The sequence below is a fragment of the Pyrinomonas sp. genome (genome assembly GCF_040289685.1).
Taxonomy (GTDB): domain Bacteria; phylum Acidobacteriota; class Blastocatellia; order Pyrinomonadales; family Pyrinomonadaceae; genus Pyrinomonas.
This window is the reverse complement of sequence record NZ_PSLQ01000013.1, coordinates 1-42,023: the sequence shown is the minus strand read 5'-3', so window position 1 is coordinate 42,023 and position 42,023 is coordinate 1. Positions and strand designations below refer to the sequence as shown.

The 42,023-nt window shown below is 60.0% G+C and carries 35 protein-coding genes, 2 tRNA genes, 1 other RNA gene and 3 pseudogenes; 16 read left to right on the top strand and 25 right to left on the bottom strand.

The features are described 5' to 3' along the window. Positions 1-188, top strand: a pseudogene (locus C4334_RS04965) (metallophosphoesterase); the annotation flags it as partial. Here C4334_RS04965 and C4334_RS04960 read toward each other — a convergent pair. The 6 genes from C4334_RS04960 to tadA form a co-directional block, all read right to left on the bottom strand. Continuing rightward, positions 185-391 (bottom strand): DUF5683 domain-containing protein, encoded by a 207-nt coding sequence (locus C4334_RS04960; protein ID WP_352430979.1) that lies wholly within the window; start codon positions 389-391, stop codon positions 185-187. The pseudogene C4334_RS04965 and the gene C4334_RS04960 overlap by 4 nt on opposite strands. 300 nt (positions 392-691) lie before the next feature. Further along, the gene (gene dnaX, locus C4334_RS04955) at positions 692-2,494 is read right to left on the bottom strand and encodes a DNA polymerase III subunit gamma/tau (protein WP_352430978.1); all 1,803 of its coding nucleotides are present in this window, start codon (positions 2,492-2,494) and stop codon (positions 692-694) included. A gap of 40 nt (positions 2,495-2,534) precedes the next feature. Continuing rightward, an RNA gene (ffs, locus tag C4334_RS04950) (signal recognition particle sRNA small type) lies at positions 2,535-2,634 on the bottom strand. A gap of 281 nt (positions 2,635-2,915) precedes the next feature. After that, positions 2,916-3,005 (bottom strand) — tRNA-Ser (locus tag C4334_RS04945). A gap of 28 nt (positions 3,006-3,033) precedes the next feature. After that, positions 3,034-3,123, bottom strand: a tRNA-Ser gene (locus C4334_RS04940). After that, positions 3,109-3,612, bottom strand: a complete 504-nt coding sequence (tadA, locus tag C4334_RS04935) for a tRNA adenosine(34) deaminase TadA (protein ID WP_352430977.1) — start codon at positions 3,610-3,612, stop codon at positions 3,109-3,111. Before tadA ends, C4334_RS04940 begins: the two co-directional genes overlap by 15 nt. A 461-nt stretch (positions 3,613-4,073) precedes the next feature. On the opposite strand from tadA, the gene C4334_RS04930 reads away from it, so the two are divergent. The 3 genes from C4334_RS04930 to C4334_RS04920 all read left to right on the top strand — a co-directional run bounded on the left by C4334_RS04930 (position 4,074) and on the right by C4334_RS04920 (position 7,996). After that, on the top strand, positions 4,074-4,808 hold the full coding sequence (locus tag C4334_RS04930) for a zinc ribbon domain-containing protein (protein ID WP_352430976.1): 735 nt from the start codon (positions 4,074-4,076) through the stop codon (positions 4,806-4,808). A gap of 254 nt (positions 4,809-5,062) precedes the next feature. Beyond that, positions 5,063-6,472: a sigma-54-dependent transcriptional regulator gene (locus tag C4334_RS04925; protein ID WP_352430975.1), complete on the top strand. Its 1,410-nt coding sequence runs from the start codon at positions 5,063-5,065 to the stop codon at positions 6,470-6,472. Positions 6,473-6,475: 3 nt separating this feature from the next. After that, positions 6,476-7,996 carry an SLC13 family permease gene (locus C4334_RS04920; RefSeq protein WP_352430974.1) on the top strand — a complete coding sequence of 507 codons (1,521 nt, stop codon included), beginning with the start codon at positions 6,476-6,478 and terminating at the stop codon, positions 7,994-7,996. 5 nt (positions 7,997-8,001) lie between these two features. On the opposite strand, the gene C4334_RS04915 is transcribed toward C4334_RS04920, so the two are convergent. The 11 genes and pseudogenes from C4334_RS04915 to C4334_RS14785 all read right to left on the bottom strand — a co-directional run. Then, positions 8,002-8,148 (bottom strand): hypothetical protein, encoded by a 147-nt coding sequence (locus C4334_RS04915; protein ID WP_352430973.1) that lies wholly within the window; start codon positions 8,146-8,148, stop codon positions 8,002-8,004. Positions 8,149-8,155: 7 nt separating this feature from the next. Next, a complete protein-coding gene (locus C4334_RS04910; protein ID WP_352430972.1) occupies positions 8,156-9,433 on the bottom strand; it encodes a sensor histidine kinase in 1,278 nt (425 codons plus the stop codon). Between the two features lie 32 nt (positions 9,434-9,465). Beyond that, entirely contained in the window at positions 9,466-10,203 is a 738-nt protein-coding gene (locus C4334_RS04905; RefSeq protein WP_352430971.1) for a response regulator transcription factor, read from the bottom strand. Between the two features lie 172 nt (positions 10,204-10,375). Then, entirely contained in the window at positions 10,376-11,035 is a 660-nt protein-coding gene (gene phoU, locus C4334_RS04900; RefSeq protein WP_352430970.1) for a phosphate signaling complex protein PhoU, read from the bottom strand. Between the two features lie 20 nt (positions 11,036-11,055). Next, a complete protein-coding gene (gene pstB / locus C4334_RS04895) occupies positions 11,056-11,904 on the bottom strand; it encodes a phosphate ABC transporter ATP-binding protein PstB (protein WP_352430969.1) in 849 nt (282 codons plus the stop codon). Positions 11,905-11,913: 9 nt separating this feature from the next. Next, the gene (gene pstA / locus C4334_RS04890) at positions 11,914-12,744 is read right to left on the bottom strand and encodes a phosphate ABC transporter permease PstA (protein WP_352430968.1); all 831 of its coding nucleotides are present in this window, start codon (positions 12,742-12,744) and stop codon (positions 11,914-11,916) included. A 21-nt stretch (positions 12,745-12,765) separates the two neighbouring features. Further along, positions 12,766-13,767, bottom strand: coding sequence for a phosphate ABC transporter permease subunit PstC (gene pstC / locus C4334_RS04885; protein WP_352430967.1), 1,002 nt, complete (start codon positions 13,765-13,767; stop codon positions 12,766-12,768). A gap of 63 nt (positions 13,768-13,830) precedes the next feature. Then, positions 13,831-14,904, bottom strand: coding sequence for a phosphate ABC transporter substrate-binding protein PstS (pstS, locus tag C4334_RS04880; protein WP_352430966.1), 1,074 nt, complete (start codon positions 14,902-14,904; stop codon positions 13,831-13,833). Positions 14,905-15,047: 143 nt separating this feature from the next. Next, positions 15,048-15,419: a helix-turn-helix domain-containing protein gene (locus C4334_RS04875; RefSeq protein ID WP_352430965.1), complete on the bottom strand. Its 372-nt coding sequence runs from the start codon at positions 15,417-15,419 to the stop codon at positions 15,048-15,050. 103 nt (positions 15,420-15,522) lie between these two features. Continuing rightward, positions 15,523-18,675, bottom strand: coding sequence for a TonB-dependent receptor domain-containing protein (locus C4334_RS04870; protein ID WP_502943400.1), 3,153 nt, complete (start codon positions 18,673-18,675; stop codon positions 15,523-15,525). Between the two features lie 360 nt (positions 18,676-19,035). Continuing rightward, positions 19,036-19,323 (bottom strand): annotated as a pseudogene (locus C4334_RS14785) (carboxypeptidase-like regulatory domain-containing protein); the annotation flags it as partial. 426 nt (positions 19,324-19,749) lie between these two features. Between C4334_RS14785 and C4334_RS04865 the strand changes: the two are divergent. Continuing rightward, on the top strand, positions 19,750-20,622 hold the full coding sequence (locus tag C4334_RS04865; RefSeq protein WP_352430963.1) for a hydroxypyruvate isomerase family protein: 873 nt from the start codon (positions 19,750-19,752) through the stop codon (positions 20,620-20,622). A 198-nt stretch (positions 20,623-20,820) separates the two neighbouring features. Here the strand turns inward: C4334_RS04865 and C4334_RS04860 are convergent, their stop codons facing one another. Further along, positions 20,821-24,243 (bottom strand): TonB-dependent receptor, encoded by a 3,423-nt coding sequence (locus C4334_RS04860; protein ID WP_352430962.1) that lies wholly within the window; start codon positions 24,241-24,243, stop codon positions 20,821-20,823. Between the two features lie 479 nt (positions 24,244-24,722). Between C4334_RS04860 and C4334_RS04855 the strand changes: the two genes are divergently transcribed. After that, positions 24,723-25,619, top strand: a complete 897-nt coding sequence (locus C4334_RS04855; RefSeq protein ID WP_352430961.1) for a zinc ribbon domain-containing protein — start codon at positions 24,723-24,725, stop codon at positions 25,617-25,619. Between the two features lie 157 nt (positions 25,620-25,776). Here C4334_RS04855 and C4334_RS04850 read toward each other — a convergent pair whose 3' ends face one another. Together C4334_RS04850 and C4334_RS04845 are read right to left on the bottom strand one after the other, a co-directional pair. Continuing rightward, positions 25,777-27,570: a putative porin gene (locus tag C4334_RS04850; protein WP_352430960.1), complete on the bottom strand. Its 1,794-nt coding sequence runs from the start codon at positions 27,568-27,570 to the stop codon at positions 25,777-25,779. Between the two features lie 137 nt (positions 27,571-27,707). Next, positions 27,708-27,932, bottom strand: coding sequence for a hypothetical protein (locus C4334_RS04845; RefSeq protein ID WP_352430959.1), 225 nt, complete (start codon positions 27,930-27,932; stop codon positions 27,708-27,710). Between the two features lie 458 nt (positions 27,933-28,390). On the opposite strand from C4334_RS04845, the gene C4334_RS04840 reads away from it, so the two are divergent. The 5 genes from C4334_RS04840 (at position 28,391) to C4334_RS04820 (ending at position 33,028) form a co-directional block, all read left to right on the top strand. Then, positions 28,391-29,503 (top strand): rod shape-determining protein, encoded by a 1,113-nt coding sequence (locus tag C4334_RS04840; RefSeq protein WP_352430958.1) that lies wholly within the window; start codon positions 28,391-28,393, stop codon positions 29,501-29,503. Positions 29,504-29,609: 106 nt separating this feature from the next. Next, entirely contained in the window at positions 29,610-30,197 is a 588-nt protein-coding gene (locus tag C4334_RS04835) for a DUF2059 domain-containing protein (RefSeq protein ID WP_352430957.1), read from the top strand. Positions 30,198-30,343: 146 nt separating this feature from the next. Beyond that, on the top strand, positions 30,344-31,450 hold the full coding sequence (locus C4334_RS04830) for a site-2 protease family protein (RefSeq protein WP_352430956.1): 1,107 nt from the start codon (positions 30,344-30,346) through the stop codon (positions 31,448-31,450). A gap of 226 nt (positions 31,451-31,676) precedes the next feature. Continuing rightward, positions 31,677-32,774, top strand: a complete 1,098-nt coding sequence (locus C4334_RS04825; RefSeq protein WP_352430955.1) for a class I fructose-bisphosphate aldolase — start codon at positions 31,677-31,679, stop codon at positions 32,772-32,774. A gap of 41 nt (positions 32,775-32,815) precedes the next feature. Beyond that, complete coding sequence (locus C4334_RS04820; protein ID WP_352430954.1) at positions 32,816-33,028, top strand: hypothetical protein; 213 nt, start codon at positions 32,816-32,818, stop codon at positions 33,026-33,028. A 166-nt stretch (positions 33,029-33,194) separates the two neighbouring features. On the opposite strand, the gene C4334_RS04815 is transcribed toward C4334_RS04820, so the two are convergent. After that, the gene (locus C4334_RS04815; protein ID WP_352430953.1) at positions 33,195-33,764 is read right to left on the bottom strand and encodes a lipocalin family protein; all 570 of its coding nucleotides are present in this window, start codon (positions 33,762-33,764) and stop codon (positions 33,195-33,197) included. 36 nt (positions 33,765-33,800) lie between these two features. Beyond that, positions 33,801-34,499 carry an MBL fold metallo-hydrolase gene (locus C4334_RS04810; protein ID WP_352430952.1) on the bottom strand — a complete coding sequence of 233 codons (699 nt, stop codon included), beginning with the start codon at positions 34,497-34,499 and terminating at the stop codon, positions 33,801-33,803. Between the two features lie 258 nt (positions 34,500-34,757). Here C4334_RS04810 and amrS point away from each other — a divergent pair, with 258 nt between their 5' ends. The 3 genes and pseudogenes from amrS to C4334_RS04795 all read left to right on the top strand — a co-directional run. Continuing rightward, complete coding sequence (amrS, locus tag C4334_RS04805) at positions 34,758-35,831, top strand: AmmeMemoRadiSam system radical SAM enzyme (RefSeq protein WP_352430951.1); 1,074 nt, start codon at positions 34,758-34,760, stop codon at positions 35,829-35,831. A gap of 22 nt (positions 35,832-35,853) precedes the next feature. Continuing rightward, positions 35,854-36,849: a tRNA epoxyqueuosine(34) reductase QueG gene (gene queG, locus C4334_RS04800; RefSeq protein WP_352430950.1), complete on the top strand. Its 996-nt coding sequence runs from the start codon at positions 35,854-35,856 to the stop codon at positions 36,847-36,849. Positions 36,850-37,018: 169 nt separating this feature from the next. Beyond that, positions 37,019-37,099, top strand: a pseudogene (locus C4334_RS04795) (30S ribosomal protein THX); the annotation flags it as partial. Between the two features lie 229 nt (positions 37,100-37,328). Here the strand turns inward: C4334_RS04795 and C4334_RS04790 are convergent. From C4334_RS04790 to C4334_RS04780, 3 genes are all read right to left on the bottom strand, one after another. After that, a complete protein-coding gene (locus tag C4334_RS04790) occupies positions 37,329-38,972 on the bottom strand; it encodes a DUF4153 domain-containing protein (protein ID WP_352430949.1) in 1,644 nt (547 codons plus the stop codon). A gap of 88 nt (positions 38,973-39,060) precedes the next feature. Continuing rightward, positions 39,061-39,357, bottom strand: coding sequence for a winged helix-turn-helix domain-containing protein (locus C4334_RS04785; protein WP_352430948.1), 297 nt, complete (start codon positions 39,355-39,357; stop codon positions 39,061-39,063). Positions 39,358-39,445: 88 nt separating this feature from the next. Then, the gene (locus C4334_RS04780) at positions 39,446-40,051 is read right to left on the bottom strand and encodes a hypothetical protein (protein ID WP_352430947.1); all 606 of its coding nucleotides are present in this window, start codon (positions 40,049-40,051) and stop codon (positions 39,446-39,448) included. A gap of 455 nt (positions 40,052-40,506) precedes the next feature. Here C4334_RS04780 and moaA point away from each other — a divergent pair, with 455 nt between their 5' ends. Beyond that, on the top strand, positions 40,507-41,514 hold the full coding sequence (moaA, locus tag C4334_RS04775) for a GTP 3',8-cyclase MoaA (protein WP_352430946.1): 1,008 nt from the start codon (positions 40,507-40,509) through the stop codon (positions 41,512-41,514). 2 nt (positions 41,515-41,516) lie between these two features. Continuing rightward, the coding region (locus C4334_RS04770) for a Uma2 family endonuclease (protein WP_352430945.1) at positions 41,517-42,023 on the top strand (507 nt) is incomplete at its 3' end.

Genomic DNA, 42,023 nt, shown 5'->3' with positions numbered 1-42,023 from the left:
CCGATCTGCATAGTAGCCTGCCGCTGCTTGGCGCTCCAGCCCGTTTCATCCCGGAATTTAGGTTCATCAGCGGCTTGTACGAGCGCAACCGCAGCAAGATGTATGTCTCGCGCGGCACCGGCATGATTGGCCTGCCCATACGTTTCGGCGTGCGTCCTGAAATCTCCGTCATCGTGCTGCGCCGCTAGCGTACGGGATGTTCGCGCGCGTACTTGTACGCTGTATAAGCCGAGACGAGGTGGCAAATCCAACCGAGAAAGCCGCCCGTTCCGAGCCAAAAGCCGGGCGTGATGATCAACCAGAGGATGCCCGCTAAGATTCGACCGTTGTATATCTGGCCGACGCCTGGAATGAGCAAACTCAAAATGCCCGCTAGCGCTGGATCACGCATTTCAGACTACCTCCTGTTCTGACTATACGTTTGATGCGCGCTGCAGGTTCGGTAGTGCACGCGCTTCCGGCGCGCGGGGGCACGCACGCAAGTAGCGCTAGAAGGAGCTTCCGGCGCACAACGAAAGAGAACGAGTTGACTCTGGCCGCTTGCCGACGAAACCTCTGCATTCGGGGTTGCCCGCACCGCGCGCGCATGATCGAGGTAACTGAACGAAACGGTGGACTAACTGCGCTTAATTTGAAGCTGAGATTCGGCAGAGGACGTAAACAAGGCGATCGGACGAAAATGGTCAGCGCTTTAGTGCTCTTTTTCGTCAATGGGGCGCACGTCGATGATCTCGCCGCGAAACTTGCGCAGTACGTTCTTCACCGTCGGATGACTCTCGGCCCACTCGCGCAAGCGTTCGCGTTCGCGCTCCCGTTCATCTTTCGGCGAAACGCCACCCGCGACGGCGATGCGCACTCCCATTTCGCGCCCGGTCAGTTCATGGCAGACTTCACGCAACAGACGGACGTGATCAGCACGCATGATGACGTCGCGCAAGTGCTTGTTTTCAGCGGTGAATTCGAAACAGAGATCATTGCCTTGAAACTGAACGCGGCTTGCGCCTTCGATGGCGACCACAAGCAGCGGACGCGCGCGCGCTTCGAGCGCTCGCTTCAGTTCCGCGGTGAGGTCTTGCGCCGATGGTGAGGGATTATCTTTCGTTGTGGATTCGGTCTTGGGCGGCTCCTCGGCAGTTGTGTTGTCCGCCACAAGGCGCAAAGTTGCGGGGCGCGAAGCAACGCTCGAACCGGTCGCATCACGCGCGAGCGCGATCGAAGAGCGAGTCGCGCTGTGGCTTTCGACGGGTCGCTCGTGCGAGGTGCCTACGCCGCTCTTGGCGTCAGAAGTAGCGCTTGCGCCGCCCATCGAAGAGACGACGCCTTGACGAAGCTTGGCTTCGAGTTTTTCGAGACGCTCGATGACCTGCGCCAACTGCGCGACGCGCCCCATTTCGACGAGTTTGACCAGACCGATTTCGAGCTGATAACGCGGATGGGCGCTTTCTCGCAGGAGCCGTTCAGTCTCCGTCAGGCTATGAAAGAATCGGACGAGATCCGATTCCGAAAAGAGCGCCGCTTCTTTTTCCAGTTCGAGCCGCTCTTCGGGCAACCGTTCGATAATCGTGGCGTCTGCTCCGGCGACACGCACCACCAGAAGATCGCGCAGGTGACCCAGCAGTTCGCGACAGAAGGAGCGCAAGTCCGTCCCGCGCGAGACCAATTCTTCGACCACGGCGAACAGTTCGGCAACGTCACCTGCCGCGATGCCGCGCACCGTGCGCGTGAGCACATCCTTCCCCGTAATCCCAAGCGCAAAGCGAACCGCTTCGGGCGTGAGCTTCCCTTCGCTCCAGTAGCTCAACACTTGATCGAAGGCCGAGAGCGCGTCGCGCATCGAGCCTTGTCCAGCGCGCGCGATTTCGACAAGCGCTCCCGCGTCGGCTTCGATCCCTTCGGCTGCAGCGATCAGCCGCAACCGCTCGACCATTTTGGCGAGCGAAATGTGGCGAAACGTGAAATCTTGACAACGCGAGAGAATGGTCGCCGGAACCTTCTGTTTTTCGGTGGTCGCCATGATGAAGACCACACGGGGCGGCGGCTCTTCGAGCGTCTTCAGGAGCGCGTTGAAGGCCGCGCCCGACAACATGTGCACCTCATCGATGATGAAGACCTTGTAGCGATCGCGCGCCGGAGCGACGGCGACCGTGTTGATGATCGCCTCGCGCACGTTATCGACGCCGGTGTTGGACGCGGCGTCTATTTCCAGCACGTCGATGGAGCGACTTTCGGCCACCTCACGACACGAAGCGCACGCTTGGTCGAGGGTTGCGCAGGGCTTCGTCGTCGGACCGTCGCTTCGCTGACAGTTGAGCGCTTTGGCGAACAGGCGCGCGGTGGTCGTCTTTCCCGTCCCGCGTGGACCGGCGAAAAGATATGCGTGATGTATGCGCTCATGGGCGATGGCGTTTTGCAGCGTGCGCGTGATCGCCTCTTGACCGACGACATCGTCAAAGGTCTGCGGACGCCACTTGCGCGCGATCGACTGGTAGGACATATCTTCCGAAGATCTCGCTCGCGCCTTCTCGCTGGTGGACAGGCTCCGGACCGACCCGCAACACACGCGTCGCGCGGCTACCGTTGCTCCGTTCCCGGCCTGGCGGGGTTCACCGGCGCCGCGTTGTGCGGAGCCCGGAGCCTGATAAGTCGAAAGAGATCGCGCCGAACTTTCGAACTCTCTTTTTCGGCACGTGACTGGTAGATTCTTTCAGCAAGCGGAAGGTTTGTCAAACTCCGATTCATCAAAAGTCGGCTCGGCGCGGGGCGCGCTCTGCCGTTTGCGCCAAGAAGCCCGTTCAGAGCGCGCCACAGCTTGGATTTTCAATGTCGCGCGAGAACCTTTTGCGGGTTAATGGCGAAGAGGGCCGGCTTGAACCGCAACGAGTCGGCATCAAGCCAGCCCGACTTGAAAGCGTTGATGGCGGAGAGGGTGGGATTCGAACCCACGGTACGGTTCCCCGTACACAGCATTTCCAGTGCTGCCAGTTAAACCGCTCCTGCACCTCTCCGCGCCACAGATGCGCTCGAAAAGATCAATGGCGGAGAGGGTGGGATTCGAACCCACGGCGGCCTTACGACCGCTCCGGTTTTCGAGACCGGTGCACTAAACCACTATGCGACCTCTCCGCACTCAAGCGAACAACTCTCAGCTTGGCGCTTCCCTTTGAAAAAGGTTTGAATCAACCTTCGGCACTCTTCTTCAAGCACGCCCGCGCGCCATTCGATCCGATGATTGAGCCGTCGGTCATCGCAGATGCGGAAGACCGATTCCACGGCCCCCGCACGTAGGTCGTGTGCGCCGAAGACCAAGCGCCGGATGCGCGCCTGCACCATCGCTCCAGCGCACATCGCACACGGTTCGATGGTGACGTAAAGCGTCGCGCCGGTCAGCCGGTAGTTGCCTGCGCGTTGCGCCGCGCAACGCAGCGCGATGATTTCAGCGTGCGCCGTCGGGTCGCAGTCAGTGCGCGTGCGGTTACCTGCTGCCGCCAGCAACTCGCCCCGCTCATCGATGATGCAAGCGCCGATGGGGACCTCGCCCATCCCGGCTGCCTTGCGCGCCTCTTCGAGCGCGACGCGCATCCACCGCGCATCCTCTTCGCTTGTCAAACCCATAAGGATGCGCTTTGTGCCCGTTTCAATCGTTTCTTTTCATGCCCCGCTTTCATAACGAGGCAAACGATAATGATAGGCTGCCCTCAGGCCGCTGTCAAGAGAGGCTTTTCACGCCAGCATCTCGGTTTTGTGTCGCGCTGACGCCTCACGCCGCCGTCAAGAGAGGCTTGTTTAGCGATTGGACTTTTGTGAGCAACTCACGCGCTAAGGAGCGACGAATCGAAACTTTGCGTTGGCACCACGGTCAACTTCTCTGCATCGAGCGCCGCGTCGCTTCATGTCCGCGCGCTCCTTGCGCCAAGCATAGGGGGAGAGTTCGTTCGTCGAATTAACGTCGCCCCTGAGGGGTGACGTCGCGCATTGGTCTATGGCGAGACGCTTGCCCGCTTTCGGCCAAATATGAGATCATGTTGGTTTTAGGCGAAGCGCGCGATTTGCGCGGCGCGTGGAGGAAGACGAGAGTGATAAAGGAACTGGAGCAATTAATCGCCCTACAGCATCTTGACACGGAAATACGCCACTTGAAATCGGAACTCGATTCCATTCCGCAAAGGCGCGCTGAGATCGAAACGGAGTTCGAACAGCGCGCCTTCGAGTTTAGGGCCATTGAAAATCAGCGCGATGAAGCCCGAAAACTGCGCGATCAACTGGAACGAACCCTAGAGGAGACGCGCGCGCGCGCCGAAAGGGCCGAGCGGAATTTGATGTCGTCTAAAAACGAGAAGGATTACGCGGCGGCGATTCGCGAAATAGATGCGGCGCGCAAACAGATCTCACAACTCGAGACGCAAATTCTCGAGCAAATGGAGATCATCGAGCAGGCCGAAGCGCAGATCAAAGAGCGCGAGCCGGAGATCGAGCGCTTGCGCGCCGAGCTTGAAGAGAAACTCCGTCGCTTCGAGGAGCAAACCCATCAACAGGCGCTCGCCCTTGAAGTGCGCCAGCGCGAGCGCGAGCAATTGGCCGCATCTTTGCCGCGCCAGATATTCGCTCTTTACGACCGCATCAGCGCGCGCGTGCGCGATGGCGTCGCCGTCGTGGAAGCGCGCAACGGTTCATGCACGGCCTGCTTCATGGCGCTGCGCCCGCAAGTCATGGCCGAAATCAGACGCGGCACCGAGATCATCCTCTGCGACAACTGCAGCCGCATACTATACTACGTGCCTCAAAAGACCGAATCCAAAGTGGCCTCTTGACATCCGCCGCAAGGCCTAGGCCGCGAAAACCTTGACAGCGCCACGGCAACTGGCGGCTGCGGCCTTGCAGCGCCGGGCGGCGGGCCTCGCGTTCGATCACGAGCGAACCACAGCAGATGCCACTTACTCCGTAGAAGATGCCACCGAGTTCTACTTGCCAAGCACGATCGCCTGACCAAGCGCAAGGCGTTCGTCCGAAGCGATCGTGGTAAAATGTTTTGGCTTAATAGCTTTGGGCGGAGATCGAAAACGTCATGGCGAAAAAGGGGTCTGTGCTCGTCGTCGATGATGAAGAAGTGATGCGCGATGTGCTAGAGACGCTGCTCTCAGCAGAAGGTTACCGCGTCGAACTCGCAAAGACGGGCGAAGAGGGCGTGGAAGCTTATGCGCGTCGGCCTTATGATGTCGTGCTGCTAGACGTATCCATGCCGGGCATGGGCGGGCTACGCGCGCTCGAGGAGATACTCAAACTCGATGCCGAAGCAGTCGTCGTCATGATCACGGCTTATGCGACCTTCGATACGGCGATCGCAGCGTGGGAGCGCGGCGCCTTCGGTTGCATCAGAAAGCCTTTTCAAAACGAGCAGATCGCGCAGACCGTCGCCGCTGGTGTGCGGCGACGGCGCAAAGAGGAGGAGCGTCAAGCGTTGCGCCGCGCAATGAGCCGCGAGGTCGATCGCGGCGCCATCATCGGACGCTCCGAAGCCATGCAGGCGATCTTCCGTCTCGTGGACCAAGTCGCTGCGGCCCGCTCGACGGTGCTAATTACGGGCGAGTCGGGTACGGGCAAGGAGCTGATCGCCAAAGCGATTCACGAGCAAAGCCCGCGCGCCTCCAAACCGTTCGTCGTCGTCAATTCGCTCAACATCCCTTCGGAACTGCTCGAATCAGAGCTTTTCGGCCACACCAAAGGCGCTTTCACCGGAGCCATCGCCGCCAAAAAGGGGCTTTTCGAAGTCGCCGACGGTGGAACCATCTTTCTCGATGAGATCGGCGACCTGCCGTTTGAAATGCAGGCCAAGCTGTTGCGCGTGATTCAAGAGCGCGAGTTCACGCCGCTCGGCGATACTGCGCCGCGGCGCGTTGATGTGCGCATCATCGCCGCGACCAATATCGACTTGCGCGAAGCGGTGCGACAAGGGCAGTTTCGCGAAGATCTTTATTACCGGCTTGCCGTCGTCCCGATCGAGCTTCCGCCGCTGCGCGAACGGCGCGAAGACATCTTGCCGCTGGCACAGCACTTCATCCGCAAGTACAACACGGAGAACGGTCGCCGCGTCTCCGAGCAGATTTCGCCCGAAGTGCTGGCGCGTCTTGAAAACTATTCCTGGCCCGGCAACGTGCGCGAGCTTGAAAACGTCATCGAGCGCGCCGTCGTCATCGCGCCGGGCGATGAGCTGACGGTCGAATGTTTGCCGCCGGAGATCAGCGATCCGCAGCGCATCATTCATCGCACGCCAGCGCCGAACGCTGCCGCCGCCGCGCTCGATGTCGGACGCGGCATCAACTTCTACGACGAAGTGCGTCGGTTTGAAATGGACCTCATCCGCCGCGCGCTGGAACAGACCAACTGGCACCAATCGCGCGCCGCGCGCCTACTCGGGATGAACGCGACGACGCTCAATTCAAAAATCAAGGCGTACAACCTTCAGCAACGCCCATAACGGATGGCATCCATCGATCACGCGCTCGAACCGAAAACAGAGAGCGAGGCGCGCTTTGACCGCGTGCGTCGGCGACTCGGACTAGCCTTAGCTCCCATCGCCTTCACGCTCATTTACTTGGCTGAGTTCGCCGCGCTCAAACCGGAAGCGCATCGTCTGGCAGCGGTGATGGCCGCGGTGATCACGCTCTGGATCACGGAAGCGCTCCCGTTGCCAGCAACAGCGTTGATCGGGGCAGCAGCGTGCGTCGTTCTACAAGTAGCGCCAGCCAAAGACGTCTTCGCTCCCTTCGCCGACCCGTTGATCTTTCTTTTCATCGGATCGTTTATTTTGGCGCGCGCCATCTTTCTTCACGAACTGGACCGGCGGCTCGCTTTCAGCGCCCTCTCGATGTCGTGGGTCGACGCGCGCCCGTCACGCATCCTTTTCGTCTTCGGCGCCGTGACGGCCTTTATCTCAGCATGGATTTCAAACACGGCGACCACGGCGATGATGTTCGCCATCGGCATGGCGATTCTCGCCTTCTTCTTTCGCGCCGAGCAGATAGCGGGACGAAAGATCGACCGTCGTTACGCCACCGGTCTGATGTTGATGACATCGTTTGCCGCCTCCATCGGCGGACTGGCGACGCCCATCGGCACGCCGCCCAACGTCATCGGATTGGGTTTCATCCGGCAATTGGTCGGCGTCGAGCTTTCGTTCTTCAAATGGATGGCGATCGGCGTGCCCGTAGTCGTGCTCCTCTTCCTCTTTCTTTTCGCTTACTTGAACTTCTTCTGCCCTGCGGGCGTCGGCGAAATCAAAGGCAGCGGCGATGCCCTTCGGCGTGAACGCGAAAGCTTAGGCGTGTGGACGCGCGGTCAACGTTCGACGCTGATCGCCTTCAGCGTCACCATTCTGCTTTGGATCATGCCCGGCATCGTCGCGCTCGTCGTCGGCGAAAAGAGCGCCCTTTATCAACAGCTCAATCGCAGCCTGCCCGAAGGGGTGGCCGCCATCATCGGCGCGGCGCTCCTTTTCCTGCTTCCGGGCAACGGCGAGAAACGCGCCATCAGTTGGGACGAGGCGATGCGTATAGACTGGGGCGTCATCTTACTGTACGGCGGCGGGTTCGCGCTTGGGGTTCTGTCGTTTCAAACGGGGTTGGCTGAGGCGGTCGGCAAGGGGTTGACTTCGCTTCTTCCGTGGACGAGCGGTCTCGGTCTTCTCGTCGCCTCGACGCTGGTCGCAACGATCGTCTCGGAGACGACCTCCAACACGGCTTCGGCCAACATGGTCGTGCCCGTGGTGATCGCCATCGCGCGCGCAACCGGCGCCGATCCGCTGGAGCCAGCGCTCGGCGCAACCTTTGGTGCCAGTTTGGGCTTCATGTTGCCCGTCTCGACGCCATGCAACGCGATCGTCTACGGATCGGGCTACATTCCTTTGATGCGCATGGTGCGCTATGGGATTCTGCTCGACATCGCCGGCGTCGTCGTGATCGTCACCATGGTCCGGTTGCTCACGCCCTTGATTCGACCGTAGGTTATTTATACGCCTTTCCCCAACATCTCCGTTTCGGGGAAGATGGCGCGCGATCGAACGCAGGAGGCGCTTGCGTCCGCCTTCGCTTCAACCATCATCGCCGCGCCGAAGCGTGGGCCGAGCGCAAAAGAGATCTCGTCGCTTTCATTCATGTTCGCCTCAATCGCTATTGCCGTCCGACAGTTCGATTGTGAAGGCGGAACCCTGACCGGGGACCGACGTGGCCACAGCTTCGCCCCCATGCGCGCGCGCCAAGTGTTTGACGATCGCTAGTCCCAACCCGGTTCCGCCTTGCTCGCGCGAGCGCGCACGATCGACGCGATAGAAGCGCTCGAAGATCCTTTCGAGGTGCTCGGGCGCAATTCCCTCGCCCGTATCTTCGACCGTGATGCGGTGGCGTCCATCGCGCCGCTCGTATCGCACCGTCACGCGCCCACCCTCGCGATTGAACTTGATCGCGTTGTCGATGAGATTCGTCAGCATCTGCTCCAAGAGCTGCTCATCGGCTGACACGGACACGCCTTCGGCGATCTCGTTTCGCAATTCGATGCCGCGCTGTGTGGCCTGCTGCGCGAGCGCCGCGAACACGTCCTGCACCGCGGCGCGCAACTGGACCGGCACGATCTGAACGCGCACGTTGCCCGATTCGATCGCCGATAGTTCCAGTATGTCGTTGATCAGGTTACGCATCCGCTCGGCGTTCTTGCGGATCACGCCGAGAAAACGGCGGTTGTTTTGCGGATCGTCGATAGCCCCTTCTTCGAGCGTTTCAACGAAGGTGAGGATCGAGGTCAAGGGGGTTCGCAGCTCGTGCGAGACGTTGGAGAGGAATTCTTGGCGAACGCGCTCCAGTCGTTCGAGGCGCGTGATGTCGAAGAAGACGCCGAGCGCGCCACCGCGTCGCGCCGGCCCTTGCAGCGGAGCGACGCGCAGATCGAAGACGCGCCGCTCGCCGCCATAGGTCTCCACCTTCACTTCGGCGCGTTCGCTCCTCCCCAACGCCGCTTGAAAAGCGGCATGAATCGCCGGGTTGCGCGTCAATTCGCTCAGTCGCTTTCCGATCAGCTCGTTGCGCCCCGCGGCGAAAAGATCGAGCGCCGCGCGATTGGCCGCGATGACGCGCGTGTAGCCATCGACGACGATGACGCCCTCGCGCATGCTCTGCATGGTGGCGTCCAAAAGCGCGCTCGCCATCGCATCTGCGGCATCGCGTCCCCCCATCGCATCTGCGGCTTCACTTCTCCCTTCGGCTAGCGCGGGCGCAGTCCGTTGCTGGGCCGGCGATGGGCTTCGCGCAGCGAGAAGCCCAAGCATTAAACATGCGACCGCGACTAAAAGATGTAGCGGATACGCCCACAACGCGGCGACGGCAAGCGCAACGGCAACCGAGATGAACATCAGGGCGCGCTTGTGTGCCATGTCAATGAGTCCACACAAAGTCTCTTACGCGAAGAGAGTCCTCCAAGAAACTACGCCTTCTTTTGCGGCGCGCGCGGATTATCCTCGCTCGACTCTTTATCCGCGTCCGAACAACCGATGAAGCGGTAGCCGACGCCGACTACCGTCTCGATGCACTCGCCACACGGACCAAGCTTCTGCCGCAAACGGCGGATGTGAACGTCGAGCGTGCGCGTATCGCCGTAATATTCGTATCCCCAGACTTCATCGAGCAACCGTTGACGGGTCGCCACGCGCCCCGAACTGCGCGCCAATGTTGCCAGCAGGCTGAACTCTTTGCGCGTCAGCCTCACGGGTTGGCCATCGCAAGTGACGCGCATATCATCGTAATTGATCGATAGGCGTCCGTCCTCGTATCGCGTCGCGCTCATCTCGTCGGTGCGACGGAGCACAGCTCGCACGCGCGCCACCAATTCGCGCACCGAGAAAGGTTTGGTGATGTAATCGTCTGCGCCGAGGTCGAGTCCGGCGACGCGATCCGTCTCCGACGAACGCGCTGTCAGCATGATGATCGGCGTGCGCCGAGTCGTTGGCTCGCGTCGCAAACGACGGCACAACTCCAAGCCGCTCATTCCAGGAAGCATCAAGTCGAGGATGATGAGCGCGGGCGGACGCATTGGATCGAGCGCCGCCGCCAACCCTTGCTCTCCGCTCAACGCAACGCGCGCCTCCAAACCCTCGCGTTCGAGGTTGTAGCGCAAACCTTCGGCGATGTCCGCGTCGTCTTCAATAATGAGAATCGGTCGCATAATTCGCTTGCTGAGTGGTGAGCGACGGGAACGAAGACCGCGCTTTCTACGGCCTTCCCCGTCACTTTTCGTTGGCCGCGGTCTTCGGCATGCCCGCCAAAGCGCCGCGGCCTTGGTTCGGGACGCACAGCACGGTCAAACCTCGCCGTTTGTTTCCGGGGAGCAATGCGCCTTAGTTGCTATGTTTGATCACAGCGGCTTCGGCCATGTAAACGGTCAGTTCACAGATATCGGTGACGTAATCGGCGATCCGCTCCAGATGTTTAGCGACGAAGAGCAAGCGCGCGGCGCGCCCCGTAGTCGTCGGGTCGCGTGCCATCAATTCGATCAGATCGTGAAAGACACGGTTATAAAGCTCATCCACCTCGTCGTCGCGCCCGATCACGGCGCGCGCAGCGGCCGCATCGCCGGAAGTGAAGGCATCCAGCGCCGCGCGCAACATCTGCGAGACGAGGTCGGCCATGCGCGGCAGATCCACGTAGGGCTTCAATTGCGGCTCGTCATTGAGATCGATGGCGACGCGCGCGATGTTGCAAGCGTGATCAGCGATGCGTTCGAGAATCGGCGTGATCTTGGCCACCGAGATGACGAAGCGCAGATCGCGTGCCGCTGGCTGTTTGAGCGCGAGGATGTCGATGCACAGGCGATCTATCTCCAGTTCGAGCCGGTCTATTTCGTCGTCGTTTTTGAGCACTTCGCGTGCCGCGTCCGAATCGCGCTCGACGAGCGCATACATGGCCCGTTGCAACGCCGTCTCGGTCTCTCCGCCGAGCAGCAGGACGCGATCTCTTAGGGCATCGAGCGCGCGATCGAGCGAACGGTGAATCTCCATGAGCGACCTCCTTGTCAGCTTCAACCGAACCGGCCCGTGATGTAGTCTTCCGTCAACTTTTGGTCCGGGTTGGTGAACATCTTCTCGGTCGTGTTGACTTCGATCAACTTCCCCATCCAGAAGAAGGCCGTGAAGTCAGACACACGCGCCGCCTGTTGCATGTTATGCGTAACGATGACGATGGTGTAATTCTTCTTCAACTCAACGATCAACTCTTCGATCTTCTGCGTCGCGATCGGATCGAGCGCCGACGCCGGTTCGTCCATCAACAGCACTTCCGGCTTGACGGCTAGCGCGCGCGCGATGCACAACCGTTGTTGCTGTCCACCGGAAAGCCCCAGCGCCGAAGCTTTCAACCGGTCTTTAACCTCCTCCCACAACGCGGCATCGCGCAGCGCCTGTTCGACGCGCGCTTCGAGTTCGGCGCGACTGCTGAACAGCCTGTTGATGCGCAGCCCGTAGGCGACATTTTCGAAGATCGATTTCGGGAACGGATTCGATTTTTGAAAGACCATGCCGACCTTGCGCCGCAAAGCGACGACATCTGTGCCCGGCGCGTAGATGTCGCGCCCATCGATCAACACGCGCCCCTCGATGCGCGTGTTCGGGACGATGTCGTTCATGCGATTCAAGGTCCGCAGAAAGGTCGATTTGCCGCAACCGGAAGGGCCGATGAAGGCCATCACGACGCGCTCCGGGATGTCGAGCGAAATATCGTGAAGCGCCTGCGTCCGCCCGTAAAAGAAGTTCAAGCTTTCGACGCGGATCTTGGGTGCCGCCGTGACCACCGGCGTGAAAAGGTCTACCTCGCCGGCGCGTCGCGCCTCTCTTTCGGTTGCAACTTTGATCGTCGGTGTTGGCGTTGACATAACCCCTTCTTAGTATCTTCGACGTGTGAAGAAACGCACCGCGAAGTTGATCGCCAAGATCAAAGCCATCAGCACGAGCGTCGCGGCCCACGCCTGCGCATGCCATTCATCGTAGGGCGAAATGGCATAGTTGTAAATCTGCACGGTCAACGACGCGATGGGTTGATCCAAGTAGAGGCTGAAGAAGCGGCTGCCGAAAGCCGTAAAAAGCAACGGGGCTGTTTCGCCAGCGATGCGCGCGATCGCCAACATCGCGCCAGTGGCGATGCCTGAAGCCGCCGCCGGCATGACGATGCCGAGCGTGGCGCGCCACTGCGGTGCGCCCAGCGCAAGCGCCGCCTCGCGCAAGCTGCCGGGCACGAGGCGGATCATCTCTTCGGTTGTGCGCGCGACGATGGGCACCATGATCACGGCCAAGGCGACGCTGCCAGCGAAGGCCGAAAACTGTTGCATCGGCAGCACGATCACCGCATAGACGAAGACGCCGACGACGATCGACGGCACGCCCGTCAACGTGTCGGCGACGAAGCGCACGAGGTTGCCGAAGCGTCCGCCACCGTATTCAGCCAGATAGAGGCCGGTCGCGATCCCAAATGGGATGCCCATCGCCGACGCAAGCGCGATCAACAGCAGCGACCCGACGATGGCGTTGCCGATGCCGCCGCCTTCGCCCACGGGCTTCGGCGTGTCGATTAAAAAGCGCCAGTTGAGCGCGCCGACGCCGCGCCAGATGATGTAGCCGAGGATCACCAGCAGCACCAGGACGGCAAACAGCGCGCACAACGCCGTCAGCGTCGTCATCGTCGCGCTCAGGATCCTACGCCTCTGATCGGTCTTCATCCGATCCTCCTTCCCACTACCTCACGCACGCGCCGAGCGGGTGCGTCGCGCCACGCTCCAGACGAGCAACCGCGCCAGCGCGTTGATGACGAACGTGACGAGAAATAGGATCAAGCCCAGTTCGATCAACGCGCTCAGATATAGATCCCCAGTCGCTTCGGTGAATTCGTTGGCGATCACCGAAGCGATGGTGTAGGCTGGATCAAAGAGCGAAAGGCTGATCTGCGGTCGGTTGCCGATGACCATGGTGACGGCCATCGTCTCGCCGATGGCTCGCCCCAAACCGAGAATCACGGCCCCCAAGATGCCGGGCGCGCCGTTGGCCAAGACGACGCGCGTCGTCTCCCACTTGGTCGCGCCCAGCGCAAGCGCCGCTTCGCGCTGCGTCATCGGCACGGCGGCCAACACATCGCGCACCACTGCCGAGATGATCGGCGTGATCATGATCGCCAAGATGATGCCACCGGTGAGCATGCCGATTCCCGTGATCGTCCCTTGGAAAAGGGGCGTCCACCCAAACGCTCGTTGCAGCGGTGGGCCTAATTCTTCGCGCACAAACGGCGCCAGAACGAAGATGCCCCACAACCCATAGACCACCGACGGGATGGCCGCCAGCAGATCGACGAGAAAAGCGATCGGACGGGCGATCTTCTTCGGCGCTTGTTCGACCAAAAAGATCGCCACCCCAATCGACAACGGGACGCTTAACACGAGCGCGACGAGCGACGAGACCACCGTGCCGTAAATGAACGGCAGGGCGCCGAACTCGCCAGCGACCGGGTTCCACGCGCGGCTCCACAAAAAGCCGAGACCGAACTCGGCGAAAGATAGGCGCGCGCGATAAGCCATCGCCACGATCATCGCCGCCAGCAACGCGATCATGAGCAACGCACACAAGAACAACGCGCTGCGAAAGATCGCGTCGCCCACATCGCCCGTAGGCGACAGCGCCCGCCGCCATCTGACCGCGCCCGCACCATACGCGGCCACGGGCGCGTGAGTTTCGGTCTGTGCGTTCTTCATCTTTTCGCCGTTGCCTTGCCGCCTGGCGAAAGAGCGGCGAAGAGACAGGCTCTCCGCGTCAGCTCAAGGCCGCAAAGGCTTTCCTCCAAAAGTAATTGAACGCAGCTTCTCTTCGACGCGCCGGACCACCGTTTCGGGCAACGGCGCATACTGCAACTCGCGCGCGAATCGCTGCCCGTCATGCACGGCCCACCAAAGAAAATCCACCAACGCCTTGCCCTTGGCCGCGTCCTCCTGCTCTTTGTAAACGAGGATGTAAGTGTAACTTGCAATCGGGTACGCAGCCGCGCCCGCCGCATCGGTGATCGAGATGCGCAGGTCGGCCGGCATGTTCGCCGCGCTTTCAGCCGCTGCTTCCGTCACCGAATCGAGCGTCGGTTCGATGTAGTTGCCGCTTCGGTTCTTGATGCGGGCGACGGGCAACTTGTTCTGCACAGCGTAGGCGAGTTCGACGTACCCGATGGTGTTCGGCGTTTGCTTGATCTGTCCGGTAACCCCTTCGTTTCCTTTGGCACCGAGTCCCAACGGCCATTTGACCGACGTGCCCGTACCCACCTTCTCCTTCCACTCGGGACTGATCTTGACGAGGTAGTCGGTGAACACGGCGGTGGTCCCGCTGCCATCCGAGCGATGGACCACCGTGATGTCAGCCGCTGGCAGCGTCACCGTCGGATTGTCGGCCTTGATGCGCGCGTCATCCCAGCGGCGAATTTTGCCGAGAAAGATGTCGGCGATCACTTCAGGCGAAAACCGAAGCGGCTCCTTCAGCTCCGGCAGATTGTAGGTGAGCACCACGGCGCCGAGCACGGTGGGGATGTGGAGGATCTCACGCGGGAAATTGCTCAGCTCTTGGTCATCGACCGGGATGTCGGTCGCGCCGAAATCGATCGTGCGCGCTTCGATCTGCTTGATGCCGCCGCCTGAGCCAATCGATTGGTAATCGATGCGCACGTTCGGATTGGTCTTCGCGTACTCGCTCAGCCACTTTTGATAAAGCGGGTTGGGGAAGGTGGCGCCAGCGCCTTGCAACCGAACGACGCCGCCATCAACCGGCCCGCGCTGCCCGCTGCAAGCTTGAAAGATGAGCGATGTTGCCAACAACACCGCCGTAAGCACGCCCTTGAAAGCATGCGACATTCTTCATCTCCTCGATCTCAAAAGAGGCGTCGGTAGAACCCATCGAGCGTACACACACGATGTTACATTTTTCTGAACTCGAACTGAATCTTGAATGAACTACGAACCGCATGATGAAGTCAAGCCGAAGCGCGCTCGCGCCCCTAGCCCTCGCCTTCACCATCTGAGAGCAGCCGATAGCCGACGTTGATCATCGTCTCGATGCGCAACCCGAAGGGCGCAAGCCGCCGCCGCAAGCGGTAGATGTGGACGTGTAAACTTTCCGGGTTGAACGGCGCACGTCGGCCCCACGCATAGCGCCAGATCTCCTCTGCCGGCACGACGCGCTCGATGTTGCGCGCCAAGCGCGAGAGGATCAAGAACTCTTTGCGCGGAAGCTGTATGGGTCGCCCGCTGCACGCGGCGTAGTAGTTTTCGTGTTCAACTCTCAATCTCCCATCATCGTAGATATCCGGTTCCGGCTCAGCAGCGCGCAGTGCCGCCGGTGGACGCCTCAGGTTGCGGATGTGTCTCATGGCTGCTAAAGCGTTCCCATTGAAGATTGCTTTCAGCCTCTCGCGCGGCGGGGAGGAGATCCTCCCCACCGCGCAAGGGCAAAGACGCGAAACTGTGATGGCCTTAAAACTTCAATCTCAATCCGAACTGCATGACGCGCGGGCCGCCGACGGTGTTCAGGATCTTGCCGAAGTCCGAACCGTCTTGCAGGTCGTTGTTCGGATTGGCGAAGTTGGCCGTGTTCGTCACGTTGAAGACATCCCATCGCAGCTCGACGGCGACGCGCTCGGTGAACTGCGTGTTCTTGGAAAGGCCGAGGTCGAACCGGCGCTGAGCTGGGCCGCGTAGCACGTTGCGCCCCAAGCTTCCGAAGCCGAAGTTGGCCAGATAGCCCCCCGTCGGCGTCAACGGCGAGCAGAGCACCGTCGGATTGAAGTATTGCTCCACGCGATCGGGACCGGATTGGCGCAACTGCTCCAGCGTCCCACACAAGCTGGGCCGCCCAAATCCGAGGCGATAAAGTCCACCCGAACCGCGCGCCAGCCCCGTGTATTGCGCTGCGTTCGCCACTTCAGGCTCCGACGCGAAGAGCGAAAAGGGCGTGCCCGATTGGAACTGCAGGAAACCAGAGAGCCGCCAGCCGGTCAGCAAGCGCGAATTGGAGCCGAAGCTCGGCAGATCGTAAACGAAGCTCGCGCTGAAGCGATGCGTGCGGTCGAAATCCGAAAGCGCCCGATTGCTTGACAGGTCCCGTTGATTGCCTTGCACGACAAAGCCCACGTTAGGCACATCGGGCTTGCCGCTGCCGGCGGTGCTGCCTGGATCGGCGGAACTCGTGTCGATCGACTTCGAGAAGGTGTAGGCGACGTTGAACTGAAGGCCATCAGTGAAACGGCGCGTCAAACTGAACTGCGCTGCGTTGTAGATCGAGTTTCCGTTCGATTGCAGTAGCAACGCTTCCGGGATGTTGAAGCCCAAGATCGGTCCACGCGCTTCAAAGCCGATCACCGAACCGTTCGGGTCGCTCAGGTTGTAATCAACCGCCAAGCCGGCGACCTGATTCGGGAAGCCGAAGGCGATGCCGCGCCCTCGCTCGCGTTCGCTGGAAGCAGCGCGCAGCGGCCCACGCAGCGCGTTGGCGTTCCCTGTGCGCGCCACCTCGACTTGATACGCGGCGTTGTAAGCCTCGTTGAAGCGCCGAAAGATGTGATCGGGCGTCGCCGGATCATTCAGGTCGTAACCTTGATTGAAGGCCACGGCCTGAAGGAGTTTGGTCCCTTTGGTGCCGACGTAGCGCGCTTCGAGCAACAGGTTGGGCGTCAGCTCGAATTGCACGCCAAGGTTCCATTGTTGCACGTAGGGCGTGCGCAGATTGCGATCGACGGCACGAAATTCAAAGGTCTCGGCGATGTTGCCGCGCGAAGGTTGTCCGGTCACGATGTCGATCGGGTTGTTGGTCCCGTCGGCTTGACGGGTGACGGGCGTATTGTCGCGGATGACGTAGGTGATGACGTTGCCGCTGCGGACCAACTGGATGCGGTTCGGCAAGAAGCGGTTGAAGGCGAAGTTCGGATCGTTTGGGAACTGCTGCGAAAAGGCCCGGTCAAGCGGCACAGCGCGCGTTGGCGCGGTCACTTCGATCTCGCGCAAGAAGGGGTAGTTCGAAAAGACGGTGTTGATGAAGGCAGCGCTTGGGCGATCGTAGAAGATGCCGTAACCGCCGCGGACCACCAACCGACCGCTGTCGAGCGGCGAGTAGGCGAAACCGACACGGGGCGCGAAGTTGTTCAGATCTTGCCCCTTCAGCGTGTGCTTGTTGTTCACCTTGGTCGAAGCGGCAATGGCCTCGTCGATGACGACGTAGCCCGTTGGCTGCACGTTGCTTGGCACGATGAAGCCGCTGACGGGGTTCTCCGTGTTGTTGAGCAAAGCGAGATCGAAATTGCCGATGCGTCCCTGCCTCTCTTCGGGCCAGCCGAACCAATCCCAACGCACGCCGAGGTTCAAAGTCAAGCGGCGATTGACTTTCCAATCATCGGCGATGAACAAACTGAGATCGCGGAAGCGAAAGCTTTTGTCTGTGACGCCGAATTGCGTATCCGCTTCGGTGCCGAAACCGGCGAGGAATTGCGTGAAGTTTTCGAACTTCTCGAATTCGGTCGCCTGCTCCTCTGGCAGGTTGGTATCGTACTGGTGGCGCTTGAACTCGCCGCCGAGGCGCAAGGTGTGCTCGCCGCGCACATAAGTCAAGTTGTCGGCGAAGCTGAAGGTTTGCTGTTTACGTCGGTTGAATGAGTCGTTGGGTCCACCGAAGGAGAGGTTCGACAGGTTGTTGCGCCAGATGTAGTGGCCCAGTCGTTGCGTTCCGGGGCTGTTGTCGAAGAAGGTTGCTGGGTTGGGCACGCCTACCGATTCGTTGGTGATCGCGAGAAACGGGTCGTCCAACTGGCGCGTGTTGTTCAAGTAGAAGAAGCCGAAGCGGGCTTCATTGATCAAATTGGCGTTGAAGACATGCGTATCCGAGATGGCCAGCGTTCGGTTGCGATCGTTGCGCTTCAACGTCACGGGCGAGGCAAGGCTCGACGGATCTGGGAAGGGATCGAAACCGGGGAAATCAGCGAAGAAGAAAGTGCCGCTCAAACGGTTGGCCGCCGTCAACTGTCCATCGAGCCGGAGGGTGAACTGATCCTGCTCGAACTCCGCCGGAAAGACGTTGCGCTGCCGGACGAACGGGTTCCCACCAACCCACTGCCCGACCGTCTGATCGCGGAAGGTGGACGCTATTCCGGCGCGCGGCGTGGGAACGAAAAAGTCGCCGGTTGCCGGATTGCGAAGGTTCAGAATGCGCAGCGCCACGGGCGAGATCTGCTGGACTGTGAGCGGGAAGTTCGGATTGAGCTGTTTGAAGGCCGCGACCAAAGCTTCGGCGGTGCGCTCGCCCTGAATCAAGCGCAAGGCTTCAGGCAGCACCGTAATGCTGCTCGCCGTTGGGACGAAACCGGTCTTGGCTTTGGTCCGCTGGTAACCGCCGAAGAAGAAGAAACGATCCTTGACGATCGGGCCGCCTAAAGTGAACCCGCCTTCGTGTCGGCGCGCGCGCGGGCGCTCGATTCCGTCGCGGTTGAAGAAGAAATCATTGGCGTTGAATTTCTCGTGTTGGAGATAGTAATAGACCGTTCCATTGAGTTGATTGGTGCCGCTGCGCGTGACGAGCTGGAAATTGCCGCCGCCGCTTCGCCCCGTTGAAGCATCGTAAAGACTCGTTTGAAGCTTCACTTCGGCGAGCGTCTCAGGCGCAGGCGCGATGTTGTCGTTGAGCGACCCTTCGTTGGTCGTGATGTTGGTCGCGTCGATGCCGTTGAAAAAGAGGCTTGTCGAAGTGGTGCGCGTTCCGTTGACCGACGGCGAGATGTTGCCGTTGCTGTTGGTCAGCACGGGCGGCAGATCGGCGCTGACGCCCGCCTCGGCGCTCAGCAGGTGAGTAAAGCTTCGCGTCGAGGTCGGCACGCGGACCAACTCTTCAGCCGAAAGCTGACGGAACGTCGCTGCCGTATCAGGCGTCAGCAACGAGGCGTTCTCGGTGACGGTGATCGCTGCGCCGATTTCGCCCACTTCCAAGCGATCTTCCAGCGTGCGCGGCACGGCGGCTTCGACCGAAACGCGCTCGCGCACAAGCTTTTTGAAGCCGGCCATTTCGTACGTGATTTCGTAATCGCCGACGGGAAGCGCCGGCACGGTCCAACGTCCTTCGCCGTTGGTCGAAACGATGCGCTGCAATCCCGTCTGCGGATCCCGCACGGTGACGGTAACGCCCGCCAGCACGGCGCCGTTGGCATCGGTCACAATGCCGCTCAAGCTGCCAGTCGGGCCGCTTTGCGCACGGCCGGTGAACTCCGTACCGTCCACAAACGGCGCAAGACTCATGAAGAGAAAGGTCATTAAGCCATGCAGGCTTATCTGGTTTCGACGGGGTCGTGTGTGATTCATCGTGGTCACTCCTTTTCTCTCAAGCGTCGAGGCTGTCGCTCCCGTTTGAAAAGCGATTGCGCGCCAGCATTTCACGACCGGTTTAATTCAAGGTGAACGGTGTCTTAAAATTCGGTTAACGCCGTGCCGTTGCCGCGGCAACCGACGAACGCCCTGCAAGCGAACGGCGTCTTGAAGTCGGTTGATGCTCCTCATAGCGACAAAGGCTTGTTCGTAGCAGGAAGAGGACCGCGCTTCTGGCTGGTCGTGGTCCTCGGCAACGTATGGCAGAGATCATCGGGAAAAGCTTGGCGAAGGGCGGCAAATGAGTTAAAAAGATGGACGCCATGCATCGCCCCCTCGAAAAGGAGCAGAAAACCAACCATGATGAACCGACGCGACGCGATAAGGAGCGCTGGCGCCGCGCTCACAGCGGCATTCTTCTCGAGATCGACCTCTTCCGCCCCACAACAAGCAGCGCGCAAAGCCGTTCAACGCGGGCGCCTTCGGCAATCCGTTTCGCGTTGGCCGTACAACCGTATTCCGTTAACCGATTTTGCGCGTGCCGTAGCCGAGATGGGCTTGACGGCGATCGATCTGTTGCGCGAAGAAGAATGGCCCATCGTGCGGCGTTACGGTCTGACCTGCTCGATGGGTTATCCGGCGGTGGGCGCCGAGATCACGCGGGGTCTTAACGATCGCGCTAATCACGATCTGATCGTGAAAGGTTTTCAGCAGAGCATTCCCGTGGCGGCGAAATCGGGCGTGCCGAACCTGATCGCCTTTTTCGGCAACCGACGCGGCATGAGCGATGCTGAAGCGATTGAAAACTGCGTCGCTGGACTCAACCGCATCAAGAAGATGGCCGAGGATTACGGCGTCAACATCTGCATCGAACTGCTCAACAGCAAATCCGATCACAAAGATTATCAAGGAGATCGCACGTCGTTCGGCGTGCAAGTGGTCAAAGCCGTCGCTTCGCCGCGCGTCAAGCTTCTTTACGACATCTACCACATGCAGATCATGGAAGGCGACATCATCCGCACGATCCGAGAGAACCACTCGTACATCGCCCACTATCATACGGGCGGTGTCCCCGGGCGGCACGAACTGGACGATACGCAAGAGCTGAACTGGCCCGCCATCTGTCGCGCCATCGTCGAAACGGGGTTTAAAGGCTATCTCGCGCACGAATTCATCCCGACACGCGATCCGCTTCAGTCTTTGCGCGAAGCCGTGATCCTTTGTGACGTTTGACCTAGGCTCAGCCGCCGCAAGTTCCGAACTGAGGACGAGGTGGATTTGCCCGCTTTTCCATACTTCCGGCAGCTTCGAGCGCACCGCAGTAAAAGCAAGCGTGTGCTTCATCCCATGCACACGGGATAAAGCACACGCGCCCTGAAACGCCCCGCTCTTTACAGAAACGGCCTCGTCGGAAAGCGTTTCACACAGCTATCAGAAATTGAACCTCACAGCCAGTTGCACTTGGCGATTGGTGCCCAATCCGACTGTCCTTTCCACCGTGCGGTTCAAGATGCCGAAAACGCCCGCCGCCGCCTGTGTGAACGGCTGCCCCGGCTGAACGCGATTGCTTTCGGCAAGAGAACTGTTGGGCAGCGCGTTCGGCAGCGTCACGGGCGGATTGGCGAAGTTCGTAATGTTGAACAAATTGAAGAATTCGGCGCGAAGCTCAAGGTTGCTTCGCTCGGCGAGCGGGAAACGCTTGACGATAACCAGATCGAACTGCTTGAAGTTCGGCCCGCGCAACAGACCACGCTTTAGGTTGCCGAACTTTCCGGGCGCCGGGATGGCGAACGCCGCCGGATTCAAGAAGCGGCGATCATCGCCGAGGTACGGGTTGACGCCTGGAATGAGATCGGGGCGGCGCACGTTGCGCGATGAACCGCCGCCGGGCGTGTTGATCACGGCGCGCCGATCCGGCGCCGGATTGTTGAAGACGTTGCCGTTGGCATCGACGTAAACGATGTCCGGTCGCACGACGCGAACGTCGAGCGGCAATCCGCTCCGCGCGTTGAAGATGGCCGCGAGCTCCCAGTTTCCGATCAACGCTTGACCGAGCGCGCCCACGTCGCGCAAAAAGGCTTGCCCGCGACCGAACGGGAGCGAGTAAACGGCGCTCAAGTTGAAGCTATGGCGAATGTCGAAAGCGTTATAGCCGCGGTCGTAGTTGTAATCGAACGGGTTGCCGGCGGTGAGCGCTTCGTTCGACCCGCTCGAATTGCCATAGCTGCGGCCGAGCGTATATTGCGAGTTAAGCGTCAAACCAGAGGTCAACCTTCGGCTCAGCGCAAGTTGCAGCGCGTTGTAGCTATCGCTTCCGCCGCTCGTCTTGAAGTCGATCTCGGCATACGGACGCAGAACTCGGTTTCCCTGCACGATGTCGAATTGTCGCACGACGACGGCGCGCACAAGATTTCCTGTTGCGTCGACTTCATTGATGATGCCGACCCCGGTCGGATAGTTCGAGCCAGTCAGCACGGTCGCCGAACCTGGCAGAATGCGATTGGTGAAGTTGCGCAAGAAGAGGTTGCGCCCCTGGCTTCCGACGTAAGCCGCTGTCAGCACGAGTTTGTAAGCAAGTTCCTGTTGCAGCGAGACGCTGTACTGGTAAACGCGCTCGGGGATCTCGTATTCGGGAGCGTAGGCGCGCGGCTGGAACCGTCGGTCGAGCGGATTGTTGATGAAGTTCGCCGTCAGCACCGCCGGGTCTTGCGGAAAAGCGTTGGCGACGTTGCTCAAGGTGGAACTGACGCGGTCGCTCTCGATGGGTTGAATCTGATCCTCCGTTTGGCCGGGTCCGTAGTAGATGCCAAATCCGGCGCGCAAAACGGTGCGTCCGCCGCCGAAAAAGCCGCGTCCGTTCGGCTTCGGCATCCAAGCCACGGCGACGCGCGGGCCGAAATTGGTCCGGCTCGATTTGAAATAGGGTCTATCGGGCGCAAGCAGTGTCCCGTTGTTGATGTCGAAGACGACGGCCAAATTGCGCGCCTCTCTGAGCGGCGTGTAATACTCGTAACGCAAGCCGTAGTTGAGCGTCAGATTAGGCCGCACGCGCCACTCATCCTGCGCGTAGCCGATGTAATACTCTTGTTTGGCGAAGCGCTCGCCGGTCGCGCCGTTGTTGAAGACGCTCGGCGCGCTCAGGTCGCCGAGGAACTGGACCGACTGCGCCGTGTTCGCCAAAAACGCGCTCAGGTTCTGATAGGTATAGGTCGTCCCGCCGAGCCGATCCGTGTACATGCGCACGAGGCGGATTTCGCCGCCGAGTTTGATGGCGTGATTGCCCCGCGTGTGGTTCAAATTATCGATGAACGAGATCGAATAGGGCGTGTACGGTGCACCGCGCCCGTTGGTCGCGCTGTTCTGACGCAAGAGTCCACCCGGCACGGCGACGCCTGACGAAGAGCCTTGTCCGGCGATGCCGACGTTGGCGACGCTGCCCGTGATGTTGATCGTGAGGCGCGAAAGATCTATGCCGTTGACCGTCGGGGCGATGCCGTTGACGCGCGTCAACGCTTCGTTGAAGCCGATCTTGGTCTCGTTGATCGTCTGCGGCGTCAGCACTTGTTGAAAAGAGAGCACGGCGTTTTGCGGCACGGCGCGCACGAAGGCGCGACGCCCCGTGACGCCTTCCGGTTGGTCGTTGGTCCCTTGATCGCGGTAGTAGCGGAAGAAGAGCGAATATCGGTCGTTGAACTTGTAGTCGAAACGCGCGCCGACGGCGTTTTCGTCCACGCGCGCGACCGATTGCAGTTGCGCGATCTCGAAATCGGGGTTAGCCGAAGCGCCGGGCAAAATCACCGCTCCCGGCCCGCGAAACGCATCGAGCAACGGCACAATGGCCGGCACAGCCCGCGCGCGCACCGCGGCGGAAGGCACGGCTTCGATCGAGTTGATGCCGGAACGGAGTCTGTATCCTTCGTAGCTCAGGAAGAAGAAGAAGCGGTTCGGGATGATCGGCCCGCCGATGGAACCGCCGAATTGGTTCAACCGAAGCGGCGATTTTTTGTCGAGATCGAAGAAATTGCGCGCATCGAGCGCATCGTTACGCAAATACTCAAAGGCCGAACCGTGAAACTCATTTGAACCTGATTTGCTGATGACGGTGATCTGTCCGCCCGTGCCCGTGCCGTATTCCGCCGGGTAGCTGTTCGATTCGACGCGAAACTCTTGTACGTTCTCCAAGCTCGTCTGCAAACGGAAGGGCGACGGGATTTCGCCGTTCAGGTTGCCGGGCGAAGCATCGATGATCGCCGTGCCTTCGATGCCGTCCAGACGAATGATGTTCTGCTCGACGGCGCGTCCCGAAAAACGTATGTCGCCGTATGTGCCGGAGCCGCTGTTGACCGATCCCGGCGCCTGCAAGTAGAGCTGCGATAGCTGCCGTCCGTTGATCGGAAGCGACTGCACTTCGCGCTGATTGACGTTGGCGCCAATGCGCGCTGAACTCATGTCGATCGCCGCTTCGTCGGCGCTCACGACGTTGACCGAAGCGGCAATGCCAACGGGCTGCAAAGTGAGGTTCAAATTCAGCTCTTGACCGACAGCTAACAGGACGCCCGAAACTTGCGCCGGAGCGAAATTAGGCGCGCTGGCGACGATGCTGTAGCTGGATGGTTTGAGCGTCGTCACCGCATAGAATCCATCTTGGTTCGTCGTGGCAGAACGCTCTTCGCCTGTGCGTTCGTTGCGTACGGTGATGGTCGCGCCGGCGACTACCGCGCCGTTGATGTCGCGCACCAAACCGTTGATGCGCCCCTGATCCGTTTGCGCCGCGGCCCAAGCTCCGAAGCACAACCAGACCGATAGCGAGAAGGCGAGCCGCCAAGCCAAACTACGAATCATCAAGCGTGACATCGGTTCCTCCTACAGGATTGATGAAGACGGTCATCACCCACGGTCCGCCGAAAGAGGCAGACGCAGGCGGACCGAGATCCGCTGGCGGAGGGTCGTTTGAGGCAGCTCGAACGAACAGCACGTTACTGCGCCGACATTAAGACGGGTTGAATAGAACCTTAAATGTTCGTTACATGAAAAAAGATCGGGCACCTCCTGTTGGCCAATCGCCCCCGCTAAAGGGTGGCAAGAAGGCTCGTTTTGGCGCAAAATCTCCGGGGGACTGCCGCAACGTCCGTGCGGCGAAGTCTTCAGACTTGAAACAAGCAACGCCCGGTGAACGTATTTCAAAGATGCACGGAGAAAGAGACTGATATCGAATTTTCGTCAACGAACTCGAGGCGCGTTCGGCAAACCGATTCGTCGGCAAACGAAGGGGTTAGCCACGATGTACTGGTCTTATTGGGGAGTAAAGAGCCGAGTATTCGGCGTTCGTCACCATGACCGGAGACGAAGAGGACTTGCGCGCGCGTCTGGCGCAGGCTATTGAACGATTCGGTTACCAAGTGATCAGCGATCTGCCACTTATCGCTCGGCGGCGCGCGCACTTTTGGGGCAAGCTCGGCCTGTCCTACGAGCTCTTCGATTACAGTGCGAAACTGACCGTCACCTTGCGCCAACAACGCCCCCGCCTCTTCAAAGTCACTTTCGACTACGAAATCGACCACCCATTTCTTTCTTCCAAAGACGGCAAATTGCTGGAACTCGAAGCGGAAGCCATTGCCGCCAGCGCGGCGCAGCGAAACTTTGCGCTGGTGTGCTATGCGTGCGGCGCGTCGGCTGCCGAAGACTCGCGCTTTTGTCGGCGTTGCGGCGCGCCGATGAACACGCTCATGGAACCGAGCGAAACCGAACTGATGAAACTCGGCAGCGGGTTGAGGAGCGCCTACCAGCAGACGTGGGCGAGCCTCATCCTCGTTCTCTTCGCCGCCATCGTCATCGCGATAGCCAGCAAACCCAGTACTTTTTTGCCGCTCTTCTTCGTGCTGCTTGGTGCGGCGCAGCTTTCGTGGACGCTGAGGAAGATGCGCGCGACGTTCAAGAAGCTGGAGCGCAAACAACCGAAGACGCTCATCGTTGGACCGAGTCCGACGGCACAGCTTCCTCCTCCCTCGCACGCCATCAAATCGCACGCCGCGCCACCATCGATCGCTGAAGGGACGACGGAACTACTCGAAAACGACCAGCAAAGCTCCAAGCAGGAAGAGGGGCGAATCCTCGATTCACGAGGCCCCCGCTGGTGGAGATGGCGAAGCAGAACGCAGCCTTTCGGGCAAATCCGCGATCCTTGTGAATTCGCCCGGCGTCGGACCAACACCCTCGCTCCGCTTCGGTAGCCTATCCTGCGAGTCCGCTGGTCCGGCGGAGACCACCACTGCGGCGAACGTTCGCCGCAATGGGCCGTTGTCAGCTAGCCACACGCGGCGCGCGCTGCGCTGCGAGTCACCCGGCTGCGCGCCGCGGCTTTGAGAACTGTGGGCGACTTGAGCGCGGTCAAAACCTGAGGATCGTATCGATTTGCAAGCGCGCCGTCGGATGATTGAGCGACCCCGGAGGCGTGTTACCGAAGACGCCGAGCAGACCGTGCATCCGTTGCGTGACGATGCCGGTCACATTGATCACGACGCGCGCATCAGCGGCGTAACTGAAGACGAAGCGGTGCGCGCGCACGTCTGACTGGCGCTCGATGTCGGAGAAGTTAAATGGCGTCAAAACGGCATCCTTTTCGATGCGCATCAAGGTGTAACCGAAGAGCATGTCGCCGCGTTCGCGCGTTTTGCCGACTTGCAGCTCAGCCCAGTAGCCCGCGCCCTCATCGTTTGGCAGCACGAGAGGGTTGCCATTTGGTCCGGCGATGGTCACCGGACGAGTGCGCGTGTTGACGACGGAGTTGAAGATCAGCGTGACGGGGAAGCGGCGGTTGTGCGCCAATTCGAGCTTGCCGATGAAATCGATCAAGTTAAAGCCAGATGCGAGCCGCCCGTCGCGATTGATGGCGTTGTTGGTCGCAGACGACAGTCCGAGGTTTCCATTTCCCGCAACGAGCAGATCGCGTGGGATGACGACCTGTGCAGTGACCGTCTGCGCTGGCGTCGTTGCGGTTGCCGGGATTTTGACCGTGACGGGCAATTGCACTCCGTTGCCGAAAAATTGCGCGGGCGTGATGAACTGCGTGCCCGAAAAATAGATCTCGGCCACAGCAAGCGTTAACCGAGTTCTCTCGCCGAAAGCCAGACGCGCTCGCGCTTGTGCACCGAAGAGCGCCAGATCGCGCCCGGCACGGCGCGATTCTTCAAGGTTCAACCTGCCGTTTTGGTCCACCACCAACGTCGCATTGCGTTCGAGAAAGGGGAACTGCCACGCGACTGCGGCAAGCTCGCGCACCGTGCCGGTCTCGAAGCTCTTGGTGTAAGACTGACTGAAGCCTTCGAATTGCAGATCTTCATCGAAGGTCATCTCGGTCCGAAGCCACGGCGCTTCAAATTTGCCGCCCTGCAACTTCAAACCGGCAAGGCGCTTCGGCGTCCAAGCGACGAAGGCTTGATCGAGCGCAAACGGTTTGCGATTGAAGAAATCGGTCAACGTTTGATTGGACGAAATAGCATCCGCATAACTTCCGGTTGCAAGCCGCAACCCCCAAGCCAGATCGCGTCCAACGGTGCCGCGCATCGCCAACCGGGCGCGCACGCGCAAGCGGTGACGTGAAGAAAGATCGTTGCCGACTGTGCCAGGGATGGCGAGGCTCGGTTGCGCGTTCAATTGCCCGTAAAAGCCCTCGTAGCGAAGGCGCAGGTCGCCGCTGAAACTGATCGAGCCGAGCTGCCGACGCACGGTCTCAGCGGTCCGCTTGCTCTCGGCTTCAACCCGCGTAAGGCGCGCCTCAACACCTTGCCCGACCGGCGCGGCCTGCGCGCTGGTCGTCGAATCGCGCGGCTCGACGCTTGCCGGTTGAATCGCACCGCGAGGCGACTCTTTTGAATCTGTTGTCGAAGAGCGCCCGTTGGCAGCAGCGAGACCGACCGAATCGCGCGAACCATTTGCGACCGCTTGAGCTTCGATGCGCGCGCGCATCTCTTCGATGAGACGCATTTGCGCAGCCAGCGCCGCGCGTAGCCGCTCGATCTCCGCACGTTGCGCGCGCAGTTCGCGTCGCATCTCATCGAGCGCGCGTGCATCGGAAGAGGCTGCTGCGTCGGGGGTTAGGCGCTCTTGCGCGACGGCGATCGAGCTGAACGCAAGCTGAACGAGCAGGTACACAAAAAAAGGGCGGAGCTTCGGTTTGTTCATCGGCAAAGCATCCTCTTCCCAGTTGTGGTTGAGATCGAAAGGCAGTGCGATCCGCGCTTCGCGCGAGCTGCAACAAGCCCCAGTCGCGCTCTTTCACGTTTCGCGACGAGCCGAAACGCGCTAAAGCTGGCGGTCGCTCAATGTCCGCTAAAAGCCGCGCTGTTACCGAATCCATCCATCGCCTGCCGACGAGCGATTTCATTGCGCCTTCGGCGTCGAGATTCTGCCGTAATGGTTCTCAGCGCGTGATGAAAGGCCAGCAGGATCTGCGTCATATCTTGCACGGATCGAACCGACTGACTGTCGCTGCGCGCGATCATCGCCACGGCGACCTCGCTACTTAACTCGTTGGCAATCGACACGGGTCAAGCGGCTCCTGTGTGATACTCGGGAAAGCTTCAGAAGCTTACCGAGTATAGCCCGACCCGTACGGGGAATCCAACCGGTCGGCGTTAACAAAAAGTTACATGAAAGTTACGCAAAGAAAGCTCGGCGGCGCATATAACCGGTCTTGGGAGCGGCAAATCCGCCCAACGCCCAAGTGAAACGACTTTCGTCGTGCGCCCAATCCGCAACCCACCCCGCGCGCAAGGCAACTCGCCGGACCGACTGTGCCCACCGTCACGGCTGTTGGAATCGCGCGCCGTTCGGAGTAAACTTTTGTGGCGCGAACGGAAGTAACCGCCGAAGGCAAAGCTGGCTGCCATACTCGTCCGGCGCGGAACCGTTTCCGATTTCGTGCGCATGAATTCGCGCTTTGAAAGCTCCCGGTAAACTCGGTTCAGTGCCCGAAATGGGCCGCAAAACTTTTTGAGTCGCTATGTCATCCTACTCACTCATGCAGAAGACCCGCTCCTTCATGCGCTTTAATCGCCTGCGCGATCTCGTTTCCGATTCGATGGCAATCGACATGGGATCGGCTTCGACGATCATCGCCGTGCGCGGGCGCGGCATCGTCGTCGATGAACCGTCCGTGGTCGCCGTCAACAAGATCACCGGCGAAGTGGTGGCCATCGGACGCGAAGCCCAAGAGATGTGGGGGCGCGAAGCGCGCGATATCACGTTGATCGCGCCGCTAGTCGATGGCGTGGTCGCCGATTTCGAACGCACGCAGCAGATGCTCGAATACTTCGTGCGCAAGGCGCGCAGCGGTTTTTCGCATTTCAGCCGCCGCGCTATCATGAGCGTGCTATCGGGCGTCACCCAAGTCGAACAGCGCGCGTTGCTGGCCGCCGCCGAACACGCTCACATCGGGCGCGTTTATATGGTCGAAGAGGGACTCGCCGCAGCCATCGGCGCCGGCATTCGCGTTGACGATCCGCACGCGGCAGCCGTGGTGGACATCGGCGCGAGCACGACCAACGTCGCCGTCGTCGCGCGCGGCACGATCATTCAATCGCACGCCGAACGGATCGGGAGCTCCGACATCGACGCGGCCATCCTCGACCGTTTGCGCCGTTACCGCGGCCTGATCATCGGCGAACCGACCGCCGAGCGGTTGAAGATCGATCTCGGTTCGGCCATCGAGCCAAAAGATCCAGATAAGCGCATCAACGTGCGCGGGCGAGATGTTCAAACGGGGCGGCCCGGCGCAGTTGATGTCACAGCGGGCGAGATCTACATCGTTACGCAAGCCATCGTGCGCAAGATCGCCGAAGAGGTGCGCAATTCGCTCGCCGAGTTGCAACCCGAAGTCGCCGCCGACATTTACGACCGCGGCATTATCTTGACGGGCGGCGGCGCACTGCTTGAAGGCATGGCGCAGTTTTTGCAGAAAGAGACGCAACTGGCAACGCGCGTCGCCGACGAGCCGCGCTACGCCATCGTGCGCGGGCTGGCTCAGCTTTTCGACGAACCGCTTCTACTGCGGCGCGTCACCCGGCAAGAGCACTATCCGATCGTCGGCGCTCAACCGAGTCCTTTGGAGGGTTAACGTCAACTGGCGGTCACCATCTTCAACAGTCGCTTTGTGCGGGCGTGCGGTGAACGGCACGGACGCGCCCCCCTTCGATCAATCATTCCAGAGGGGAGGTGTAAGCATGCTCAGACATACCGGTCGAACGATGATCTTTCTGGCTTTCGCCTCAATCGCACCGTTGGCTCACGCGCAAGGGACCATTTCGCCCGAAAAGCTGGCGCTCATTCGGCAGCTCAATGACCTGCTTCAAGTGAGAAACAACGCCACCCAGATCTCCGAGTTACTCGACAACTTCTTTGTAGAACAACTAAAGCAAAGCTTCGAAGCAACCATCGCGGTCGATCCAAGCCTGACGCCGACACAAAAGAAGCGAATCATCGAGTCGTTTGCCGCGAGACTCGACGCAACGAACCGGAAGATACGCGAAAGGGTGGCGCAGAGGATCGATTTCGCCGCCATTGCCGAAGAGTTTCAAACCGAGATCTACGACCAACTCTTCACCACTGAAGAGCTGCAAGCGCTGGTTGCATTCTACCGCTCTCCCGTTGGGCAAAAGATCGTGACGCTTACGCCGCGCATGGCCGCCGAAGCCGTGCAAAAGGCTCAACTCAAGCTCTGGCCGCAAATGGATATGGTACTTCGTGAATTGCTGACCGAAGAGTTGAAACGGTACGGCATCAAAGGTCCGCCCGCGAGGACGCGTGACTGATCCGCCTTCCTTCCGACGGGAAGCAAAAGCGGGTTGAAGCATCGGCAGGCGACGCCGCTTTTTCTCTCGAACACGGCTCCTGCCCGCGTCCAACATCTTTGCGCGCTAACGCGCACGTAAGCGGCGCGGTTAAGGTCACTGCGAGCATGAGTCTCTTCGGTTTTTTCAACAGGAAGTTTCAGGTTGCGCGCGTGCGCGCCATTCCGGTGCGCATCGATGGGCGCTGGTTCATCATCTTCGCGTTGAGCGTTTACGTTCTCGCCATCAATTTCACGCGCGGGACGACGACGACGCGCCTTGTGCGCGTTGATGAACCTTTGGCTTGGGCGATCGGCGTCGCAACAACGGTGGCGCTCTTTCTTTCGATCTTCGGTCACGAGCTGGCGCACGCGCTCGTCGCCCGCGCCGAAGGGATAGAGATCGAAGAGATCGTGCTCCATCCTTTCGGTGGCTTGGCGCGTTTGCGGCGCGAACCTGAGGATCCAGGAGCGGAATTTCGCATCGCGCTCGCCGGACCGGCGTCGAGTTTCGTCTTCGCGCTCGTCGCCTTCGGCGCGATGACGCTGGCCGCGACGGCGAAGTTTTACGTGGCCGCGGCGGCCTTCTTCATCGTCGGGTGGTGGAATCTGCTGATCGCCGTCTTCAATCTATTGCCCGGTTATCCGCTCGATGGCGGGCGCATCCTGCGCGCCTTTCTCTGGCACCGCACAGGACGCTTGCGCGAAGCGACGCGCACAGCCTGTTTGGGCGGACAGATCATCGCCGCCTTGCTCGTCGTTTTCGGTCTCTACTTCTACTTCCGTCTCGGCGATCCGTTCATGGCGCTCTGGTCCGGTTTGGTCGGCCTCTTCCTGTGGGATGCGGCGCGCGCTGTGCTCCGTCCAGCGAGCGAACGCTGTGTCGCCGACATCATGCTCGCTCCGATGGCGCTCGATCCCGACCTTCTCATCAGCCACTTCATCAATAACATCTTGCCGCTGCATCAGCGGACCGTCTATCTGATCGCACGCGACGGACGGCTCTACGGGCTGCTATCTTTGGAAGATTTGAGCCGACTTACACCTGACAAGTGGTACCGAACGCGCGTCGCGGAAGCGATGCGCCCCGTCAACAAGGATCTCATCGTCGAAGCTTCCATGCCGCTCCGCTCCGCTATAGAGAAGATGAAGCGAAATGGATTGCGTGCGTTGGTCGTCGTTGATGAAAAGGGGACGTTGATTGGACTGATTGATGCCTTAGGACATAAGTTTTAGCGCTTCGGGTTCGACGTTCTTTCGCTGGGGCGCGTCGAAGCTGAGGTGTAACAATACGCCGAGTTTAAACGACCCACACGCGGACTTGTTTTCGGCACCGCAGTTCGTCTCCGGCCCTCGAAAAATTTAACCGGTGATCGCGCGCGCGTGATATAATCTTCGCTCTTTGTTGGGAGCGACCTTTCTTCCGTCAGGTCAAAAGATAAGAAGGAGGAATCGACCGAGTATGGTTACGCAGATCAAGCAAGGGGGCGACATCGTGACGCGCATCGAATCGTTGCTCGGCGACGAAGCGCACAAGCTGCTCGAGCACCAATCGCGCACCATCCCGAAAGAGAAGCTTCATCTTCCCGGACCGGACTTCGTCGATCGCGTCTGGGCGCTGTCGGATCGCCCGACCCCAGTGCTCCGCTCGCTGCAAGCGCTTTTCAATCACGGACGCCTTGCGGGCACAGGCTACCTCTCTATTCTTCCAGTGGATCAAGGCGTCGAACATTCGGCGGGCGCCTCGTTTGCTCCTAATCCGGACTACTTCGACCCGGAGAACATCGTCCGGCTCGCCATCGAAGGCGGGTGCAACGCGGTCGCTTCGACCTTCGGCGTGCTCGGCTCCGTCGCGCGCAAGTACGCGCACAAGATCCCGTTCATCGTCAAGATCAACCACAACGAACTGCTGACCTATCCGAACAAGTTCGACCAAATACTTTTCGGCACCGTCGAGCAAGCACGCGACATGGGCGCGGTCGCCGTCGGGGCAACCGTCTATTTTGGCTCCGAGGAATCCACGCGCCAGATCACCGAGATCGCTGAAGCCTTCGCTTACGCCCACGAACTCGGCATGGCGACCATCCTCTGGTGTTATCTGCGCAACCCGAAATTCAAAACGCCCGAAGGCGACATGCACACGGCCGCTGATTTGACCGGCCAAGCCAATCACCTCGGCGTGACCATGCAAGCCGACTTGATCAAACAGAAACTCCCTGAAAGAAACGGCGGCTACCTCGTGCTCGGTCACGAATCGCCCTACGGTAAGACGAACAAGAAGGTTTACGAAGAGTTGACGAGCGATCATCCAATCGACCTCGTCCGCTATCAAGTCGCCAACTGCTACATGGGGCGTTGCGGACTGATCAATTCCGGCGGCGAATCCAAAGGCAAGAGCGATTTGCAAGAGGCCGTGCGCACGGCGGTGATCAACAAGCGCGGCGGCGGCATGGGCCTCATCTCCGGGCGCAAAGCTTTTCAACGACCAATGGCCGAAGGCGTCGAATTGCTCCACGCGATTCAAGACGTGTACTTGGCCGCAGAGATCACCGTGGCATAACGGAAAGCACCGAAGAACAAGGATGTAAAATCTGAAACGAAGTGAACCAACGAGAGAAGATCAACCCCGACGAGCAGACCTCGCAGAAAATTCCGAACGCCATCTCGGATGAAACCGGACAGCTCGACGTCCGTTTCGTCCTGTGGCGAAAGTTTTGCGCTGAAGAGGGCATCCCCATCGAGACGCTTCCAAGCGATTTAGAAGAAGAAAAGAGGCGACGGTGGGAAGAACTGAAACAAGCCAATTTGGGGTAAGCGCGGAAGCGCTTCGCCACTCTTGCAAGGGGAAGCGGAACGACGCTCGTTCCGCTTCCTTATCTTCGAACAGATTGCTTGGCAAGAGCGCGCGCCGAGCCAGACAGCAGCGCGTGACCGAACGCCTGCGTATCGCTGGCCGAAGTCCCCGCTCGGTTAATTCGCGTTAGCGGCTCACGATTTCGGCGTTTTTCCGCTCAGTTGCTCCCGCCCTCTGCGGCGTTTTGACCAAGCGTTCGACATCGAAACCTTGTGCCGCGACGCGCTCCAGTATGCGCCGATAAGTCGCTTCGTCCAGTTGCGGCGTCCGACTCAATATCCACAGGTACTTGCGCGACGGCGCGCCCACAACGGCATAACGGTAGTCCGGATCGAGATCGATGATCCAGTAATCGCCCGAAAACGGCCAGAAGAAGGTGACCTTGAGCTTGGCGTTGGTCCGTTTATCGACCACGCGCGCCGTGCCTTTGGCCGTATCGAATTTGCCGTCCCTTTTTCGGCACCGGTTGGTGACGCGGATCTTGCCGTCGGGGCGAAGTTCGTAAGTCGCCGTGGTGTCGCCAACGCACTGCCGCTGGAAGCGGTTCGGATAGCGCGCGATCTCGTACCATGTGCCAACGTAACGATCGAGATCAACCCGCGAGACGACCTGCGGTCTGTCATCGCGCGCGATCGCCCGAGCGACGCCGGCAACAGCCAGCGTCGTCAAACTCGCGACCAAGATCGTTCTGAGCATCCCTTTGGAATTTTCCCGCATCGTCCAAACGCCTCCTCAACCGAAACCGAATTCTTCGATCGTATAAGCTCCGGTCAGAAACGGGTTCGTCCGCCGCTCCTGCCCGATGGTCGTATCGGGTCCGTGCCCGACGCAAACCAACACATCATCGCCAAGCGGCAGGATGCGGTTGTGGATCGAATCCATCAACTGCTCGAAAGAGCCACCAGGCAAATCCGTCCTCCCGATGGATCCGGCAAAAAGGCAATCGCCCCCGAAGAGCGTCCGCTCTTTGGGTTCGAACAGAACGACGTGACCGGGAGCATGGCCGGGCGTGTGAAGGACCTCGAATCGCAGATCTCCCAACGCATACACCTCGCCCTCTTGCCAATACCTGTCGACCGGAGGCGGCGCAGCATAGACCAAACCGAGCCGCGACCACTCGGCGCGCGGGATGCCGAGCCAAGCGGGCTGCTCCGGCAAAGCGCGGTACATCGCTTCATCCGCCGGATGAAGGATGATTTCGGCCTCCGGCTTCAACTTCTTCAACTCGCCGACGCCGCCGATGTGATCCGTGTGCGCGTGTGTCAGCGCGATAGCCTGAAGGGCGAATCCGTGCCGATCCAGAATAGTTGCGACGCGACGGGCACCAGTTACGTCCCCTGGATCAATGACCATGGCGCGGCGCGTTCGCTCGCAGATGACTAACCGCGAGTTCTGTTGAAAAGGCGAAACGACAAACGTTTGAACGATCATGCTCGCTTCTCGTCTTCGACGAGCCGTCCCTTGTCGGTGTGCAATCGAGGGCGTAGCTCGTTTTGCTCAAAGTGGCATCAGATGCCATCCGTCAGATCATCTAAATCGTTGGTGACGACTCGATGCGCGTTGGCGAAATGTACGCGCAGCGTCTCGTCCGTCAAAGATCCAAAATTTGGCGATGCCCCTTTCATCTTCATTTGGAAGTATAATCCCTTTGCAACACGGTTCGCCACCGAGCGAGGAAGGAAATCTGAGATGCCGATTACCCAACGTGCTGCGACGCTGGCCGAAGTTCTGGACGAATTGACTGCCGAGGGCGCGCCCGAATTGACCGAACGCTACCCGGACGGTTCGCTTCGCTGCTACGCCTGCGGCCACCGTTGTTTGATCAAACAAGGGCGGCGCGGCATCTGCAAAGTGCGCTTCAATCGCGGCGGCAAGCTGATGGTGCCGATGAATTACGTCGCGGCGCTCGCCTGCGACCCGACTGAAAAGAAGCCCTTTTTCCACGTCCTTCCTGGCTCGGACACGCTCACCTTCGGCATGCTCGGTTGCGACCTCCATTGCGCATACTGCCAGAATTGGCTCACCTCGCAGGCGCTGCGCGATGAGGCGGCGGGGACGTTGCCGCGCTTCGTCACCGCCGACCGGCTCGTTTCGCTGGCGCAAAGCTACGGCGCGCAGTTGATCGGTTCGAGCTACAACGAGCCACTGATCACGGCTGAATGGGCCGTCGAAGTCTTCAAGCGGGCGAAAGCGGCGGGACTGCGAACGGCATTCATCTCGAACGGCAATGCGACGCCGCAAGTGCTCGACTTCCTCCGCCCGTGGACCGATTGCTACAAGATAGATCTGAAGGCGATGAACGACCGCAGCTATCGTCAGTTGGGCGGCGTGCTCGATAACATCCTCGAAACGATCAAGATGGTTCACAAACGCGGCTTCTGGGAAGAGATCGTGACGCTCGTCGTGCCCGGCTTCAACGATTCCGAAGACGAACTGCGCCGCGCGGCGGAGTTCATCGCCAGCGTCTCGCCCGACATCCCGTGGCACGTCACCGCGTTTCATCAAGATTACAAAATGACGGACAATCCAAACACCACCGCCGAGCAGCTCATTCGCGCTTGCGAGATCGGACGCCGAGCCGGTCTGCGCTACGTTTATGCGGGCAACCTGCCTGGGCGCGTCGGGCGCTGGGAGAACACCTATTGCCCGCGTTGCGACGAATTGCTCGTCGAGCGCTACGGCTTCGTCGTGCGTCGCGTCCGCGTAACGCCCGACGGCCACTGTCCGACGTGCGGAGCAACGATACCTGGCATCTGGTCCTAAAGCTTAAAACGAAAGGCAGAGCGTGAACGAAGGGGCGAAACCGGAGCGAGACGACGCGCGCGCGCGCGCCGTCAGGATCAAAGAACGCGCGCTCGCACTCGGCTTTCACAAAGTCGGCATCGCGCGCGCCGAACCGCTGCTCGCAGAACGAGCGCGCCTTGAAGATTGGGTGCGGCGCGGCTTTCATGCCACCATGCGCTGGATGGCGCGCGATGCCGAACGGCGAACCGATCCACACCAACTGCTCCCCTCAGCCCGTTCGGTGATCGCCACCGCGCTCAACTACTACACGCCGCATGAACACGCTGCGGATCCGACGCGCGGCAAGATTTCGCGTTACGCTTGGGGCGATGATTACCATCTGGTCATCGAAGAGAAGCTGCGCGCGCTGCTTTCATGGATTCAAAACGAGTGGCCCGGAACGCAGGGCAAAACTTGCGTCGATGCTCAACCTGCGATGGACAAAGCTTGGGCCGTGCGCGCGGGGTTGGGCTGGATCGGCAAGCACTCCAACCTGATCACGCGCGAATACGGCTCGTGGGTTTTCTTGGGCGAACTCATCCTCGATCTCGAACTCGAACCCGACCCCCCATTCGCGGAAGACCACTGCGGCACGTGTACGCTCTGCTTGGAAGCTTGCCCGACGAGAGCCATCATCGAACCGCGCGTGGTGGATGCTGGCCGCTGCATCTCGTATGCGACCATTGAGCTCCGTTCCGAAGAGATCCCCGCCGAAATCGCATGCAACCTCGAAGGATGGCTCTTCGGCTGCGATATCTGTCAGGACGTCTGCCCGTGGAACAGATTCGAGCAACCGACCGACGAAGCGCGCTTTGCGCCGCGCGGCGGACAAACCGCTTTGCCGCTCACCGAGATAGTTGAGATGGAACACGAGACTTACGTCGAGAAGTTTCGCCATAGCGCCATCAAACGCGCCAAGCTCTCCGGCCTGAAGAGGACGGCGCGCGCGTTGCTCGCTCACAACGAGCAACGCGATGAAAGGCGCGACGAAAGCTGACTTCGCCCGACGAGCGATCGCTGAAAAAGCTTTTCCACAAACGGCTTCGCCTCGCAAACGTGGGCGCTTGCCTTTTGCGTCCCTTGCACCGATAATCTCGGTTTTCGTCGAGCGCACGCTCGATCTCACGCAGACGACCTATCAAAAGCAGCAAAGGAGCAAAGAGATCATGGGCAAAGGAGACCTGCGCACGAGGCGTGGGAAGATCTTTCGTGGCACCTACGGAAAAACGCGCCCGCGCAAAAAGAGGAGAAAAGATGTGACCAAAGAGCAAACCTCAGCCACGAGCGAGCAGAGTAAAGAGACTCCGGCAAACGAGACTCAAGTCGCAAAAGCCTGATTGCGCTCTGGCGTAAAACGCTCCTTCGCGCATCGGTTGCGCCTTCGAGCGCGACTTCGGGGGATTTTTCTTTCATCGCGTCGCGCGAGCTTTCCAAAGCCGACTCTTCCCGCGCGAGCCTTTCGTCTTTGAGCGACCATCAGCGAAGCCCGGCTTTTGCGCAAGCGCGCGCCGCCTGCCACTTCGCAACGGTCCAGTTGCGCCAGTCAGTCCGCTCCTCGGTCGGGCGGCAAACGCTCTGAAGAAGCTGTTCGGCGACCTTTCGCCGCTGATCCTCCGCCAAATCCGGTAGCGCTTGGATCAGCGTCGGAACCGCATCGTCGCTCAGCGTGGCGGCGTAAGTCACATCGAAGTCGGCGCGCGCGGCATTGACTCGCACGATAAAGCCTTCAGGGTTCATCGCGTGAAGCGCAACCAACAGCACCAACCAGAACGACACGGCGCCGTAAAGGAAACGCGCGCGCCGCCCGCGCAACACGGTCACCGCAAACCACATGAACACCGCTGCCAACCAGCACATGAACGCCGTCGCGTAAAAGCGCGAGGTCGTCAGTCCGTATGCGTCCGTGTAAAGGAGCATGCGCCTGAGCGCCGAGAGCATGATGATGCCGACAAGCAAAAGTTGCACGATCGCCAGCGCGCGGAAGACCTTCTCGCCTCTTTGATCGCCGCTTCGCTCGATGATCCACTGCGCACCCCACAACAACGACAACACCAGCGCCGCTACCACGACCAACTCGAAGAAGCCATGTCGCGCGTATTCAGAATAAGTCAACCCGGTCGTCACTTCGACTAACGATGCACCACCGAAAAGGTAACGAAACTGAACGATGACGAACGCGAGAAACAACAAGTTCAACAGACCGAGCGGAAGCCCGACCTCGACGATCCCCAGCGACTGGCCCGCCATTTTGCTCAAGCGACGCTCGCTCGATTTCGTCCCCGATAAATCCAGCGATGAGATCGTTTCGTCTCCGTGGTTTCGACCAATCGAGCCGAGTGCGGTGCCGAAAGCCATGCCACGCAGGAAACCGCTGACAACCCAAGTCAGAAAAGCGATCGCGAAGACGTGAGAGAAGATCTCGTCCAAGGGCACATCAACGATCCTTTTCAAGCTCATTTCCAATAGTTGCGCGAAAATCGAGTCAGCCGCAGCGAGCAATACGCCGAAGAAGAAGAGCAAAGGGATGGCGAGGGCGATCCCGACCGCAACCGACGTGGCGCGTCTCATCCAAGCGGGACGCGCCTTATCCTTCCACGTTAAGTCTTGAAGGATCAACATCGGCGCACCGACGATGACATCTTTCGCCGCCAACAGCGCGGCGCTTAGGTAGTCCAGCGCTCCAGCGGAGCGAAGGCTTTTGCCGCGTCCGTGCCAAGCGATCATCACAAGCGCCAAGCAGATCCCGCAAATGTCCCACAGGATCAACATCGGCGATTCCCGCCATGCGACGCCCAAGGCACAAAAAAGCGCCATGGCGAAGAATACGCTCGCTTCCGCTAACTCGAAGCGCCTTGCACGACGCAGCAACGTGAAAGACCAGAAGAAGAACAAGCACATCCACAAGAGAAAGTTCACGCCGAGTCCGCCGGAGCGGAAAAGCAGATCCCCTAACACGCCGAGGAATAGGCCGCCCTCCAAAATGAGCATCGCCGTCTTGCTTCCGTTCAACATCACGCCTCCATCAAGCAACGAAAGCCCGCAAACATGGCCGTTGGTTGAGATCGCAGCCCTCTTGAACGAACCGTACCGCGCGCCGAGCCACTGTTCACTGTTCGCCACAAAGGCTTGGGCTTTTTCACGCGCCAGTCTTTGGCGCTAGTTTCACGGTTGACCATGAGCTTTGTTTGCCACAAGGACTTGAATCTTCTCACTTCGAATCCGTCGCCTCGCGCGCCGCACGAATCAACGCTTCCATATGGTCCAAGTATCTTTTGAGCGCGCGTCGCCCCTTTGCCGTGATGTTGTATTCAGTCCTCGGCGTGCGCCCATCAAACCCTTTGTTGCAGACGATGTATCTTGCATCCTCGAGCTTGCGCGCATGAACGCTCAAGTTGCCGTCGGTCGTTCCAACGATCTCCTTCAACTCGCTGAAGGCTAGAGGGCCGCCAGCCGCTAGTGCGCTAAGCAGGCCAAGCCTTACTCGCTCGTGAATCAAACGGTCCAACTCCATAGCGCGCCTTTTGCGCGCGCCTCTTTCGCCCGCTTCCCTGCCCGTTTCACACTTCGTTTCGCAAGAGGTCGAAATCGCTCGTCTAACCGCCATACTTTCTCGCAATCAGGAATCCGAAAACGAGGTGCAGCCCGCCAAAGGACGCGACCATCAACCCGTCCCGCCACGCCGACCCGCCAAAGAGCGCAAACGCGCCCATGAGCATGAAGCAAACGCCCATGAGCGGCACTGGACGCACAGAGAACGCGCCGCCGGTCGTCACACCCGCGCCGTAAAGCAGCATCCACATCGCCGGAAGAAGATCGAACTGCTCGCTTCGCACGAGAGCAGCGGTCAAAAGTACGGCTGCCGAAATGGGCGGCGAGAAGTTGATCATCAACTTGCGTCCCGGTTTCGATAGGAGCGAAGTCTGCGATCGCCGCGCCTTTCTCCACATCGCGAGCGCCGAGACGGAAAAGCCGATGGCGGCGGCTCCCAACCACACCTCGAGCCACGCGCGTCGATCATCGGTCCGCGCGGCGAGCACGCCCGCCACGCACGCGACAACGCCCGTCAGGATCAATCCCCAACCGGAAACAGCGGTAAAGGCGACGGCACGCTCCATCGTTTCGCGGATAAACCGCAAGTTATCGATCGCGCGGCGATCGAGCGCTATCGGCCCGTTGGATGTCGCGTCCTTCGCACGCATGGGCCGCACGATAAGGCGGTTTTTCAGTTTTGTCAAGTACTTTATATTGCAAAGTTTGCGGCGCGCTAAAGAGCGCAACATTACCGACGCCCTGCCGCCGGACCTGACTAAGGATGCGACCCGCCATCGCCCTTTGGCTCACTTTGCACCAACCCGCCGAGTTATCTTCTCCTGATTTTTCGGCTGAAGACGGTCCGCCAGATCACAGCCCATGCCAATCGCCGAAAGGCGTTCTTACGTGCTCATCCCCGCCACGTCAACACGATTCGCTCTGCACCGATCGCCGAACGCCTCCCTTTGCCGTTGTGCGACGACGCCGGTCGTCATCGGTCGAACGAAACGCAGCGTTGAAGGCGCGGGCGTAAGAGACGCTCCCCTTTTCGAGCAGCTTGGAGCAAGCGCATGCAAAGGCGTATGATGTGGAGTCAGAAGAGGCGGGGCTCGTGACAAAACAGATGGAACAAGAGATCTTGCTCGCAGATGCGTATGGAAGGGCGATCCGTGATCTGCGCATCTCTGTGACGGACCGTTGCAACTTCCGTTGCTTCTATTGCTTGCCGCACGGCGAACCGCCTTTCGCGCCAAAGGCGCAGATGTTGAGCTACGAGGAGATCGAACGGGCGGCGGAGGTTTTCGTCGCGCTCGGTATTGAAAAGATCCGCCTGACGGGCGGCGAGCCGTTGATGCGCCGCGACATAGAGGTGCTCGTCGCGAAATTGGCCCGCCTCAAAGCGCATGGATTGCGCGATCTGGCGATGACCACCAACGGCTACTTCCTCCCAGCACGTGCGGCAAAACTGCGCGCCGCAGGACTCGATCGATTGACCATCAGCCTCGACAGCCTTCGTCGCGAGTCGTTTGCGCGCATCACAGGAGTCGATGCGCTCGGGCGCGTGCTTGACGGCATTGCGGCAGCGCGAGAAGTTGGGTTCAGCCCGATCAAAATCAACGTCGTCGTGGTTCGCGGGTACAACGAAGACGAGGTGGCGGATTTGGCGGCTTTTGCGCGCGAGCACGATCTCGTCATGCGATTCATCGAGTTCATGCCGCTCGATGCGGCCTATGACTGGTCGCGGGCAAAGGTGGTGTCAGGAGACGAGATACGTCAACGCATCGAACGTCGTTTTCCGCTCGTCCCCGTTAAGGAGGAACGCGGATCGAGCACGGCCGTGCGTTTCCTTTTCGCCGACGGCGCGCCGGGCGAGATCGGCATCATCGCCCCGGTCACGGAACCGTTCTGCGGCGCTTGCTCGCGCATACGTCTGACCGCCGACGGACAAATCCGCACCTGTCTGTTTTCCACGGTGGAACACTCGCTGCGCGACGTGATCAGAAGCGGTGCTTCGCGCGACGAGATCAGCGCTTTCATTCGTGCGGTCGTGATGAAGAAGGAGAAGGGGCACCGGATAAACGAGCCCGACTTCGTCCCACCGACGCGAACGATGAGTTTCATCGGAGGTTGAGCATGCGGACGAAAACGGACGCGACCTTGGAAGACTTGTACAAGGTCGAAGGCAAAGCCGAAATCGTCAACGGAGAGGTCGTGCAGATGTCCCCCACCGGGCGCTTGCCTTTTTATGCCGCGCGCGCCATCTTCCTTTCGCTCTACGAATATGAGAGACGAACGGGTGCTGGTTACGCCGTTACAGACGGCACCGGATTCGCCGTCGATCTTCCGCACCGCAAATCTTTCTGTCCGGATGCGGCCTTCTACGTCGGCGACATCAACAGCATGAAGTTTTTTGAAGGCGCACCTTTGTTCGCCGTTGAGGTGCGAAGCGAGCACGACCACGGCCCCAAGGCCGAGCAAGAGATCGCACGCAAAATCGCCGACTATTTCGCCGCCGGAACCAAGGTCGTGTGGGACGTCGATCTGTTGAGCGACGAGGTCGTGCGCGTCCATCGAGCGCACGATGTCGGCAACGTGACCGTCTATCGTGGTGTCAACAGCCGCCCGGTTTGCTTGCCAAAC

Excerpts from the sequence above, each read along its gene's own strand:
- C4334_RS04835 (WP_352430957.1), top strand. The coding sequence starts at position 29,610 with ATGCTCAGACATACCGGTCGAACGATGATCTTTCTGGCTTTCGCCTCA.
- pstB (WP_352430969.1), bottom strand. The coding sequence starts at position 11,904 with ATGTCAACGCCAACACCGACGATCAAAGTTGCAACCGAAAGAGAGGCG.
- C4334_RS04960 (WP_352430979.1), bottom strand. The coding sequence starts at position 391 with ATGCGTGATCCAGCGCTAGCGGGCATTTTGAGTTTGCTCATTCCAGGC.
- moaA (WP_352430946.1), top strand. The coding sequence starts at position 40,507 with ATGGAACAAGAGATCTTGCTCGCAGATGCGTATGGAAGGGCGATCCGT.
- C4334_RS04855 (WP_352430961.1), top strand. The coding sequence starts at position 24,723 with ATGACCGGAGACGAAGAGGACTTGCGCGCGCGTCTGGCGCAGGCTATT.
- dnaX (WP_352430978.1), bottom strand. The coding sequence starts at position 2,494 with ATGTCCTACCAGTCGATCGCGCGCAAGTGGCGTCCGCAGACCTTTGAC.
- C4334_RS04815 (WP_352430953.1), bottom strand. The coding sequence starts at position 33,764 with ATGCTCAGAACGATCTTGGTCGCGAGTTTGACGACGCTGGCTGTTGCC.
- phoU (WP_352430970.1), bottom strand. The coding sequence starts at position 11,035 with ATGGAGATTCACCGTTCGCTCGATCGCGCGCTCGATGCCCTAAGAGAT.
- amrS (WP_352430951.1), top strand. The coding sequence starts at position 34,758 with ATGCCGATTACCCAACGTGCTGCGACGCTGGCCGAAGTTCTGGACGAA.
- C4334_RS04865 (WP_352430963.1), top strand. The coding sequence starts at position 19,750 with ATGATGAACCGACGCGACGCGATAAGGAGCGCTGGCGCCGCGCTCACA.
- C4334_RS04920 (WP_352430974.1), top strand. The coding sequence starts at position 6,476 with ATGGCATCCATCGATCACGCGCTCGAACCGAAAACAGAGAGCGAGGCG.
- C4334_RS04925 (WP_352430975.1), top strand. The coding sequence starts at position 5,063 with ATGGCGAAAAAGGGGTCTGTGCTCGTCGTCGATGATGAAGAAGTGATG.
- C4334_RS04905 (WP_352430971.1), bottom strand. The coding sequence starts at position 10,203 with ATGCGACCGATTCTCATTATTGAAGACGACGCGGACATCGCCGAAGGT.
- C4334_RS04840 (WP_352430958.1), top strand. The coding sequence starts at position 28,391 with ATGTCATCCTACTCACTCATGCAGAAGACCCGCTCCTTCATGCGCTTT.
- C4334_RS04875 (WP_352430965.1), bottom strand. The coding sequence starts at position 15,419 with ATGAGACACATCCGCAACCTGAGGCGTCCACCGGCGGCACTGCGCGCT.
- C4334_RS04830 (WP_352430956.1), top strand. The coding sequence starts at position 30,344 with ATGAGTCTCTTCGGTTTTTTCAACAGGAAGTTTCAGGTTGCGCGCGTG.
- C4334_RS04860 (WP_352430962.1), bottom strand. The coding sequence starts at position 24,243 with ATGTCACGCTTGATGATTCGTAGTTTGGCTTGGCGGCTCGCCTTCTCG.
- C4334_RS04810 (WP_352430952.1), bottom strand. The coding sequence starts at position 34,499 with ATGATCGTTCAAACGTTTGTCGTTTCGCCTTTTCAACAGAACTCGCGG.
- pstC (WP_352430967.1), bottom strand. The coding sequence starts at position 13,767 with ATGAAGAACGCACAGACCGAAACTCACGCGCCCGTGGCCGCGTATGGT.
- C4334_RS04915 (WP_352430973.1), bottom strand. The coding sequence starts at position 8,148 with ATGAATGAAAGCGACGAGATCTCTTTTGCGCTCGGCCCACGCTTCGGC.
- C4334_RS04825 (WP_352430955.1), top strand. The coding sequence starts at position 31,677 with ATGGTTACGCAGATCAAGCAAGGGGGCGACATCGTGACGCGCATCGAA.
- C4334_RS04850 (WP_352430960.1), bottom strand. The coding sequence starts at position 27,570 with ATGAACAAACCGAAGCTCCGCCCTTTTTTTGTGTACCTGCTCGTTCAG.
- tadA (WP_352430977.1), bottom strand. The coding sequence starts at position 3,612 with ATGGGTTTGACAAGCGAAGAGGATGCGCGGTGGATGCGCGTCGCGCTC.
- pstA (WP_352430968.1), bottom strand. The coding sequence starts at position 12,744 with ATGAAGACCGATCAGAGGCGTAGGATCCTGAGCGCGACGATGACGACG.
- C4334_RS04780 (WP_352430947.1), bottom strand. The coding sequence starts at position 40,051 with ATGCGTGCGAAGGACGCGACATCCAACGGGCCGATAGCGCTCGATCGC.
- pstS (WP_352430966.1), bottom strand. The coding sequence starts at position 14,904 with ATGTCGCATGCTTTCAAGGGCGTGCTTACGGCGGTGTTGTTGGCAACA.